This window comes from Candidatus Nitrosotalea bavarica (assembly GCF_900167955.1).
Taxonomy (GTDB): domain Archaea; phylum Thermoproteota; class Nitrososphaeria; order Nitrososphaerales; family Nitrosopumilaceae; genus Nitrosotalea; species Nitrosotalea bavarica.
Window position 1 is genome coordinate 1 of the sequence record NZ_FUYK01000004.1, and the last position, 57,671, is coordinate 57,671.

At 34.4% G+C, this 57,671-nt stretch carries 65 protein-coding genes and 2 tRNA genes (1 of these 67 running past the window's edge); 47 read left to right on the plus strand and 20 right to left on the minus strand.

Features of this window, described 5'->3' with window-relative positions; translation table 11 throughout:
* The coding region (locus C0Q33_RS02220; RefSeq protein WP_133120983.1) for a plastocyanin/azurin family copper-binding protein at positions 1 to 554 on the plus strand (554 nt) is incomplete at its 5' end.
* A gap of 30 nt (positions 555 to 584) precedes the next feature.
* On the opposite strand, the gene C0Q33_RS02225 is transcribed toward C0Q33_RS02220, so the two are convergent.
* On the minus strand, positions 585 to 1,703 hold the full coding sequence (locus C0Q33_RS02225; protein WP_101476984.1) for a SpaA isopeptide-forming pilin-related protein: 1,119 nt from the start codon (positions 1,701 to 1,703) through the stop codon (positions 585 to 587).
* Between the two features lie 91 nt (positions 1,704 to 1,794).
* On the opposite strand from C0Q33_RS02225, the gene C0Q33_RS02230 reads away from it, so the two are divergent.
* The 3 genes from C0Q33_RS02230 (at position 1,795) to C0Q33_RS02240 (ending at position 4,481) form a co-directional block, all read left to right on the plus strand.
* Positions 1,795 to 3,384 carry a hypothetical protein gene (locus tag C0Q33_RS02230; RefSeq protein WP_101476985.1) on the plus strand — a complete coding sequence of 530 codons (1,590 nt, stop codon included), beginning with the start codon at positions 1,795 to 1,797 and terminating at the stop codon, positions 3,382 to 3,384.
* A 76-nt stretch (positions 3,385 to 3,460) separates the two neighbouring features.
* Complete coding sequence (locus C0Q33_RS02235; protein ID WP_101476986.1) at positions 3,461 to 3,637, plus strand: tautomerase family protein; 177 nt, start codon at positions 3,461 to 3,463, stop codon at positions 3,635 to 3,637.
* 34 nt (positions 3,638 to 3,671) lie between these two features.
* A complete protein-coding gene (locus tag C0Q33_RS02240) occupies positions 3,672 to 4,481 on the plus strand; it encodes a carbon-nitrogen hydrolase family protein (protein ID WP_101476987.1) in 810 nt (269 codons plus the stop codon).
* Here C0Q33_RS02240 and C0Q33_RS02245 read toward each other — a convergent pair.
* Positions 4,471 to 4,929: a DNA topoisomerase gene (locus C0Q33_RS02245; protein WP_245867290.1), complete on the minus strand. Its 459-nt coding sequence runs from the start codon at positions 4,927 to 4,929 to the stop codon at positions 4,471 to 4,473. The two genes, C0Q33_RS02240 and C0Q33_RS02245, sit on opposite strands and share 11 nt — an antisense overlap.
* A 75-nt stretch (positions 4,930 to 5,004) precedes the next feature.
* Between C0Q33_RS02245 and C0Q33_RS02250 the strand changes: the two genes are divergently transcribed.
* The 7 genes from C0Q33_RS02250 (at position 5,005) to C0Q33_RS02275 (ending at position 14,217) form a co-directional block, all read left to right on the plus strand.
* Positions 5,005 to 6,159: a thiolase domain-containing protein gene (locus C0Q33_RS02250; protein WP_101476988.1), complete on the plus strand. Its 1,155-nt coding sequence runs from the start codon at positions 5,005 to 5,007 to the stop codon at positions 6,157 to 6,159.
* A gap of 1 nt (position 6,160) precedes the next feature.
* A complete protein-coding gene (locus C0Q33_RS02255) occupies positions 6,161 to 6,526 on the plus strand; it encodes a Zn-ribbon domain-containing OB-fold protein (protein ID WP_245867291.1) in 366 nt (121 codons plus the stop codon).
* Positions 6,527 to 6,598: 72 nt separating this feature from the next.
* On the plus strand, positions 6,599 to 6,760 hold the full coding sequence (locus tag C0Q33_RS09185; RefSeq protein ID WP_165776413.1) for a hypothetical protein: 162 nt from the start codon (positions 6,599 to 6,601) through the stop codon (positions 6,758 to 6,760).
* A gap of 68 nt (positions 6,761 to 6,828) precedes the next feature.
* A complete protein-coding gene (gene nrdD / locus C0Q33_RS02260) occupies positions 6,829 to 8,925 on the plus strand; it encodes an anaerobic ribonucleoside-triphosphate reductase (RefSeq protein WP_101476989.1) in 2,097 nt (698 codons plus the stop codon).
* A 289-nt stretch (positions 8,926 to 9,214) separates the two neighbouring features.
* Complete coding sequence (locus C0Q33_RS02265; RefSeq protein ID WP_101476990.1) at positions 9,215 to 11,872, plus strand: adenosylcobalamin-dependent ribonucleoside-diphosphate reductase; 2,658 nt, start codon at positions 9,215 to 9,217, stop codon at positions 11,870 to 11,872.
* Between the two features lie 54 nt (positions 11,873 to 11,926).
* Entirely contained in the window at positions 11,927 to 13,045 is a 1,119-nt protein-coding gene (locus C0Q33_RS02270) for a hypothetical protein (RefSeq protein WP_101476991.1), read from the plus strand.
* 26 nt (positions 13,046 to 13,071) lie between these two features.
* Positions 13,072 to 14,217 carry a hypothetical protein gene (locus C0Q33_RS02275; protein WP_133120984.1) on the plus strand — a complete coding sequence of 382 codons (1,146 nt, stop codon included), beginning with the start codon at positions 13,072 to 13,074 and terminating at the stop codon, positions 14,215 to 14,217.
* 13 nt (positions 14,218 to 14,230) lie between these two features.
* Here C0Q33_RS02275 and C0Q33_RS02280 read toward each other — a convergent pair.
* A tRNA-Gly gene (locus C0Q33_RS02280) sits at positions 14,231 to 14,304 on the minus strand.
* Between the two features lie 20 nt (positions 14,305 to 14,324).
* A complete protein-coding gene (locus tag C0Q33_RS02285; protein WP_101476993.1) occupies positions 14,325 to 14,993 on the minus strand; it encodes a ribosome biogenesis protein in 669 nt (222 codons plus the stop codon).
* A 34-nt stretch (positions 14,994 to 15,027) separates the two neighbouring features.
* On the opposite strand from C0Q33_RS02285, the gene C0Q33_RS02290 reads away from it, so the two are divergent.
* From C0Q33_RS02290 to C0Q33_RS02340, 11 genes are all read left to right on the plus strand, one after another.
* Entirely contained in the window at positions 15,028 to 15,348 is a 321-nt protein-coding gene (locus C0Q33_RS02290) for a ribonuclease P protein component 4 (RefSeq protein ID WP_101476994.1), read from the plus strand.
* 31 nt (positions 15,349 to 15,379) lie between these two features.
* On the plus strand, positions 15,380 to 15,832 hold the full coding sequence (locus tag C0Q33_RS02295; RefSeq protein WP_101476995.1) for a 30S ribosomal protein S19e: 453 nt from the start codon (positions 15,380 to 15,382) through the stop codon (positions 15,830 to 15,832).
* A gap of 7 nt (positions 15,833 to 15,839) precedes the next feature.
* Positions 15,840 to 16,118, plus strand: coding sequence for a DNA-binding protein (locus C0Q33_RS02300; RefSeq protein WP_101476996.1), 279 nt, complete (start codon positions 15,840 to 15,842; stop codon positions 16,116 to 16,118).
* Positions 16,119 to 16,161: 43 nt separating this feature from the next.
* Entirely contained in the window at positions 16,162 to 17,211 is a 1,050-nt protein-coding gene (locus tag C0Q33_RS02305; protein ID WP_101476997.1) for a zinc-binding dehydrogenase, read from the plus strand.
* A gap of 13 nt (positions 17,212 to 17,224) precedes the next feature.
* Positions 17,225 to 18,082: an HpcH/HpaI aldolase/citrate lyase family protein gene (locus C0Q33_RS02310; protein WP_101476998.1), complete on the plus strand. Its 858-nt coding sequence runs from the start codon at positions 17,225 to 17,227 to the stop codon at positions 18,080 to 18,082.
* A gap of 98 nt (positions 18,083 to 18,180) precedes the next feature.
* Positions 18,181 to 18,771, plus strand: coding sequence for a riboflavin synthase (locus C0Q33_RS02315; protein ID WP_101477072.1), 591 nt, complete (start codon positions 18,181 to 18,183; stop codon positions 18,769 to 18,771).
* Positions 18,772 to 18,843: 72 nt separating this feature from the next.
* Complete coding sequence (gene ribB / locus C0Q33_RS02320) at positions 18,844 to 19,524, plus strand: 3,4-dihydroxy-2-butanone-4-phosphate synthase (protein ID WP_101476999.1); 681 nt, start codon at positions 18,844 to 18,846, stop codon at positions 19,522 to 19,524.
* 2 nt (positions 19,525 to 19,526) lie between these two features.
* Positions 19,527 to 19,961 (plus strand): 6,7-dimethyl-8-ribityllumazine synthase, encoded by a 435-nt coding sequence (gene ribH / locus C0Q33_RS02325; RefSeq protein ID WP_101477000.1) that lies wholly within the window; start codon positions 19,527 to 19,529, stop codon positions 19,959 to 19,961.
* Positions 19,939 to 20,691 (plus strand): GTP cyclohydrolase IIa, encoded by a 753-nt coding sequence (locus C0Q33_RS02330; RefSeq protein ID WP_101477073.1) that lies wholly within the window; start codon positions 19,939 to 19,941, stop codon positions 20,689 to 20,691. Before ribH ends, C0Q33_RS02330 begins: the two co-directional genes overlap by 23 nt.
* The gene (locus tag C0Q33_RS02335) at positions 20,685 to 21,875 is read left to right on the plus strand and encodes an amidohydrolase family protein (RefSeq protein WP_101477001.1); all 1,191 of its coding nucleotides are present in this window, start codon (positions 20,685 to 20,687) and stop codon (positions 21,873 to 21,875) included. The genes C0Q33_RS02330 and C0Q33_RS02335 overlap by 7 nt, the downstream gene beginning before the upstream one ends.
* Entirely contained in the window at positions 21,862 to 22,506 is a 645-nt protein-coding gene (locus C0Q33_RS02340; RefSeq protein WP_101477002.1) for a 2,5-diamino-6-(ribosylamino)-4(3H)-pyrimidinone 5'-phosphate reductase, read from the plus strand. The genes C0Q33_RS02335 and C0Q33_RS02340 overlap by 14 nt, the downstream gene beginning before the upstream one ends.
* Here C0Q33_RS02340 and C0Q33_RS02345 read toward each other — a convergent pair.
* Positions 22,503 to 23,012, minus strand: coding sequence for a transcription factor (locus C0Q33_RS02345; RefSeq protein ID WP_101477003.1), 510 nt, complete (start codon positions 23,010 to 23,012; stop codon positions 22,503 to 22,505). The two genes, C0Q33_RS02340 and C0Q33_RS02345, sit on opposite strands and share 4 nt — an antisense overlap.
* A 127-nt stretch (positions 23,013 to 23,139) precedes the next feature.
* On the opposite strand from C0Q33_RS02345, the gene C0Q33_RS02350 reads away from it, so the two are divergent.
* Together C0Q33_RS02350 and C0Q33_RS02355 are read left to right on the plus strand one after the other, a co-directional pair.
* The gene (locus C0Q33_RS02350; RefSeq protein WP_133120985.1) at positions 23,140 to 24,012 is read left to right on the plus strand and encodes a PDC sensor domain-containing protein; all 873 of its coding nucleotides are present in this window, start codon (positions 23,140 to 23,142) and stop codon (positions 24,010 to 24,012) included.
* 57 nt (positions 24,013 to 24,069) lie between these two features.
* Positions 24,070 to 24,768: a sensor histidine kinase gene (locus tag C0Q33_RS02355; RefSeq protein ID WP_101477005.1), complete on the plus strand. Its 699-nt coding sequence runs from the start codon at positions 24,070 to 24,072 to the stop codon at positions 24,766 to 24,768.
* Between the two features lie 62 nt (positions 24,769 to 24,830).
* Here the strand turns inward: C0Q33_RS02355 and C0Q33_RS02360 are convergent, their stop codons facing one another.
* The 3 genes from C0Q33_RS02360 to C0Q33_RS02370 are packed head-to-tail and all read right to left on the minus strand — an operon-like array spanning position 24,831 to position 27,563.
* Positions 24,831 to 25,370, minus strand: coding sequence for a tRNA (cytidine(56)-2'-O)-methyltransferase (locus tag C0Q33_RS02360; protein ID WP_101477006.1), 540 nt, complete (start codon positions 25,368 to 25,370; stop codon positions 24,831 to 24,833).
* Positions 25,367 to 26,515, minus strand: coding sequence for a GTPase HflX (gene hflX / locus C0Q33_RS02365; RefSeq protein WP_245867292.1), 1,149 nt, complete (start codon positions 26,513 to 26,515; stop codon positions 25,367 to 25,369). The genes C0Q33_RS02360 and hflX overlap by 4 nt, the downstream gene beginning before the upstream one ends.
* Positions 26,516 to 26,519: 4 nt before the next feature.
* On the minus strand, positions 26,520 to 27,563 hold the full coding sequence (locus tag C0Q33_RS02370; RefSeq protein ID WP_101477007.1) for a phosphate uptake regulator PhoU: 1,044 nt from the start codon (positions 27,561 to 27,563) through the stop codon (positions 26,520 to 26,522).
* 101 nt (positions 27,564 to 27,664) lie between these two features.
* On the opposite strand from C0Q33_RS02370, the gene C0Q33_RS02375 reads away from it, so the two are divergent.
* The 6 genes from C0Q33_RS02375 to C0Q33_RS02400 all read left to right on the plus strand — a co-directional run bounded on the left by C0Q33_RS02375 (position 27,665) and on the right by C0Q33_RS02400 (position 31,574).
* Positions 27,665 to 28,132 (plus strand): PUA domain-containing protein, encoded by a 468-nt coding sequence (locus tag C0Q33_RS02375; RefSeq protein WP_101477008.1) that lies wholly within the window; start codon positions 27,665 to 27,667, stop codon positions 28,130 to 28,132.
* 7 nt (positions 28,133 to 28,139) lie between these two features.
* A complete protein-coding gene (locus C0Q33_RS02380; RefSeq protein WP_101477075.1) occupies positions 28,140 to 28,481 on the plus strand; it encodes a nascent polypeptide-associated complex protein in 342 nt (113 codons plus the stop codon).
* Positions 28,482 to 28,941: 460 nt separating this feature from the next.
* Complete coding sequence (locus C0Q33_RS09475) at positions 28,942 to 29,196, plus strand: hypothetical protein (RefSeq protein ID WP_245867293.1); 255 nt, start codon at positions 28,942 to 28,944, stop codon at positions 29,194 to 29,196.
* Between the two features lie 226 nt (positions 29,197 to 29,422).
* Complete coding sequence (locus tag C0Q33_RS02390) at positions 29,423 to 29,881, plus strand: hypothetical protein (protein WP_245867294.1); 459 nt, start codon at positions 29,423 to 29,425, stop codon at positions 29,879 to 29,881.
* A gap of 23 nt (positions 29,882 to 29,904) precedes the next feature.
* Positions 29,905 to 30,243 carry a hypothetical protein gene (locus tag C0Q33_RS02395; protein ID WP_133120986.1) on the plus strand — a complete coding sequence of 113 codons (339 nt, stop codon included), beginning with the start codon at positions 29,905 to 29,907 and terminating at the stop codon, positions 30,241 to 30,243.
* Entirely contained in the window at positions 30,240 to 31,574 is a 1,335-nt protein-coding gene (locus tag C0Q33_RS02400; protein ID WP_101477010.1) for a UbiD family decarboxylase, read from the plus strand. Before C0Q33_RS02395 ends, C0Q33_RS02400 begins: the two co-directional genes overlap by 4 nt.
* 15 nt (positions 31,575 to 31,589) lie before the next feature.
* Here the strand turns inward: C0Q33_RS02400 and C0Q33_RS02405 are convergent, their stop codons facing one another.
* From C0Q33_RS02405 to asd, 3 genes are all read right to left on the minus strand, one after another.
* Positions 31,590 to 32,495, minus strand: a complete 906-nt coding sequence (locus C0Q33_RS02405; protein WP_101477011.1) for a heme o synthase — start codon at positions 32,493 to 32,495, stop codon at positions 31,590 to 31,592.
* Positions 32,496 to 32,552: 57 nt separating this feature from the next.
* Positions 32,553 to 33,011 carry an Lrp/AsnC family transcriptional regulator gene (locus tag C0Q33_RS02410; protein ID WP_101477012.1) on the minus strand — a complete coding sequence of 153 codons (459 nt, stop codon included), beginning with the start codon at positions 33,009 to 33,011 and terminating at the stop codon, positions 32,553 to 32,555.
* 68 nt (positions 33,012 to 33,079) lie between these two features.
* Positions 33,080 to 34,156 carry an aspartate-semialdehyde dehydrogenase gene (gene asd, locus C0Q33_RS02415; RefSeq protein WP_101477013.1) on the minus strand — a complete coding sequence of 359 codons (1,077 nt, stop codon included), beginning with the start codon at positions 34,154 to 34,156 and terminating at the stop codon, positions 33,080 to 33,082.
* Positions 34,157 to 34,241: 85 nt separating this feature from the next.
* Here asd and C0Q33_RS02420 point away from each other — a divergent pair, with 85 nt between their 5' ends.
* Genes C0Q33_RS02420 through C0Q33_RS02440 form a run of 5 tightly spaced genes read left to right on the plus strand, consistent with a single transcriptional unit; the run spans position 34,242 to position 38,448 of the window.
* On the plus strand, positions 34,242 to 35,318 hold the full coding sequence (locus tag C0Q33_RS02420) for a pyridoxal phosphate-dependent aminotransferase (RefSeq protein WP_101477076.1): 1,077 nt from the start codon (positions 34,242 to 34,244) through the stop codon (positions 35,316 to 35,318).
* Entirely contained in the window at positions 35,315 to 36,160 is an 846-nt protein-coding gene (locus C0Q33_RS02425; protein WP_245867295.1) for a cobyric acid synthase, read from the plus strand. The genes C0Q33_RS02420 and C0Q33_RS02425 overlap by 4 nt, the downstream gene beginning before the upstream one ends.
* A gap of 2 nt (positions 36,161 to 36,162) precedes the next feature.
* Entirely contained in the window at positions 36,163 to 37,149 is a 987-nt protein-coding gene (locus C0Q33_RS02430; RefSeq protein WP_320416813.1) for a cobalamin biosynthesis protein, read from the plus strand.
* On the plus strand, positions 37,142 to 37,867 hold the full coding sequence (gene cobS / locus C0Q33_RS02435) for an adenosylcobinamide-GDP ribazoletransferase (RefSeq protein ID WP_101477078.1): 726 nt from the start codon (positions 37,142 to 37,144) through the stop codon (positions 37,865 to 37,867). Before C0Q33_RS02430 ends, cobS begins: the two co-directional genes overlap by 8 nt.
* Positions 37,864 to 38,448 (plus strand): NTP transferase domain-containing protein, encoded by a 585-nt coding sequence (locus C0Q33_RS02440; protein ID WP_101477015.1) that lies wholly within the window; start codon positions 37,864 to 37,866, stop codon positions 38,446 to 38,448. Before cobS ends, C0Q33_RS02440 begins: the two co-directional genes overlap by 4 nt.
* Here C0Q33_RS02440 and C0Q33_RS02445 read toward each other — a convergent pair.
* Together C0Q33_RS02445 and C0Q33_RS02450 are read right to left on the minus strand one after the other, a co-directional pair.
* A complete protein-coding gene (locus C0Q33_RS02445) occupies positions 38,431 to 38,628 on the minus strand; it encodes a 30S ribosomal protein S27e (RefSeq protein WP_101477016.1) in 198 nt (65 codons plus the stop codon). The two genes, C0Q33_RS02440 and C0Q33_RS02445, sit on opposite strands and share 18 nt — an antisense overlap.
* Entirely contained in the window at positions 38,628 to 38,906 is a 279-nt protein-coding gene (locus C0Q33_RS02450) for a 50S ribosomal protein L44e (protein ID WP_101477017.1), read from the minus strand. The genes C0Q33_RS02445 and C0Q33_RS02450 overlap by 1 nt, the downstream gene beginning before the upstream one ends.
* Before the next feature lie 118 nt (positions 38,907 to 39,024).
* Between C0Q33_RS02450 and C0Q33_RS02455 the strand changes: the two genes are divergently transcribed.
* The 4 genes from C0Q33_RS02455 to C0Q33_RS02470 all read left to right on the plus strand — a co-directional run bounded on the left by C0Q33_RS02455 (position 39,025) and on the right by C0Q33_RS02470 (position 44,976).
* Positions 39,025 to 40,752, plus strand: a complete 1,728-nt coding sequence (locus C0Q33_RS02455; protein WP_101477079.1) for an adenine deaminase — start codon at positions 39,025 to 39,027, stop codon at positions 40,750 to 40,752.
* A gap of 43 nt (positions 40,753 to 40,795) precedes the next feature.
* Positions 40,796 to 42,421, plus strand: a complete 1,626-nt coding sequence (thsB, locus tag C0Q33_RS02460) for a thermosome subunit beta (RefSeq protein WP_101477018.1) — start codon at positions 40,796 to 40,798, stop codon at positions 42,419 to 42,421.
* 8 nt (positions 42,422 to 42,429) lie between these two features.
* Positions 42,430 to 43,443: a carbohydrate kinase family protein gene (locus C0Q33_RS02465; protein ID WP_101477019.1), complete on the plus strand. Its 1,014-nt coding sequence runs from the start codon at positions 42,430 to 42,432 to the stop codon at positions 43,441 to 43,443.
* 132 nt (positions 43,444 to 43,575) lie between these two features.
* On the plus strand, positions 43,576 to 44,976 hold the full coding sequence (locus C0Q33_RS02470; protein ID WP_101477020.1) for a PKD domain-containing protein: 1,401 nt from the start codon (positions 43,576 to 43,578) through the stop codon (positions 44,974 to 44,976).
* Between the two features lie 51 nt (positions 44,977 to 45,027).
* On the opposite strand, the gene guaA is transcribed toward C0Q33_RS02470, so the two are convergent.
* Genes guaA through C0Q33_RS02485 form a run of 3 tightly spaced genes read right to left on the minus strand, consistent with a single transcriptional unit; the run spans position 45,028 to position 47,897 of the window.
* A complete protein-coding gene (gene guaA, locus C0Q33_RS02475) occupies positions 45,028 to 46,551 on the minus strand; it encodes a glutamine-hydrolyzing GMP synthase (protein WP_101477021.1) in 1,524 nt (507 codons plus the stop codon).
* Between the two features lie 4 nt (positions 46,552 to 46,555).
* Entirely contained in the window at positions 46,556 to 47,113 is a 558-nt protein-coding gene (locus tag C0Q33_RS02480; RefSeq protein WP_101477022.1) for a hypothetical protein, read from the minus strand.
* Between the two features lie 46 nt (positions 47,114 to 47,159).
* The gene (locus C0Q33_RS02485; protein WP_101477023.1) at positions 47,160 to 47,897 is read right to left on the minus strand and encodes a 6-hydroxymethylpterin diphosphokinase MptE-like protein; all 738 of its coding nucleotides are present in this window, start codon (positions 47,895 to 47,897) and stop codon (positions 47,160 to 47,162) included.
* 36 nt (positions 47,898 to 47,933) lie between these two features.
* Between C0Q33_RS02485 and folP the strand changes: the two genes are divergently transcribed.
* Genes folP through C0Q33_RS02500 form a run of 3 tightly spaced genes read left to right on the plus strand, consistent with a single transcriptional unit; the run spans position 47,934 to position 50,771 of the window.
* Positions 47,934 to 48,800, plus strand: coding sequence for a dihydropteroate synthase (gene folP / locus C0Q33_RS02490; protein ID WP_101477024.1), 867 nt, complete (start codon positions 47,934 to 47,936; stop codon positions 48,798 to 48,800).
* A 30-nt stretch (positions 48,801 to 48,830) separates the two neighbouring features.
* The gene (gene guaB / locus C0Q33_RS02495; protein WP_101477025.1) at positions 48,831 to 50,270 is read left to right on the plus strand and encodes an IMP dehydrogenase; all 1,440 of its coding nucleotides are present in this window, start codon (positions 48,831 to 48,833) and stop codon (positions 50,268 to 50,270) included.
* A 36-nt stretch (positions 50,271 to 50,306) separates the two neighbouring features.
* Positions 50,307 to 50,771 (plus strand): hypothetical protein, encoded by a 465-nt coding sequence (locus tag C0Q33_RS02500; RefSeq protein ID WP_101477026.1) that lies wholly within the window; start codon positions 50,307 to 50,309, stop codon positions 50,769 to 50,771.
* Here C0Q33_RS02500 and pheA read toward each other — a convergent pair.
* Genes pheA through dph2 form a run of 3 tightly spaced genes read right to left on the minus strand, consistent with a single transcriptional unit; the run spans position 50,768 to position 53,171 of the window.
* Entirely contained in the window at positions 50,768 to 51,583 is an 816-nt protein-coding gene (pheA, locus tag C0Q33_RS02505) for a prephenate dehydratase (RefSeq protein WP_101477027.1), read from the minus strand. The two genes, C0Q33_RS02500 and pheA, sit on opposite strands and share 4 nt — an antisense overlap.
* A gap of 4 nt (positions 51,584 to 51,587) precedes the next feature.
* A complete protein-coding gene (locus C0Q33_RS02510) occupies positions 51,588 to 52,142 on the minus strand; it encodes an exosome complex RNA-binding protein Csl4 (protein WP_101477028.1) in 555 nt (184 codons plus the stop codon).
* A gap of 33 nt (positions 52,143 to 52,175) precedes the next feature.
* A complete protein-coding gene (gene dph2 / locus C0Q33_RS02515; RefSeq protein WP_101477029.1) occupies positions 52,176 to 53,171 on the minus strand; it encodes a diphthamide biosynthesis enzyme Dph2 in 996 nt (331 codons plus the stop codon).
* Positions 53,172 to 53,254: 83 nt separating this feature from the next.
* On the opposite strand from dph2, the gene C0Q33_RS02520 reads away from it, so the two are divergent.
* The gene (locus tag C0Q33_RS02520; RefSeq protein WP_101477030.1) at positions 53,255 to 53,485 is read left to right on the plus strand and encodes an Lrp/AsnC ligand binding domain-containing protein; all 231 of its coding nucleotides are present in this window, start codon (positions 53,255 to 53,257) and stop codon (positions 53,483 to 53,485) included.
* Positions 53,482 to 54,807, plus strand: coding sequence for a tRNA(Ile)(2)-agmatinylcytidine synthase (locus tag C0Q33_RS02525; RefSeq protein WP_101477031.1), 1,326 nt, complete (start codon positions 53,482 to 53,484; stop codon positions 54,805 to 54,807). Before C0Q33_RS02520 ends, C0Q33_RS02525 begins: the two co-directional genes overlap by 4 nt.
* 13 nt (positions 54,808 to 54,820) lie before the next feature.
* Here the strand turns inward: C0Q33_RS02525 and C0Q33_RS09190 are convergent.
* Positions 54,821 to 54,926 (minus strand) — tRNA-Met (locus tag C0Q33_RS09190).
* A gap of 83 nt (positions 54,927 to 55,009) precedes the next feature.
* Here C0Q33_RS09190 and C0Q33_RS02530 point away from each other — a divergent pair.
* The 3 genes in view from C0Q33_RS02530 to hisG are tightly spaced (at most 40 nt apart) and all read left to right on the plus strand, a layout consistent with a single transcriptional unit that may run on beyond the window.
* The gene (locus C0Q33_RS02530; protein ID WP_101477032.1) at positions 55,010 to 56,104 is read left to right on the plus strand and encodes a PQQ-dependent sugar dehydrogenase; all 1,095 of its coding nucleotides are present in this window, start codon (positions 55,010 to 55,012) and stop codon (positions 56,102 to 56,104) included.
* 1 nt (position 56,105) lies between these two features.
* A complete protein-coding gene (locus tag C0Q33_RS02535; protein WP_101477033.1) occupies positions 56,106 to 57,359 on the plus strand; it encodes a hydroxymethylglutaryl-CoA reductase, degradative in 1,254 nt (417 codons plus the stop codon).
* A gap of 40 nt (positions 57,360 to 57,399) precedes the next feature.
* Positions 57,400 to 57,671 carry the start of an ATP phosphoribosyltransferase gene (hisG, locus tag C0Q33_RS02540; RefSeq protein WP_101477034.1) on the plus strand. The gene runs 706 nt beyond the window's last position, so only the first 272 of its 978 coding nucleotides appear in the window; the start codon lies at positions 57,400 to 57,402; its stop codon lies off the right edge, out of view.

Sequence of the window (57,671 nt, forward strand, 5' to 3'; positions counted from 1 at the left end):
GCGCACTATTTGGTCTATTGGCTCTAGTTGCTATCTTAGGTGTAGTACCAGCATTTGGTCAAGCAGCAAATGAAATTGATATGACGCCAGGAGCAGGCGCTGCCGCAACTGCGGCTTGTGTTGCAGCAAATAATTGCTTTGCTCCAAACCCAATGAATGTTGCACCAGGAACAACGGTAACTTGGAAAAATACTGATACTGTAAGTCACTATGTGACAAGCGGTAAACCATCCGACAATACAACCGGAACTGTGTTTGATAGCGGTAATTTAATCAAACCAGGCAGTACATACCAATTTACTTTTGCAAATGCAGGCACATTCAATTACTTTTGCACTGTCCATCCATGGATGACAGGTCAAGTAATAGTAGGTGGAGCAGCAGCTAGCGCAGCAGCCCCAGGAAATCAAACTGGAATACCACTAGGTCCTCCATATACAGCAGGTAATGCAACCGTACCAGAATTTGGTCCAGTAGCATCAATAATTCTTGCAATTGCTGTATTGAGCGTTGTAGTGTTTGCTGCAAAGACTAGAGTAATTCCTAGATTCTAAAATCAACTTCCTTTTTCTTATTTTATTTTTCTAAGAGCCTAGTTCAGGCTTTACTGTAGATAATGATATGGCATGATCATCTATCAAGACTCCTACTCCAACTGCGACATCCTTTACCTTGATTACAATTTTTGTCAAGTCATCATCAGAAAGAGTATATTGTCTTGCAAGAGCATTTTTTACTTTCTTTTCAGTATCTGATATTTGATTTAGTCCTGATGGCATGGATATGTCAAGAGTCTTATTTATCATGTTAGCCGGAATTTTTCCGCTCTGATCTTGTATTATGTAGAATGAAATTTTATCAACAATTACTTCATGAGGAAGCATATCCAAAGCATTTGCAGTGTAAAATGCTTGAACATCTAAAATATTGATATCATTTGAGGTAGAACTTGTTACCATTCCGCTGTTCAACATTGAATCTAATGGAACGTCAATGATGGTAAATCCCTCAATGAAGTTTTCGTTATAATCTCCAAGCGAATTTCTGATATCTTTGCAAGTTATGCTCTTTGCTGTTTCAGAATCCATTTTCATCAACAGGGCATTTGAACTTGAGCCATTGGTAGGTACAGAATTCCAGAGAACCTGAGTCTGGAATTTTTGCTTGTTAAACAAACTAATGTCTGTATCATAGTGACCAGGTCTAAGTGGTCCCTCTCCAGCGTATATGGAACCGCATTCAAACTTGGTTGTATATGTAACACTTCTTGAAGAACTTGTCTGCACAGCATTATTGATGGGTAAATCCGTAAATGTTACAACACCTGATGAATTGTTTACCTGCACCGTCTTTTGAATCTGGTCTACACTAAATCCTTGCATTGTACCCGTTTGAATTATGATGTAATTTCCATTTTTTATTCCTGATAAAGTGATTACGCCATCCTTGTCTTTTTCAGTATCATCTGGACCATTATCTACAATTGTATAATTTCCTGTACCTGTAAAGGGATTAGGTGATATTACGAATTGACTTGCTCCGATCAACTTGTTATCATTTGAAAGAGAGATTATTGTAAGAGATGAATTTTGTGCAAATACAGAATTCGTAGAGTGGTAAATTCCAGAGTTTGATACGAGATACAAAACCAATACAAAAGATGATATCGCAAAAATATATGTTATTTTCGAGAGCCTTTTCATTTCATAATTTTATTGTATCTTGTTAATAATTTTATGTTAGATACAGGTCTTACTCAAGAATTAAATAGGTTGTAGAGTACTTTTTCAATTAATGCAACTTTATGTCAAGACTGTATTACCGTTGATTTTTGGCTTGATAGTTTTTTCATCAGCAGTTCCATTTATTCCACAAAAAGCATATGGTGATGGTTTTACCCAGGAAAATGTACAGGCAAGCATTGGAAACAGAGTGATTACGACATTTATCAAACTCAGTCCTCCAATTATTACTTCGAATAGTCAAGTTGACAAGTCTATATTTTTTAGATTTTTTGATGCAAATACAAATACGACAATAAATAATGTATCATTTTACATCAACGCAACAAAGGGAAATCAAAATTTGATGTATGATCTTTTTTACACCCACACAGGATTTCTTACAATACATTTCTTACCCGGAGGTGAAGTGGGCAAATGGACAGTACAAGGCGATCAAGATCCGGTATTGGGCGGATGGACATCACAAAGTGATGACATAAACATTATAGCACCAATACTAACAGAGGGAGGCCTTTATCATCTTAATTTGTCTATTTTAGCTCTTGATTATGCTAATACTCTAGTTAATGGAACAAATCCACCAAAATTTGATTCGTATCTTAGTGTTGGTGATGTATCAAACCAGGATGTTACTTATCAAAATAATCCGTATAACACAACACTGATTTCTTACTATGACAAGACATCTGATTTTAATTTTGATGAATCCACAAAACAATTTTCTTGGAAGATGCCATTTGATTGGGATGTTAGTAGATTCCAAGATAGACCAATATTCATACATGAAGAATTAAGAGTTCCAAAGTCACTTTCTGCCTTCTCAGATACACCATCATATGCTGCAAGTGCAGAAGGGTTTGGTCTTTCTGGCAGAAGAGTCATAGTGGATCCGTATACAATTGGTGATTACATGATAGTTCATTTATTCTTAAACAAGCTTGATTTGATAAACATGTCAAAGACTATTCCGTCTGGAGATAATAGTATTGAATTCAAAGTGGCTCCAGAAAACCCCAATGTACAAACATCTGCTTCAATGTTGACAGACTTTGGAGGGTGGCACGTAAAGCTTGGATGGAATCCTACAGATCTGACTGCAAATTCACAAAATAACTTGAATATCAGTTTCTATGATTCATTTACAGAACAACAGGTTACAGGAGATGTGGACTATGATATTCAGGTACTTGACAAAGATCAAAGCGTACTATGGTCAAAGACTGATGCCATTGCTTCACAAGGTTCTGATACTCAAACTGTAAGCTTGCCTGGTAACGGAATCTATAGTATTACTATTAAAGTAAAATCAATTACAACCAATGGTTTTCCAGATAATTCCAGAATAGGTATGGCTAGAGGAAACATAGTGATACCTTCTACTGTATCAGAACAACAGGATACATTGACGCAATCTAGCCAATCAACTAATGTAACATTATCCAATAATACAACCGCATCAATGCAACAAATACCAAATATGACAACCACATCAACATCAGCTAATGCAACAACAAGTAATGTAACATCAAGCAATAATGCAACCGTACCAGAGTTTGGTCCAGTAGCATCAATAGTTCTTGCAATTGCTGTATTGAGCGTTGTAGTGTTTACTGTAAAGACTAGAATTCTAAGACACTAAACTTTTCTATTTGTTATTTATCTGATAATTCTGTATAGTATCAAAGAATAAATTCAATACTAATTCTTTGAAAAACATGCCTATCATAACAGTGTCAATGTATCCGGGCAGAACTGTTCAACAAAAAGAGGAATTTGCAAAAGCCATAACAAAATCAGCGGTGAAAATTCTAAAAACAAAAGAGAATCACGTTATTGTGGTTTTTGAAGATAATCCAAAAGAAAATTGGTATATGGCAGGAAATCCCCTCTAAACACATTTTTATTTTATATTAATCAAACAAGCTTATGGCAAAGATAGCTGTAGTTCAAATGCGAGCTGAAACAGACAAGAAAACTAATTTAAAAAAAATTCTAAGATACATTTCACAAGCTGCACGCAAAGGTGCAGTTCTATGCGCATTTCCTGAATTTATGATGTGTTATACTCCATCTTCTCAATCTCCCTTAGAACTTGCAAGTATTGCTGAAAAGATTGACGGTGAATTTGTCTTATCCATATCTAAAGTGGCAAAACAAAACTCAATTCAAGTTGTTGGTACTCTATATGAAAAAAGTCCAAAACCAAATAGAGTGTATGACACATCTTTTCTTGTAGATAAAAATGGCAAAGTGATTTCAACATATAGAAAAATTCACCTCTATGATGCACTTGGCTTTAAAGAATCCATAAAACTTTATCCTGGTTCCTCAATTACAAAACCAGTAAAAACTAGTGTAGGTAAAATGGGTATGATGATTTGCTATGATCTTAGATTTCCCGAAATGTCTAGAATCTTGGCCTCATCAGGTTCTGAAGTTCTAGTAGTACCTTCTGCATGGGTTAAAGGAAAAATGAAAGAAGAACATTGGTTGGCTATAAACAAGACAAGAGCAATTGAGAATGGTTGCTATGTAATTTCTCCAGATCAGGTGGGAAACATTTACTGTGGAAGAAGTATTGTAGTTGATCCTTACGGGAAGATACTACTTGATATGAAAAAAAGAGAAGGAATTGGAATTGTTGATATTTCATTAGATGAAGTCAAGCAAGTAAGACAAAGACTTCCACTATTACGAAATAGACGTACTGACATTTACAAAGATCTCAAGATTTAGAAATTCTACTTTCACATCGCATGTTAGAGCATTGTCTTGCCCATTTTTGTTTTCTAGAATATCTTAGTAAAATAATTGGCCAAAAACAAATTTTACAAGGCATCTTTGTTGCACAAATCATTCCCCTTTGTACTAGTGGAGCAGATGCTCTACAACCATTATAATAATTTGAACATCCAATGAATCGTTTCTTTGTCTTGCGAGATCTGATGATGAGAAGTTTTCCTATATGACAATCAGGACATTCCACAAGACCGTTAACAGGTGTATTTGTACCTAGAATGACATATTTTCTCTTCTTCTCTGACCATGAAAGATATCCATTCTTGTCATAGTATTGTCTTACCTCACTCTGGATCTTGCCTACCTTTTTCTTTGAAATTTTAACTAAATTTCTTGAATCTGATCGTTTTTTGACTACTGTCATCTGAGTAATTTGGTCCTTCAATGATGATATCATACTGTTTATCGAATTAAAGAAACTACTGAAGAATTTTTATATGGAATCTAGTCAGCGAGATTTGTGGAAAAAGTCTGTCTTATTGGTGCCGGCAGCACAAAATATGGTAAATTAGAAGACAGCATTATAGATATTGCACTTCAGGCATCAGTTGATGCCATAGAAAGTGCAGGGATAGAACCAAAGGAGATTCAAGCTGGATACATTTCTAATGTATTTGGTATTGCAGACAAGCAAGTTCACTTGGGTCCTGTTATAATGAGTAATCTTGGAATTCCAGAAGTTCCTTCACTTTCAATTGAATCTGCATGTGGAAGTGGTTCTGTTTCATTTAGAGAAGCATATGCAAATGTTGCTGCGGGATTTTATGATGCAGTATTAGCAACAGGTGTGGAAAAAGTAACTCATACTGGTACTGAATGGACTACAACTTACTTTTCATATTGCTCTGATTTCTTTTATGAGGGAGGAGCTGGTGCTTCATTTCCTGGATTATTTGCATCTATGGCAAGAGCATATCTTGCTGAATTCAAAGCTACAGAAGAAGATCTTGCAATGGTCGCAGTAAAAAATCATGATAATGGTTTACTTAATCCAAAAGCACATCTAAGAAAAAAAATTACAATAGATGATGTAATGAAATCAGCTGTAGTTGCAAGTCCGTTAAAGTTGTATGACTGTTGCCCATTTTCAGATGGTGCAAGTGCTGTTATCATATGTAGTGAAAAGTTTGCAAAGGCTCATACTAAAAATTATGTTGAAGTTATTGGATCAGGAAGGGGTGGATCACCTGCTGCACTCCAAGGAAGAGATCACATCACTACTATACCAAGCACCGTAATTGCAGCACAGGCTGCATACAAAATGGCTGGTATAACAGCAAAAGATATAGATTTTGCAGAAGTTCATGATTGTTTTACAATTGCTGAACTAGTTGACACTGAAGACTTGGGATTCTTTGAAAAAGGAAAAGCTGCACAAGCAGTTAGGGAAGGAAGAACCAAACTTAACGCCGATATTTCTATCAATCCATCTGGAGGTCTAAAATCAAAAGGTCATCCAATAGGTGCAACTGGAATAGGTCAAGTGGTAGAAGTTTTCGATCAATTAACAGGAAAAGCAGGAGAAAGAACAGTCAAAGACGCCAAAATCGGATTAACCCATAACTTTGGTGCTACAGGCGCCAGCTGTGCCGTACATATATTCAAAAGTGTATAAATTGCTCACAAAAGAAGAATTCGCCAACAATGCTAAACTGGGAAAAGTTCTCACTAGAAAATGTACTAAATGTGGTCATCTTCATCTAGTTACAACTTATTATTGTCAAAATTGTGGAAACAAAGGATTTGAGAATACCATAATTGATGGTAAAGGCTACATTGTTACCTATACAATAATCACTGTTCCGCCAGATGGATACGAAGAATATGTTCCATATGCATGGGTAGTTATGAAATTAGACGAGTCTGAATTGAGGATTTCAGGTTTTATGGCAGACATAAAGTCACCAGCAGAACTTCCTCTTGGAACAAGAACAAGAATAACCGGTTACGATCAACGTGGAATCATAATCGAGAAACAATAAACTAAATTTATTAAACTGATTAAAAAAATTCAAAAAATCTCTTTTATAATATTTGATCTGACATAACTTGAAATGTCAGTAGATGTTGTTTGTGGAAAATGTGGAGCTAAAATTGCAAACATGCGCATGCTAAAATCAATAAAAGATGTAATGAGACCGTATAACAGTAAATGTCCATCATGTGGACAGAGTTTATCTCCATCTGAATTTAGTGTGGATGTACAGAAAAACTGATCTAAAAAGCTTCCGTAGAGATCAAACCAGTCAAAAATCTTAATTACCGATGCCAATTAGGTAATTCCATGGAGCTAAGTGAAGACTTTGGAGATCCAAAACGTGGTGGAATATTACAATCAGCATCAAAGCGTGTAAGAATGATCTTCTCTGTTATGGCAAGTCCAAACAGAATTGATATTTTACGTATCTTAAACTCAAAAGGACCTCTTACTTATTCTGAACTAAAATCTCTAGCTGGCTTTAAATCAAAAAAGGAAAGTGGCAAGTTTGCATATCATTTAAGAAAATTACTAAGACAATCTCTTGTAGCTCTAAACAAGTCTGAAAGAAGATACACAATTACTAATTTAGGAAAACTAGTCCTAAGTCTTGCAAGACAGATCGAAGAGCGATCTATCATCGAGAGCGGTAAAATGTATGTACGAACTTCACATGAATCAATAGAAGAGTTCAACTCCCATAAGATTATCCAATCCCTCGTTCGCGAAGGCAGCCTTCCACTTGAGCTTGCCCAAAAGATAACTGAGGAAGTAGAAAATAGAATATACAAATTCCAGACATCTTACCTTACATCCTCACTCATACGTGAGATGGTCAACTCTGTACTCTTGGAACAAGGCCACGAAGATTATAGGCACAAACTTGCAAGATTTGGATTACCTGGCTATGATATTCATGAGTTGTTGACCAACGTAGATGGTATACATAATGGAGTAGAGGGTCTATTGTTTAAAACGGGACAAACAGTATTTGGCGAATATCTTGTATTAAACACATTACCAAAGGACGTTGCTGACTCTCATCTCTCAGGAGATCTTCATATCACAAATGCCGGATTATGGTCGCTTCTTCCAGATACCATATTTGTAAACATTAAGGAACTTATAGAAGATGGTGTTGATCTGAGAGGAAAATTCTTGGGTGTTACAAGAACATCACCACCAAATTCACTGGATGATCTTTTCACATCTATGTCTCTATTGACAAGTCTTCTCATAAAAGAAGCATCACAAGAAGTAGTAATGGATGGATTAGTTGCTGTATTACAAAAATATTCCAAGAATTTGTCTGAAATTGAAGAAAAACTTGCAAGCTGCTTTGCAAAAATATCTACAGGACCCAAATATGGAAAGAACGGAACACTCACTTCATTTAGAATTTCTATTGGAACAGAACCAAAATTAGTTAATACTATTCTTCAAGCCTACAAGAAATATGTAAAGTCAACACCAATTCCTTCAATAGGATTGATAGTTGATTATGAAAAAGCCAAGATAAGTGACTATTCAGAAATTCTGGCAGATATAATTGCATTAGGAGGACACATTATGTTTGCTAAAGGCTTGGTATCTAACAAAGGCTTGGCACGAATAGATGCAAAGAACGTCGGAACAACCTCTATCAATTTAGAATCTCTATCAATCAATATGCCAAGATTGGCCTTTGAATCTAACAAAGATGAAACCTATTTCAGAGCAAGACTTGCACTATTGATGAAACCCGCACTTGCAGCCATGTCTTTAAGAAAGAAGGAAATATCTGATCTAACAAGACGTGGTCTTAATCCAATTCTTGCAAACAATACTCAGTATATGCAAAAGGGATCAGTAACTCTAGTTGTTAATCTAATAGGACTCAAAGAGGCAGTTTATGGTATTTTAGGATTCGAAAACAACAAGGCTGGACAGGAAATCCTGGCTAAAGTGATAAACACTGCTATGGAAGTAGCCACAAAGAAAGGAAAGGAAATGGGAGATAATGTTATTGTAACTATGACTGAAAGTGATGCAGCAAGCCGTTTCTCATCTCTTGATGGTGAAAAATATGGTAAGACATCAATTAATCAACATGTAATGGGCGAGTCCTATTCAGAAGGAATTGTACTTGATGCCTCTGAGATAGCAGAGATGAACCCTAAGAATGAAAAGATTGTAGAATCAAACTATTTCTCAAAGATACTCAACGGTGGATTACTAGTTCAATTAAAGATCCCAGATACAATGGATTCTTCGGGAATTAAGAAGGCAATTGAAAAAGCAGGAGATCTGTTAGGATCTTTCAGACCAATAAGAAAAGTACCTATATGTAGTAACTGCGGTCTCAAAGAAGAAAAGATCGCAGAAAAATGTTCAGTATGCAAGTCACCTTACATACTTGCATAACTCTCACCTTAGGAAAGATTGATAATCCAATTAAAATTTTTTAATCAAACTAAACTTTTATTTGAATTTTTAATGCATAATTCTTTAAACTATTATTTATGATCCAAGGTCTAGACTAGAAATTTGATCTTAGGCATGGATTAAATTTTTATGTATAGTTCTTCAAATGATCTCATACTATGAAAATCGTAATGGTGTCAACAAAATTGATCCAAAGTTTAGCTTTAGAAAATTATTTTTTGCCGCAGTGTTTATTTAACTCCCATTTGATAGGGGTACGGGGAGTAAGTTGACAGATTTTTCACAAATAGAGAATACGATCCTTCAAGTAAAGAAGCGCGACGGTCGAGTATCAAATTTCCAAAGAGATAAAATTTCAGGCGCGATATACAAAGCACTCGTAGCTTGCGGAAGATCAGATCATGGATTGGCAGACAAGCTTGCAAATCATGTTCTCACAAAACTTGTCAATCGTGGATTTTCTGGTTCAGAAGCACCAAGCGTAGAAGATGTTCAGGATATGGTAGAGTCTACTCTAATTGAAGAAGGACTAGGAGAGATCGCAAAGGCGTACATCCTGTATAGACACGAACGAAGAAGAGTTAGAGAAGAAAAAATGAAGGTTCTAGAATCAAAGGCTCTTGATAATGTAGCAAAAAAATTCGATCTTAATTGCTTACGAGTTTTAGCATCGAGATATTTACTTAGAAATAACAAAGGTCAGATAACTGAAAGTCCAGGTGAAATGTTTGAAAGAGTTGCAATTCTTGTAGGTATTGCTGATATCATAAGAGATTCATCTGTATTTCAAATTGAAGGTGGTTATACTCATAGTGTAGAAGAGGCAGCAAAGTATCTAGAGAAACTTGATGACTTTGACTATAAATTCAAAGTAGGAAAATACTATCTAAACAAGTATCACTTTAGATCATTGATAAATCACTATATTGATTTAGAAAAACATGGCCAGATGAAAGTAAGCTTCCGTGAACTATTGACTATGTTGGCTGCAAATAAGTTTGAACAATATGCCGAAAGAATCCAGGAATATACTGATCTAATGATTGCTCAGGACTTTCTACCAAATTCACCAACTATGATGAATGCTGGTGCAAGATTGGGACAACTTTCTGCATGTTTTGTCCTAGCAATGGAAGATGACATGGAAAGGATAATGAAATCATCTTCTGATGCAGCATTGATTTTTAAGTCAGGTGGAGGAGTTGGTATCAATTATTCTGATTTAAGACAAGAAGGAGATATGGTGGCATCAACATCTGGAGTAGCCTCAGGTCCTGTCTCCTTTATGAGTATAATCAATACTGTTACTGAAGTAGTAAAACAAGGCGGAAAAAGAAGAGGTGCAAACATGGGAATCATTGAAGCATGGCACCCAGATGTTGAGAAATTCATCACCGCAAAAACAAAACCAGGAGTTTTAGAAAACTTTAATGTAAGTGTAGGAATTTGGGAAGACTTTTGGGAAGCACTAGTTAATTCAGAGGATGGAAAATTCGTTCTTCGAAGTCCAAAAGAAAGAACTCCTGTAAGAGAAATAAATGCACATAATCTAATTGACTTGATTGCACTTTCTGCATGGAAAAGTGGTGAACCGGGACTGATCTTCTTTGATATTATAAACAAATACAATGTATTTGCAAAAGCAAGAGGTGGACCAATCAGAGCTACAAACCCATGTGGAGAACAAAGTCTCTATCCGTATGAATCATGTAATCTTGGTTCAATCAATCTATCTAACTATGTCAAGAGAAAAGCAGACGGTCAATACGAATTTGATTGGCAAAGATATGAAGAAACAATAAGGAAAACAACAAGATTCCTTGATAATGTAATTGATGTTAACACATATCCAATTCCAGAAATTGATAAGGCATCTAAAGATTCACGAAGAATCGGACTCGGAGTAATGGGAGTTGCTGATCTCTTATTCAAATTAAGAATTCCATACAATTCTCAAGAAGGATATGAATTCCAGGAGAAACTTGCTGAAGCATTAACATATTATTCAATGGAAGAAAGTATCGCACTTGCAAAGACACGAGGACCATTCCCACTGTGTTCAAAAACAGAATATCCAGAAGCTAAGATTCCTATTGCCGGATATTATGAGAAACCAAAGAGTGCGCGTACTTACGATTGGGATGCTTTGATTGCCAAGATTCAGAAACATGGCATTAGAAATGTTCTAACAACTACAGTTGCTCCTACTGGTACGCTATCAATGATAGCTGATTGCTCAAATGGAATGGAACCAATGTTTGCCTTGGTCTTTGAAAAGAGAGTAACAGTAGGCAGATTCTTCTATACAAACAAAATATTTGAAGCAGTACTCAAAGAGCATGGACTATACAACGATCAGATTCTAGAGAAGATTGCAAATAACTACGGTTCTGTCAAAGGAATTGCTGAGATTCCAGAATGGATCCAGAAGATATTTGTCACAGCAATGGACATTCACTGGGCAGACCATCTAATGGCTCAGGGAGTGTGGCAAAAATGGATAGGTAATGCAATTGCAAAGACAATCAATATGCCAAGTGATGTCTCATCTGATGATGTAAAAGCTGCATATCTATTAGCACATGATCTTGGTTTGAAAGGAATTACTGTATTTAGAGATGGTTCAAGACATGAACAAGTGTTACACATGACTGGAAAGGATGTTCAAAAGAATTTCCAAGTGACTCCAAGTCCATTTGTTACAGATTATATCTCAAAGAATGTCACAAACGCATATCTAAAAGCTGAGATAGAAAGAGCACTTCAGATAAAAATTCCAGATAATGTAGTGTCTGCTCAAATACCAGCACTTACACCAGAACAAATGGAAGAGAGACTCTGTCCTACATGTAAAAACAACTTGGTATTTGCAGAAGGATGTAGTGTATGTATTGAATGTGGATACAGCGGTTGTACATCCGGCTAGATGTTCTTGTCTAAATCAAAACTCTTTTAGTATCTTTAATTGCTGAAAGTATTATTGAATAAGAAAATCATTGGTGTTGGTATTGGAGCTGCAATAGCTATTGCAGCAGTTTTTTTAATAATAATGCCACAATTGCAACCTCAAACTATACCTCAGACTCAAACTGCAAATATTCCTCATAACATAAAACTAGGCCTTGTTATCATACCTCCTACCCAAAAATCAACTCTTCAAGAAGTCAAGGATGCATATGCCCAAGCAGCATCAACAGGAATAGGGAGAAGCAATGTCTATCTTTCATGGCCTCTTATGGAGCCTTCACAAGGAACTTACAACTGGGGTTATTCAGATATCTTGATGGGGTTGAATCGTGAACAACACCTCAATGTTACACTTTACTTTTCAGTAATAAACAATCAAGACTTGGGACCATTTCCAGATTGGATGGGAAAACCACAACTTGATCAAAAACTTCAAGATCAAACAGTAACCACTCTTGATGCAATACTTTCAAGATATTACATAGTAGATTATGTGATATTTGGTGGAAATGTTGATAGTTACTTTAGAGATCATCCAAATGAGATTCCGCAATACGTAGATTTCTTCAATGGTGTATATGCTAAATTAAAAGTAAAACATCCCGACGTCAAATTTGGAAACTGGTTCTCATTAAACGATATAGTAAATCATTATCAACCAGATATTGTAGGGAAGCTAAACCAAGGTGATTTTGTAGCATATTCTTATGCTCCAGTTGATGCATTATATGATGAAAGTAACAGTACAGAAAAGGAAGGGGCTAATTTACAAAAGATGATTGATTACGCAAATGGAAAGAAAATAGCTTTAATGGAAGTTGGTTGGAGTACTGATAAATCAATTAATGGTACAAAAGAAGATCAACAAAACTTTGTAAAGACTGTATTTGATTTTTACAAGAAAAATCAATCTGATTTTGAGTTTCTAACTTGGTATCGACAGTATGATAGACCTGTTGATACCTGTTATAATTCACTAAACAAAGCTACTAATTCTATCTTTAACAATGATGAGGTCTTGAATAATACAGCTGCATATCTATGTGGTACTGGTTTGATTGATGTAGATAAAAATCCAAAACCTGCATGGGATGAATTTACCAAACAAATACAATCTATTCCTAACTCTTAATTACAGAATTAGCCAATTTTCATTAATTGAAGTATACAGGGCTTTTTAGTTTTTTACTATTAATTACAAGTATCACTCCTGTGTTTGCATTATACGAACCTCCAACTAGAGAGGAAAAGGACAATTTTGATCAGTTACTTGCCCAATTTGAGGCAATTAATGCAACAAAAAAAGATGTATCCGATGTAATTCAGACACTTCAAAAACCACTGATAAGTACTTTCTTGTGTAATTCACAGGATGTCAATAACCAAGTAATAACAACAATCAAAACAAAATTGGCAAAGTTTGATGAAAGTATAGTTCACCAAGACTTGGTTACAGGAGGATCCTACACATGGCATTGTTCAGAAAATATTCAAGGTGAAAAAATTGTACTAGACTGTAACAACGAATTGCGAATTAACCCACATGTTATTTCTAATGATACACAAATAGATCCCAAATTACATAGTGTTGAAAATCTAGTCATATTATATCATGAATTACTTCATGGGCAGCTTATGATTGATGCAATAAAGAGTTCACCTATATGGCAACAAGAGACTTGTAACATAAAGCCCGGAGAAAATATTGATTATTCATATGCTGATCCTGATCATAAAATAATAAACTATTTGCAAACACAATTTGCATCTGATTTAATTGATAAAGAGGGAGGAAAAATGATTACAAAAGAAATCAATCCAGATGCAACAAAAAATGGAACATTTACGATTAAGGTATTAAGCTTCCAAGACTATCCTTTGTTTGGAAATGGCACAAAAATTACCTTTAGGACAAGTAATATATTTGAAAATTCATTTTTTCAGGTAAAAGATGATGTCTTTCTTAGTGGACATTTAAAAGATGATACAAAATCTGGACTTGCATGGTTTTACCTTTTTAATAACGAAAAAACACAAAATATGACATATGAACCTGTTCCTGCTTGGACAAAACGAGTTGCAGGTTTGTGGTCAAGTGGAAATACTGATGACAAGGGTTTTTCTTCAATGATTGATTATCTAGTACAGAACAACATAGTTAGTTCCAATAATGGAAAAAACACTATATCTACAATACCTCACTGGCTTGAGAAGAATGCTTATCTGTGGTTTTCAGATAAAATTGATGACAATACATTTGTTCGTTCTATTCAATATCTCATTTCAACTGGAATAATCTCTTAATAAGAAAATTAGATGCGGTCGCCGGGATTTGAACCCGGGTAACGGGCTTGGAAGGCCAGTGTACTAACCAAACTATACTACGACCGCTCACTGTGCCAATCTTAGACCTACATAATAATTCTTTTTTCGTATTCATAGAGTATACGTGAAATTATGATATGAGCTTCAAGTGGATTTTTGTCTACTAATACTGTTTTGTTAAAATAATCTTTGTTTTTATCAAAAAATTGTCCTTTTGAAAATCCTCCAACAACAAGACAAGTATTATCGTTTATTTCCTCTGCTACTTTTTGGTAAGAGCTTTTGACTCCTTTACTTGAAAGTGCAATTGTTTGCTTTGGATTAATTTTTTTAATTAGATTTCCAAAATTCATTTCCTTTATCTCTAGCAATGTATTGTTATTTTCTTCAATTCTTCCAGTAGCGTATAATTTTTCAACAAGTCCTATGAATCTGTGATATGACTTTGGTAGTCTGACATTTTGACCGACAGAAATAACCTTATCATCAATTGTATGGACAAAAACATCTAGTTTGTTTTCGAAATAAAGAGGAATACTACAAGCTTCAAGCAAAGAAAAATGAACAAGATCCGGCCTTCCTCTTTTTATCTCGTTTTTGATTCCTTTCATCGCTGCAAAATGCCATGATATGTCAAGTAAAATTTCAGATGGTTTTTTGTTAAATCTTCTAGCCGATGCTATAACTGAATTATGCCTCTGTAGTTCTTTAGGTACTAATTCTAATGCAGATTCTGCTATTACCAGAGAGAGCAAGATTGTATTTTAAGGGTAGGAATTATTAAACAACATGAAACCTGCAATTAAAGACCTTTTAATAGAAAGGATGCAAATTCTGATTAAAAATGCCATATCTTATGCAAGGTCTAATCCAGAGTTAGCAGAAAGACAAGCAGCACTTGCCAAGAGACTTTGTACAAAATATCGTATTAGAATGCCCTATGAGTTGAGGATGCATTTTTGTAAAAAATGTAAGAAGTTTATTGTACCGGGATTTACAGCAAGGGTGAGAATAGGAAGGAGTAATCTCAAATCAATACGTATTACCTGTGGTTTTTGTAACCACACATACAGAAAGATAATTAAAAAACAAATTCCAATAGGTCAATGATTTATAAGACGAACTTTGAATTTTGGTTTTTATGGCAAAGGCATATGATGTACCAGCAGATATGTTGATTGGTAAATTATCTGATACTTTAAAGACTGAGGATATTGTACAACCAAGTTGGATCCCATTTGTTAAAACTGGTGCACATGCAGTAAAGCCTCCTCAACAAAGTGATTGGTATTACACAAGATGTGCATCTCTTCTAAGAAAAATTTACTTGCACGGTCCTATTGGAGTAAACGATCTAAGATCAATGTATGGAAGTGCAAAGCCTATTGGTTATGGAGGAGCACATCACAAAGATGCTGGTGGTTCAATAATTAGAACAGCCATACATAGTTTAGAAAAATTAGGTTATTTAGATAAAGTTGAAGGAAAAGGCAGAACAATATCTCACGCGGGTATGAAAAAACTTGATCGTCTATCAACTGAGATCTTGAATGAATTAATTGCAAAGAATCCAAATCTGAAGAAATATTCCTAGTTGTATTATGAGCTCTCATAACCCAAATGATGAACGAAATCCAAGCGATGCAGAAGTTTCTGTCTTGAAGGATAATGCACTAAAAACTCTCCTAACTGCTGAAGCAAGAATGAGACTAAATAACGTTAGAATGGTTAAACCGGACCTTGCAGCAATGGTTGAAAATTATCTCTTAGGACTCGCATCTCAGGGAAGGCTGAATTCACAAATCTCCGACGATCAGTTAAAGCAAATTTTACTGTCTATTCAACAACCCAAGCGAGATTTTAAGATTAATCGCAAGTAGTTCTAGGGAAAATATATTAGGGGTAAATAGAACGGTTACAAATATGAAAGCAGTTGTTTATGACAAGTATGCACCAAATGATGATTACAAATCAATTCTAAGTGTAAAAGAAGTACCTGATCCAAAACCAAAGTCAAACGAAGTTGTTTTCCGTGTAAAGGCAGCTGCCTTAAATTATAATGATATTTGGGGAATGCGTGGACAACCAGTTCCGGTTCCGTTACCACACATTTCTGGTTCTGATGCTTCAGGTGAAGTTACTGCAGTAGGAGAAGATGTTACAAACTTCAAAGTTGGTGACCGAGTTGTTTCACATTCAAACATGTCATGCAGAGTTTGTGAAGCATGTACTGATGGCAGAGAATATGATTGTCTAAAGAGAAGCATTTGGGGGTTCCAGACAGGGCCATTGTGGGGTGGATTCTCTGAATTTACTCACTTACCTGAAGTCAATGTTGCAAAAATTCCAGAAGGTGTAAGCTATGATGAAGCTGCCGCTGCATCAATGACATTACTTACTTCATGGCATATGTTAGTAGGAAGAGCAAAAATTCATCCTGGCCAAACAGTCCTTATCATGGGAGGAGGATCTGGTGTGGGAAGCTTTGGAATTCAGATTGCAAAACTGTATAATTGTAACGTTATCGCTACAGGAAGTCCAGATAAACTAGACAAACTAAAAGAACTTGGTGCAGATTTTGCTGTTGACCACAGAAAACCAGATTGGAGTAAAGAAGTAAGACAAATTGCAAAACCACTAGGTGGTATAGATATCTCATTTGATCATATAGGTCAAACTCACTGGAATGATCAGCTCACTTTACTAAAGTATGGTGGAACCTTGGTAACATGTGGCGCAACTACTGGATATGATGCAAAAACAGACTTGAGACATATATTCTTCAAAGGAACTAACATCTTAGGTTCTACACAGGGAACAAAAGCAGAATTAGAACAAGGATTGTACTGGATGGGTAAAAAGAAAATTAAAGCTGTAATAGATTCAGAATATAGCTTTGAAAATGCCGCAGAAGCACACACAAAAATGCTTACTGGAAAAGGATTAGTCGGCAAAATCCTACTCAAACCATAAATAAATTTTATTTATGGCAAGACTCCTTCGTAGTCTCTTATTTGTTCCAGGTAATAATAGCCGCTTTTTAGAAAAAGCAAAATCATTACGTGCTGACATTATTTGTTTTGATCTAGAAGATTCAGTACCTTTTGACGAAAAAAAATTGGCAAGAAATTTGATAAAAAACGCACTACAAAATAGATCAGAGTATAATTCCGAAATCTACGTAAGAACAAATTCTCCAATATCTGGACTGATACCTGATGACCTAAAAGAAATTATTCAAAAAGGTATTGATGGTATTGTGATTCCAAAAGTAGACACTGCAAGTGATATAAAAAAAATTGAAAAAACTATGATTGGATTAGAAAAGAAACGTAAACTAAAACCTATTGAGATCATTGCATCAATAGAATCTACTAAAGGTGTTGTAAACTCTTATGCTATAGCCTCATCCAGTAAAAGAGTCTCTGCATTGGTCTTTGGAGTGTTTGATTTGTTAAATGATCTGGGTGTTGAGTACACAACGAATCCAGAAGGAGCTGTATATTCAAGAACAAAAATTCCAGTAGATGCAAAGGCTGCGGGAAAATATGCAATTGATGCAATCTGGCAAGACATTGATGATGCTGTAGGATTGGAACATGATTCCATCGCTGCCAAAAACTTGGGATATGGGGGCAAAAGCATTATTCATCCAAATCAAATTGATATTGTTCATAAAGTATTCTATCCCACTTCCTCAGAAATAGAATGGGCAAAAAAAGTTATCAACGCATATGATTTAGCCAAAAAAAATAAAAAAGGGGCTACAACAGTTGACAGAAAAATGATTGATGAAGTACATTACAAGAGAGCAGCAACTCTACTAAATTCAATAAAAAAATAATCAATATGTCAAGAAAGTTGAATATATGACCTGGCTACAGATATATCTATTATTTGATAAACATAAATCATCTAGATGCAAATAAGAATTCATTAATCATGTTTACTGGAGTAATTGAAGGCTTGGGCAATATTGTACGATTTGATAAAAAAACAAGTAACCGTAGTGCTGCAAAAATGAAAATAAAACTAGGTAAAATTGCAAAAGGACTCAAAATCGGAGATAGTGTTGCAATAAATGGTGTATGTCTTACTGCAATAAATATTTCAAAAGATGTTGCAGAATTTGAAATGGTTGGTGAAACAATACAAAAAACTAATCTTGGAATCCTGCAAAGTGGTAATAAAGTCAATATTGAAAGAAGTCTTAAAGTTGGTGAGCGACTTGAGGGACACTTTGTATTGGGTCATGTTGATGGTGTGGGCATAATTTCTAAAATGGATAAACAACCAAATCAAATAAAAATATGGACAAAAGTTCCAAAAGAATTATCAAAATACATAATCAAAAAAGGTTCTGTTACAGTTGATGGTATTAGTCTAACAGTTGTTGATGTACTCAAAGATCAATTTTCAGTTTCAATAATACCACATACCCTGAAAATAACTAATCTAAGTTACAAAAAAGTTGGAGATAAAGTTAATATTGAAACTGATATACTTGGAAAATATATTTTATCTGCTGGCTAGTTACTTACCACTATTTTGGTAATTACCAATTTTCTAGTAAAGTTTATAACAATAATGAAAAGCTGATCATGTATGTCCTTAGAAGAATCTATTTCATCGCTTAGACGCGGTGATTTTATTTTACTACATGATGGGGGTAAACGTGAAAATGAAGTAGATATGGTAATTGCAGCAGAATTTGTAACTCCTGAACATATAGCACGTATGCGTAATGATGCGGGAGGACTAATTTGTATGTCCATAAATCATGAATTTGCAACTAGTTTAGGTCTTGATTATATGCATGAAATTTTATCTACTTCTCAAAAGTTTGATTCAGAATCAAAGAAGATGATTATTGGTACTGCTCCATATGGAGATAGACCGTCTTTCTCAATCTCGATTAATCATAAAAATACATTCACTGGAATAACTGACAAAGATAGAGCATTAACAATTTCTGAAATGGCAAAATTATGCAACAGTGAAAATGATAAGAAAAAAGAAATTTTCAATTCTACCTTTAAGACACCTGGTCATGTTCCAATGCTTATTGCTTCAGAAGGGTTATTATCAAATAGACTTGGACATACTGAGATGTCAATTTATTTAATGAAACTTGCAGGACTAACACCAGTTACAGTAATCTGTGAAATGTTGGATTCTCAAACATATACTGCGTTATCTACCGAAAAAGCTAAACAATATGCTATAGCTAACACCATGCCATATTTTGATGGAACTGAGCTTGTTAAATTTGCAAAGGAGCATTGATTTTGAATATTGCTATTGTTGTATCCGAGTTTAATAGTGAAGTAACTTCAAAAATGCTGGAATTGGCTACCGAAAAGGCAAAAATATTGAAGATGAACGTAAAATATACCTGTAAAGTACCTGGTGTATTTGATATGCCTCTTATAATTGACAAATTATTGCAAAAAAAAGATGTTGATGCTGTCATAACTCTAGGTGCAGTAATCAAAGGACAGACCAAACATGATGAACTAATTTCAAATGTTACTGCAAAAGCACTAGTAGAACTTTCAATAAAATATCAAAAACCTGTAACATTGGGAATAACAGGACCCGGAATGAGTGATAGACAGGCACATCAGAGAATACGACCCGTATCTGAGAGAGCTGTAGAGGCTGCAAAGAAATTATCTGAAGAACTTGAGAAAATTAAAAATGATTCAACTAACCATAATTAAGATCACTGGATACGGACCATGGACTCTAACCTTGGGCAGTGATAGAGAACATAGACTTCAGATGCTCCAAGCATCATTATACAAAGAAATACAAAATTTGTTTTCAGAAAGAAACTGTCTTGCATTTCCTAACCGATTTGATGAAATCTTTGTAATAACTAACAGTCTTTCAATTGATGATCATATAGAAATTCAAAAACAACTTGTAAAGTCGTTTGAGTTGGGGTTGTCAATGTCTATAGGACAAGGTAATACTCCATTTGAAGCAAGTTCTAATGCTGACCAGGCAAGACGTACTAATATAATGTTAAGTAAGGATCATAATATTTTTGGATTCCCACTAGGAAAAGACGAAAATTCAATCCGGATTATACACATGGATGTAGATGGTTCTACTTCAGTCTCTGCAAAAAAGTCACCCTATGAAGTATCATTACTTATTATCAAATTATATTCAGAAATGTCAGAATTTTTCCTACAAAGAAATTCTCTTACATTTTTCATGGGAGGAGATAATTTTATGATAATAAGTTCAAGTGTGAATAAAGATGAAATAATAAAGTTTCTTGAAATTGTGAAACAAAAATATGATATTTCATTTAACTGTGGAATTGGAACAGCAAAGACTGGAAGAGATGCAGCCAAATTAGCTACTCAATCATTAGATAAGATTCGTGAACTGAGAGATTCAGGAAAAAGAGAGACCCGAATTCTAGAGATAACATGCTGATAAAAAATGTCAGTCTTCTTTATGGTAGAGAACTAGAGTATATTCAAAATGCTCATGTAAGAATCACTGGAAAATACATTGGACCAATAGGGACAAAACTCTCACCTCATAAAGATGAGCAGGTACTTGACTGCGAAGGTCTACTAATGATGCCTGGGCTAATTAACTCGCATACTCATATTGGGGATTCTATAGCAAAAGACATAGGCATAGACTCTGACGTTGAGGAAAAGATACATCCAGTTAGTGGGTTCAAACAAAAAATTCTCAAGAATTCTAATAAATCACATCTGGCAAGTTTTATAAAAAATTCATGCATTTCAATGATTAGAAAAGGCATAACAACATTCATTGATTTTCGAGAAGGTGGTATTGAGGGAATTAATCTATTAAAAAATACCATATCAGATATTCCAATAAGGCCTATCATCTTGGGAAGAATTGAATATTATCAAGATTCAAAATCTATCAAGAATAATACATCTATACCAGAAGCAAGAAAACTAGATCTAAAAAATCTTCTAACTAACTGTGATGGACTTGGAATCAGTGGTCCAAATGAATTTAGTAATTCTGCATTAAGATATTTTGCAACAACAAGAAAGATTCGTGCTATACATTCAGCCGAGACTGAAGAAAGTAAAAAAATATCTCAAAAGATATGTGAAAAAACTGAGACTCAAAGAGCCCTCCTTTCAAAACCAAACTTTTTGGTTCATATGACTTATGCCTCAAAAAAAGATCTTGCAATTGTATCTAAAAACAAGATAAACATTGTCATATGTCCAAGAGCAAATGGTTCTCTTGCAGAAGGTATTCCTGATGTAAATCTAATGCTTGATACTGGTTGTAATGTAGCAATTGGAACTGATAATGTTATGATAAACTCACCTGATATGTTCAGAGAGATGGATTATCTCTGGAAAGTCTCAATGGGTATTAAGAAAAAACGACTAATGCCAAAAAATATACTTCAAATGGCCACGACAAACGCTTCAAATCTTTTAGGTAGTAAAATAGGAATTATTCAAAATAATAAAATAGCAGACTGTATATTTATTGAAAAACATTCAATTGATTTAGAACCAATGCATAATCCTCATGCCTCAATAGTTCAACGTGCTTCGGAAAATACAATAAAAGCAGTAATGTATGAAGGAAAATTAGTTCATGGTAAAATCTAGACCTTACGTAATAATTAGTGCTGCTATGAGTATAGATGGAAAATTAGCTACTCGTACGGGAAGATCTAATCTTTCATCCAAAAAAGATTTGATACGAGTTCATAAACTCAGAAAGACAGTTGATGCAATACTTGTGGGGAAAAATACGATAAGTATTGATGATCCTTTACTTACTGTCAGATATGTAAAAGGAAAAAACCCAATTCGTATAATTCTTGATTCAAAGGGAAGTTTATCTCCTAAATCTAGAGTGATAGAAACCGCAAAAAAAATTTCTACTATACTCGTGATATCGGAAAATGCTCCAAGAAAGGTTGAGAGATTCATTGCAAAAGGAGTTGAAATAATAAGATGTGGAAAAAATAAAATTGATTTAAAGAAATTATTAGAAATACTAGGAAAAAAAGGAATCAAAAGAATTCTTGTTGAAGGAGGAGGTACAACAAACTGGTATTTTTTCAAGGAAAAACTAGTGGATGAAATCATACTAACAGTTACACCATATGTTCTTGGAGGTAGTACGGCAATTTCTCTAGTTGAAGGTGACGGTTTTGGAGAAATACCTGATTCCTTTAAATTAAAAAAGATTGAGAAAATACAAAATGAAATAGTTTTACATTATACTTGTTAGTGCTTTAGATCATCACGTAGTTGGTCAATTTTGACTTGTAATGCTTTCTTGAGTTTTTCATTTCTTGAAAGATTGACTAATTTTCCACAAGTTGGGCATTTGAATGAGAGATCAAGAGCTTTTTCAAAGGTTAGTTTTTGACAGTCTTCATTTCCACAATGATAAAAGTCTGCAGAGTTTTCATAATCTACTCTATGTTGTAATCTTTCTACAATTTTTTTCTTTTGATTCTCAATGAAATTATCTACCTCATCTCTTCTTGCTCTCCATCTATAGACAAACCACCCTTTCTTTTCGTCCTTTACTCTTATTCCTGTTATCAAGGCTTTACCAAAAAGATCATACAAAACCTTCCTAACTATGTTGATTCTAAGTCCAGTTGAACTTGCAATTTCTTCATCAGTGGCATCCTCTGTGTTAAGCAAAGAACGTGCAACTTTGAGATACTCATCTCCACCAATTAATGCAGCAATTTTTACAAAAGGATCCTCATGTTCAACAGACATTGTACATTTCCTTCCTGATATCCATATTTAATCAATGGTTTTAAACCTGTTTTTTATTTAATATGTAGTTATCAAATTGATAATCAATCCGTGACACTTTTACTTGGAAGAATTTACTGTAAATGTGATGAAATCTAGAGTACTCATTCTATTTTCTATCTTAGGAGTTATTTTAATTACTTTTAGTTCTGTGATGTATCTTCAGGGAATTACTGAAAATAATATAAAATCAGAATTAATCAAGCAGGCAGAGATAGAAAAATTGAGTCAAATTAAAGATATATCTTCTCACGTATCATCTGACCTTGATAGTGTAATAGCACGACTCACTGGATTAGAAGATTCCAAGGAATTTCAAAGTGGAAAACTTGATAATATGACAGAAAAACTAGTTTCAGAAAAATATTTAGAGATTAATAATATCGTAGACCGGATTTTTGTAACGGATGCTAAAAACATTGTAAGGATTAACGCAGTACCTCCAGGAGAAAATAGATTTCTTGGTTATGATGTAACAAATAGAACTTATGTACAAAATGCTATCTCAAGTGACGATCTGTCTCTATCTGATTATTCTATAGGGTTAGATGGAAAAAGCAGACTATACATTAGTAATAAGATAACTACCCATGAATCTGGTAAATTTGAAGGAATTGTATGGGCTACAGTTCCAATTAATTCATTTTTCTCTAGGTATTACAATATTGATAATTCAAGTTTACCATTTATGATGGTGATGGATAAAAATGGAACATATATGATATCTCCATTTCCAAATCTTGTGGGAAAAAGTTTTTTCTCATCTGACGTACAAAGTTTTTTTCATAATAATTCTGAAGTAAACAGATACACTAGAGAATTACTTGCTGGTAAATCCGGAATTACATCATTTGATTTTGGGCTAGGACCTAGAACAGTAGTCTATGATCCTGTATTTGTTAATGGAATACCTCAATATTATTTGATTCTAGTAACACCTAATGAATCTGTATATTCATAAATTGATGATATTCTAAATCTTCAAAGAAATGAAATTGTATTTGGTTTTATTGTTAGTATGATATTTGTTTCAGTTCTAATTTATTTAATATTAAAAAGAGACGCAAAGTTATTTCAAAACGAACTAGTAATTCAAACACAACATGATGAACTTATAAAAAATGAAAGATTATCTACTATAGGAGAATTGGCTTCTAGGCTTGCACATGATATTAGAAATCCACTTTCTATCATTATGAACACATCTATGTTAATTAAACAAAAAAATCCTAATTTGGATGAGAAAACCCTTGGTTTCTTAGATAAACAGATTGATTCTGTAAAAAGAATTTCTAGTCAACTAGACGATGTGCTGGATTTTGTAAGAATTAGTCCTCTTGATCTAGAATATCATTCGATTCTTGGAATAATCCAATCGGCTATTAATAAAATAGAAGTACCAAAAACAATTGAAATTGTATTACCTACGAGTGATTTTAAAGTATATTGTGATGAAAATAAAATTGAAGTTGTACTTGTAAATTTGATAACTAATGCAATCCATGCAATAAAAGAAAATGGCAAAATAGTGATAAGAGTTATGGAAGAAGAGAATAGTCAAGTGATAGAAGTAGAAGATAATGGGGAAGGGATTCCACGAACAATTTTATCAAGAATATTTGATCCACTATTTACAACAAAGAGTTCTGGAACAGGGCTTGGTCTATCAAGTTGCAAAAATATTATTGAGAACCACAAGGGTACAATAACTGTATAATCATCTGAAGGTGTTAAAACTATATTTACAATTAGACTTCCTAAAAATTTAAAATAAAATATTTAATCAACTGAATTAGTAGTTTTAGTAATTACGTTTTTCCCTTTTTTTGTTGGTACTATTTCTCGTTCTCCGTCAGAATACTTTTTCTCAAGATACTGTCCTTGTAAAATTCTATCTAGCAAGATTGCAAGAGCTGAAATCTCTGAATGTGGTTGATTTCCAATTGCCACATTGTAATCAGACATATCATATGCCTCTCTTGGAACTTTTTCGGCTCCCACAATTATCAAAATTTTTTCTTCTTTTCGTATATCATCCTGTACAGCATTAATATTTTCACCATACATTGTCAAATGAACTATTTTAAATGATTCCTTCTTTTTTAATCTGACAACATCCTTCCAATTCTCAATGATCTCTACTTTGAAATCACTGCCCCACATTTTATTTACTTTGGATATAGTTTCTTTAATATCTGGATTTGCATCATACATGTATATTTTTGAAGCTCCAAATGCTCTTGATACTAGGGTAACATGTGTTGTTACTCTATCATCTCTGACAAGACGTGTTCCTATGCGTAAAACTTCGATCTTCATCTTTGGAATTTTCTTTGCTTCTGTGGTTTTGATATTTCAGTTTTTCTTCCTGTTATAGGTATTGCATCTATTGCCTCGAATACTAGCGTCTTTAATTGATTAATATTGTATCTAGTTGTGGAAGACACTGGTAACCATTTTTTATAATCATCCATACCTAATTCTTTAGCTCTCTCTGCAACTTCTTCTTTTGAAATCAAGTCTAACTTATTTAGGACAAAAATCATTTTATCTTTACTTACTCCAATTTCATCTAAAGTAGAAATACAGCTCTTGAATTTTTTTCTTAGTTCTAAAATGTCGTCACTAATATCAATTACAACTATTACAACATCTGTATACACAAGTTCTTCAAGAGTTGACTTGAATGCTGCTACCATGTATGATGGAAGCTTGCTTATGAAACCTACAGTATCCGAAATTAAAACTTCAGAGTTTTTGAGAGTGATCTTTCGTGTAGTTGTAGATAGAGTAGTGAAAAGTTTTGGACTTTCTTCTTTTTCTTCTCCTGTTAATATGTTGAAAAGTGTAGTTTTTCCTGCTGATGTATACCCTGCAAGTGAGATCGTTTTGAATCCAAATCTTTCTCTTGCTTGTCTATGAAGAGCACGTTGAGTTGATGCCTTTACTAATTTTGTTTTTACACCATTCATTCTATTTTTGATGTCATTAAAGTAGACATCAACTTCGAACTTTCCTATTCCCATGAATCCTGGCTGTTCTCCCATCTTTGCCAGTCTAACTTTTTCTCTAGCTCTTGACATCTCATATCTTAACTGCGCCATTTTTACTTGTAATGTTGATTCTGAACTCTTTGCTCTACGTTCAAAGATCTGAAGAATTAGAGCTTCCCTATCCAGAATGTTCATTTTGAGAGTAGAGGCTAAATTATAATTTTGACTTGGTTTGAGAATTTCATCAAAGATTATTACATCAGGTTTTACTGTACTCAACATTTCCTTGAGTTCCTCTACCTTTCCTTCTCCAAGACCATACTTTGACTTGTTTAGAAATCTATGTTGTATGACCTTGCGAACCTCATATCCTGCAGCATCACAAAGACCTAGTGCTTCTTTTAGTGCATCTTCTCTATCATATGTTATGAGAATAGCAGAATCTTTCAATGTTATATTGCCGTCTTTCACTATCTTATTGCTTTCGAAGTGTCTTTTCTATAGTTACATCAAGTACAATTTCTGCTATGTCACTTGCATACTCTGATATCCTTCGAATGTTTTCACTCATTCTTCTTACTCTGTAGATCTCTTCAGCATCTCTCAATGTTTTCATACTGTCTTGTACCTTTTTTTCATATTTTGAAATTTCAGCTGTTTTTTGTATTGTTCGTTCTGCATGATTAGATTCCTTTTTGAATAGTGATAAGCAAGCATCATCCAATACCGCTAAGGTAAAAGCATTCATTTCATGTATGGGTTCAAGTACAGATTTCTTGATTGGTTTTTTGTATTCAAGTAAATCTTTTGCTATTTCTGTTGCGTGATCTCCTACACGTTCTATGTTTTTTACTATTAGTCTATATCCCAAGCAATGATAGGGACTCTCTATTCCCATCTCATTTAACATATGTTCATTTTGTATGGCTATCTTGAGTTGTCTCATAATGTAAAAACTAAATCTATCTACTTCATCGTCGCTGTTTATGACCTCTTTTGCTAGCTCAAAATTTGCTTCTTCTTGTGCAAGAAGAGCATCATTTTGCATTGATTTTGCTATTATCAACATCCTTTTTAGGGCACCATCAACCGAAAGTTCGAATAAATTAATGAGTACTTGAATAGTAATACCCTCAATTGAATCCGCGGTAATCTCAGTTCCCATTAAAATGCCTTTTACTGCATCTTTGATGGAATTTCTCTGAGATGGCTTTAATCTTCCTAGTTTTGATTTTACATTTATGATAGTAAATCCAAGAAGATAAAGTGAAATTAATTTCCTAACTATTGTAGAATCTTCATCCTCAGGTTTGATCTCAATTGTTGCTTCTTCTGTACCTGCAGGTTTGTTATGATGTTTTAATGGTACAATTTGTAAATTGGAAACTCCTTGTCTAACTACAGCAACCTGGTCTCCTTGTTTAAGACCCATGTCCATTACCCATTGTTTTGGAAGTGAAACAATGTATGATGATTTACCTGTAAACTGTATTTTTCGCATCTCTTCATTTGATCCCATATTGTATACATGATAATTATTCTATATAGTTGTTAGGGATTACTATATAGGTCATTTTCATGTTGCGAAAATAATTAACACAGGTAAATGAAATGAATTGCATGGATTCAGTCCTTAAAATCAAGTATACGTTAGATGCACTTTTTGGCCAAGGAGTATCAAAATATCTTCCAAAGGATGCAATGATTACATATTCAAAGAATACAGGACGAATAAAACATGTACACCAAAATGATAACTTACTTTGTACGTTAAGAACAGATGGTGGTCTTGCTATTACACCATTTTTTGCTCAGATGCTCATAAAGAGTAAAAAGTTCAAGGAAAACTGTCTTGGAATTGATGATGACTCTAAAGCCTTTGTTCAAGAAGGTAGCTCTGTATTTTGTAAGCATGTAACATGGTGTGGAAAGAACGTAATGATAGGTGGAGATGTAGCAGTTCTTCACAATAATAAAGTAATAGCGGTAGGTAAAGCCGTACTATCTACAAGAATGATACTGTCATTTAAAAAAGGAGTCGCGGTAAAGATCAGAGATAGTTTAAAAAGTACAAACAGTGGAGTATGAATATACCATGATGCGTGGCGGAAACCGCGAGATGCGGAGAATGTTGGACAAAATGGGTCTTGAGATGAAAGACGTACAGAATGTACAAGAGGTCATAATTAAGACAGATACAAAAGAAATTATAATTACAAAGCCATCCGTTACCGAAATGAAGGCAAAAGATAATTCAATTTTCCAAATAATTGCCGAAAGCTATGAGGAAAGAGAACTTGAAGTACCTATCTTTAGTCAAGAAGATATACTGCTTGTAGCACAACAGGCTAATGTATCTCCAGAAGAGGCAACAAATGCCTTAACTGAAGCAAAAGGAGATCTTGCACGAGCAATACTTCTATTGACAACTAAATGAAATTCATTGATCAAAAACAACACACAAACAGTCCTTAAATTTTCTAGAATGTATTCTTAATCATACCATATCAACCACAAAATAATATAGCAGTGGCAACGGTATCAGGAAAATCATATTTTAAATTTGTAAATGTTTTAAGACATCTTAAACTAAATTATGATTAGGTATTACCTGAAGAAATAACTTGTTTAGACAGAAGACTAATTCTTACTACAATGTCTGAATCATTACAAATTCCAACCAATCTGGTTTTTTTAGATGATGAGTTCAATTATCATCCTACTATTGTAAAAGCAAAAATAGTAAAAAATTACAATCTGGACTTAACGAGAGTTCTCTAGTAATCGGAATTGATCCAGGTGGTAGAATAGGACTATCCGTTTTTTACTATGAAAAAGAAATTGAGAGTTCATTTTATACGTCTGTTGACGATCTGGTATCACACATTATCAAAATTTTGGTAGAAATTAACGCTCAAAGAAAAGTTGTCAAAGTAGGAAATGGTACCATGAGAATTGCTCGGCATATTGTAAATTCACTTAATCTTCAATTCTGTTCACACTTTGAACTAGAATTTGTGGATGAACGTAAAACATCATTGAAAATAAAAAATTTCAACAAGAGGGGAGAGCGTGACAAGATATCCGCCAAATGTATTACACAAAGAGAAGGTTACAGGTATCTTGTTCTTCCTCCTTCAAGAATGGGCTAAAAATAACGAAATTCGCAAAAAATTTACCGATGTTTCATTTAAGGATGATCTTTTGATCAAGATGTAAAAGAACGATAGATATTTATAGCGTTTTTCATTTTTTTCTTGAAAACTATATGGCTCCAAATAAGGCCCAAAATAATTATTTCATAAAAGATGTCTTAAAATTATAAAAATTATTGATCCATGCTTAAATATTTACTATTACTATAATATGTCGAAACATATGACATGCAAAGGAATATGCACAAGATACAAAGCACAGAAGCCGGTAGGAACTGGTCGTTACGCATCAGGACAGAAAAGATGCCAAATTTGTGAAATTTTCATAAAATGGGAGGGTCTTTGGTGTCCTTGCTGTGGATATAGACTGAGAACTAAACCACGAAATCTAAAATACAAAGCAAAATTACGAGCTAGAGTCGAGGCTGATCAACTAGAAGCTGTTGCTATAAAGGCTGCAGAAGTAGAGGAGATAGAGCTAGAGCCAATGGTAGTAAAGCCAGCAAAAAAGGCTAAGACTGCAAAGGCTAAGACTGCAAAGGCTAAGACTGCAAAGGCTAAGACTGCAAAAGCTGCAGAAGTAGAGAAAATAGAACTAGAGCCAATGGTAGTAAAGCCAGCAAAAAATGCTAAGACTGCAAAAGTTACAAAGAAAGTATCTTTAGCGCCGGTAGCAATATAGACGTAGTAAGCTGAAGTAAACTGTTGATCTCACAAGTCGGCTATACAAAAAAAACCGTCAAAGTGAATCATCGAAACTTTTTTGTACAGATTCTTCCATATGATAATGGAAATTTTATTTCTATTTCTGAAGGAAAGGAAAGGATAGGTACACTTGTTGTTTCTATTAGTTCAGGTGGAAGAATAAGTACAGCTGCTGTTATACCATCAAAATCTGAAACAATTTTTCTTAAGATGGTATCAGAGCGAGTAGCTTCGACAATAAACGGGATCTGTATTTTTTCATTAAATATTGAAAAAGATTTAGATCTTGATAGTATGAAAGTTCTAATGAATGAACTAATGGAGATTATAAAACAATGACCTCTGATATGCGAAGCTATCTGGATATCCTTTCTAAAAAGGGTGAATTGGTTGTAATAAAAAAGAAGGTTTCTACAAAATTTGAGATTGCAGCAGTAACTGCCAAGATGGATGGCTCAAAAGCACTATTGTTTGAAAATATCAGAGATAGTAAATTCCGTGTAGTTTCAAATTTAGTTGGCACACGAAAGAGATTTGCTTATGCAGTTGGCTCTACTGAAGACAAGATACACGAAAAAGTAATTTCTGCTATAAAGCATGCATCAAAACCAAAAATAAACAAAAAAGCCAAATTCCTGGAAAATCGGTCAAGGGATCTTTTTACCTTACCAATAGTGACTCATTTTGAAAAAGAACCTGGACCTTTCATTACTTCCTCAATAATTTATACTAAAAATCAAGAAATGGGTACGCAAAACTCGTCATTTAATAGATTATTGCGAATGGATAACAAACATTTCTCAATTAGAATGGTAGAAGGAAGACATCTTCATAGAACGTTTGTTTATGCAAAAGAACACGGAGAAGATCTTAAAGTTGCTATATCGATAGGTGTTCATCCAGCTATTTCTATTGCAGGGGCATATCAAGCTGACTGGGGAAAAGATGAGCTTAATATTGCAAATGAGTTATTGAACAAAAAACTTGCACTTTCCATATCTCCTTATTCTAGAATGTATGTACCATCAGAATCAGAAATAATAATCGAAGGAAGAATTCTCAAGGACAAGACACACAAAGAATGGATGGTTGAAATGCTTCGTACTTATGATTTCAAAAGAGCCCAACCAGTTTTTGAGCTTGATAGAATATACTATAGAAATAATCCAATCTACCACGATGTGTTAGCTGGTTTTGCCGAGCATCAATTACTAATGGGGATGCCTATTGAAGCTAAAATAAATAAGGAACTAAAGCAAGTCCTACCACAAACCAAGAATGTTGTACTAACAGAGGGCGGTTGTAAATGGTTACATGCCGTAGTTCAAATTTCAAAAAAACATGATTCAGATCCAAAGAAAGCTATTGCTGCTGCATTTTCTGCTCACAGATCCCTTAAGAATGTAGTAGTGGTAGACGATGACATTGAACCATCTGATCCAGTTGCTGTTGAATATGCAATGGCTACGAGATTTCAAGCAGATAAGGATCTAATAATAGTACCAAAAGTAAGAGGCTCTAGTCTAGACCCATCAAGTGATCAGAAAAATCTGCTTACTACTAAGATGGGGATTGATGCTACTAAATCTTTTTCAAAAAGGGCTGAGGGATTTGAAATTGCTAAAATTCCTGGCGCAGACAAAATATTATTAAAAAATTACTTGAAATAAAAATACGTCTTAAAACTAAAGTGCAGAATCAATCATCAATGCAATAAACAGTATTGCAAGATATGGACTTGAAAACTTGAACAATGTCCATGATGCTTTTTCAGAAGGTTTTACAAGTAACCATATACTTAGTGCAACCATTATTGCACCCGAAACAATTGCTGTGTAAAGATACACTTCATGAAATAGATGTTTTCCAGACGTACCTATCATGAAGAATGGAATAATGCTAAAAAGAACCATCATGAGAGTTGTTCCAGCAATTACTCGAACTGATGTCTTTTCAGATTCTACGGCAGTCAACATTGGAACATTGACTTTGTTGTAATCATCCTTGACATGAAGTGTGAGGCTCCATATGTGCATAGGAATCCAAACAAAAACTAATCCTGCCATTACTAATCCTAAATCCCATAGGCCTGTAGTTGTAACTGCTACGTATCCAATCATTGCAGGTGCTCCTCCTGAAAAACCTCCCAAAACAATGTTTGTTCTACTTCTCCTTTTGAGTAACTTGCTGTAAATCAGAATGTTATCTGCAAGTCCAAAGGCCATGAAAATACCTGCCCACATGTTTATGGCAAATGAACTAACTAATGATATTACTGTAAGAATTAATCCAAAATATAGTGCCTTTTCAGCAGGGAAAATTCTCCTACTTGGAATAGGTCTGTCCTTTGTACGTTCCATTATTGCATCGATGTCTCTGTCATTATAGTTCGTCAGTGTATTTGCAGCAGCAGAGCCAGCTATTACGCTACCTACGAGAAGACTCCAAGTTAATGCTGATATTGGAATATGATATAGATTGGATGCAGTAAAGGCTGCTCCTATCGCTGTGAAAACAAGGAGATACCATATCTTTGGCTTGGTAACTTCATAGTATACCTTAATTCTTGAACTTGCTTTTGTTGTTAGCACACTCTTACCCACATTTGGAACTTATTACTTATTTATAGGTTGAAAAGTACACTTTGACTATTTTGCTGGTTTGTAAGGCATTGGCTTTGTAGTCCTTTTCATTTCAATAAAACTCTCTGAACGCTGAACTCCCTGAATTCTTCCTAGTCTTTCAGATATTAATCGATGCATTTCATCGAGGTTTTTAGCATACATGGTTACAATGATGTCAAATCTTCCTGTTACCTCTGAAATTTCTCTTACTTCTGGGATCTTCATTAGTTCTTGAATTACATTGTCTCTCATCTTTGAATCCATGTTTATTCCAGTGAGTGCTTTTACGGTATATCCTAGTTCTCTATCGTTTACTACTATTGTAAAACGCTCAATGAGTTTTCTCTTAATTAATCTCTTAATTCTGCTATATACTACAGAAGAATTTACGTTAATCTTCTTTGAAATTCGTGGAACTGATATGTTTGCATCTTGTGATAATTCTGATAAGATTATCATGTCTAAATCATCAACTTTTGTCATTCAAAACACCATTTATTGTGAATAATTGGATCTTATTAAAGTTGTTAGTATAAAATTTCTATAATTTACTAGATGTAACCTTTTTTGTATAACATTTCTGCTAACAATACTGCACCCTTTGCAGAACCCATTTTTTCATTATGTGAGAACAGTACATACTTGATACCATTATCAAATACAGTGTCTTCTCTTAATCTTCCAACAACTGTAGTCATTCCTTGGTTTATTTCTCTATCTAGTCTTGGTTGTGGTCTTGTGGGATCTTCATTAACCATGAGATATTCTTTTGGAGCAGAGGGTAAACCTGTAACACTTACATTGTTTGAAAAGTCTTGCATTGCTTTTTTGACATTTTCTGGATCAACATGAGTAGCAGTCTCAACAAAAACAGTTTCAGTATGCCCATCTAATACTGGAACTCTGGTACATGTACAGCTGACTTTCATTTTTGCTGGATCGATCTTTCCATCTACTAACTTTCCAAGTATCTTTCCCGTTTCTAGTCTTACTTTGTCTTCTTCTTTTGGTATGTATGGAATTATGTTATCAGTAATATCTAGTGCAGAAACACCAGGCGATCTGCCAGCTCCTGACATTGCCTGCATTGAAGTCATGATTATTTTTTGAGCACCAAACTTGTCTAAAAGCGGTCTCATTGTAATTGCTAGTCCTGTTGTAGTACAATTTGGTAATGGTGCAACAAATCCTTTCCAACCCCGGTTCTTTCTTTGAACATCTAGTAATGCAATATGATCATCATTTATTCCGGGAATCAAAATAGGTACATCTGCTTCATATCTGTACGCTGCAGATGTACTGATCACTGGGGTAGTTTTTGCAAATTTTGTTTCTATGTCTTTTGCAGCTTCACTTTCTACTGAACTAAAAATTAAATCGAGATTATCTGGATTGATATCATCTACTGAATCTACTATCATATTTTTTACATATTCTGGAACGGGTTCTCTCAAGTGCCACTTCAAGATGCCACTATTTGGGTCTCTGATTGCATCTACAAACTTTTTCTTGGCAGATCGTTCTGATGCGGCTATCTGTTTTACCTCAAACCATGGATGCTTATCTAAAGCAAGAACGAATTCCTGTCCTACTGCGCCAGTAACTCCTATGATGGCTACGCGTTTCATAATGAAAATAGTCCTCATACAATTAATATTCTTTTAGAAGTACGAACAAAACACAACTAAATACCGTTATGGATATTTGGAAAATGTGCGGTTTAAAGTAGAAAAGGTCATAGCAAATCACAAAGTAGTTGCTCATGGAGGAATATTTTCAAGCGGTATTGGAAATGATTCAAATTTACTAGATTTTAGTTCAAATGTTAACCCTCTTGGATTTCCATCTAAAGTAAGAGATGCTTTCAAAAATCTTTCACAAATTTCTGTTTATCCCGATCCTAATTCAAATGAATTGAGAACTTATCTTCAAAAATATACTGCAATTCCAAAAAACCAAATTATAGTTGGAAATGGGGCGACAGAAATAATCTATAACTATTGTAATGCATTTTTAAGAAAACAAAAAGTACTAATCCCAATACCCACATTTGGTGAATATGAGTCTGCTGCAAAATTAAATGGTGCAATACTTTACTATTTTAAAACAATGAATTTGAATGAAAATTTATCCGAATTTCAAGACATGATTCCAAAGAAAAATTGTATATTCTTATGTAATCCAAATAATCCCACCGGAATTCTCATAAAAAGAAAAAATATGTTAAAGATCTTAGAATCTGCACATGATAAATCTACAATGATTTTTCTTGATGAATGTTTTATTGAGTTAGTTCCTGCTGGAAATGAGAGTGTCATTTCCTATTTGAAAGAATTTGATAATCTCTTTATTCTTAGATCTTTAACAAAGTCATTTGGATTAGCGGGATTAAGAATTGGATATGGACTTGGCAACAAAAAAATGATTGAAATCCTACAAAAAATTAAGATACCTTGGAACGTTAGTGGGATTGCACAAAAATCATCAATCAAAGCATTATCTGATAAATTACATTTACCAAAAACACTAAATCTTGTAAGAAATGAATCAAAATTTCTCATAAACTCTATATCAAAAATAAAGGGTTTTACTTGCTACAATTCAGATACAAACTTTATTCTAATAAAATCAAAGATAAAATCAAATCAAGTACAAGATAAATTACTGAAGAAAAATATTCTCATAAGAAATTGTAAGACATTTCGTGGACTAGATAACAACTTTATACGAATTGCAGTTCGAACCCATAAAGAAAATATCAAACTTCTTGAGGCATTAAGAGAATTATGACCGCAAAAACTTTGATGATACAAGGTACATCCTCTGGAGCAGGAAAAACAACTCTGGTAACAGCTCTTTGTAGAATTCTCTCTGATAAAGGATACAAGGTAGCTCCATTCAAGTCCCAAAATATGTCATCATATTCTTATGTCGAAAAAGAGTTTGAAATCTCAAGGGCACAAGCTATTCAAGCAATTGCAGCAAGAACCAAAATAATTCCTATAATGAATCCAATTTTGCTAAAACCCCTTGGAAATTACACAAGTCAAGTTTTTGTCAATGGTGTGTTCTATCGCAAAATGCATGCCAAAAATTATTACGAAAAATTTGCACTCTCAACAGGTCTTAAAGAATCAAAAAATGCACTGGATCAATTGTTAAAAACAAATGATATTGTAATACTAGAAGGAGCAGGATCTCCAGCTGAGATAAACTTGCAAAGATATGATATTGCTAACATGAGAATGGCAGAGTATTGTAAATCTCCGGTAATTCTGGTAACTGACATCGATAAGGGCGGAAGTTTTGCTAGTATAATTGGAACATTATCACTTCTTGATAAAAAGTACCAAAAATTCATCAAAGGATTTGTCATAAACAAATTCAGGGGAGATGTAACTATACTACGTCCAAGTTATTCTGTATTGCAAAAGAAAACTTTGAGACCAGTAATAGGCACAATTCCTTTAATAGAATTTGATATACCGGATGAGGATTCTCTACATGCAAAACCAAAACAAGTTTCATGGACAAAAAAATATCTCGTAACTTTAGATAAAGAAATAGATCATCTGGCTCATGTTGTGAAAAAAAATTTAGATATGAAAAAAATAGGAAATATGTTAAATTGATTTTGATACCTATCGTTGCAGTCATACTTGCTCTTGTTTTAGATTTTTCACTTGGTGATCCAAAAAATAGATATCATCCAACTGTTTGGATGGGAAAACTGATGGGAAAACTTGTACCATATACAAGATCTATCAACCCATTGATTGAAAAAATTAATGGAATGGCTCTTCTTATTTTAGTAATAACAATAGTTTCTATCTTGACACTCTCATTTTCTTCTACCTTGAAATATGTAGAAAATTTTGATTTAAATGGAATTTACAAAATTCTATTCCTAAGTTTAAGCATAATCTCAGTTGGAGTTCTTCTAAAGACTACTATTGCAATAAAGGGCATGGAAAATCATGCATCAAAAATTATGAATGCATTGTCAAAAAATGATCTAGATGATGCTAGGGCAAAACTTTCCATGATAGTAAAGCGAAATACAAAAAATTTAGATAAACAACATATTATTTCTGCAACTTTGGAAAGCATTAGCGAAAACATTGTTGACGGCATAACCGGTCCTCTTTTTTATTACTCAATTTTTGGCCTGGTAGGTGCATTTGTTTACAGGACTGTAAATACTGCCGACTCTATGATAGGATACAAGACAGAAATATTTAGAAATGTAGGTTGGTTTGCCGCCAACTGTGACAAAATACTTAACTTTCTTCCCTCTAGACTTACAAGTCTTGTAATGGTACTTTCTTGTGTTATGTTAAAAAAAGATTGGAAGCATTCAATTCATATCATGAAAAGAGATGGTCCAAAAACTGAAAGTCCAAATGCTGGTTATCCGATGGCAACTCTAGCTGGTGCACTTGGAATTAGATTTGAAAAAATTGAACATTATGTATTAGGAGATGGTAATTCAGAGATAAGTGAACAACATTTCAAATCTGCAATTTCTATCATGAAAATAACTACAATACTATTTGTTTTAATTTTTACAATCCCTGTAATTTTATTATTATCTTCTCTTGGATGGCGGTTTAATGTTTAAGGGCATATCATCAGTAGTCTCATTTCTAACCATTATTCCTTCTAAGAATAGTGAGCTAGAAACTGTTGCAAAAAATATGTATCTTTTTCCAATTGCAGGAGCTGTTATTGGACTGATAATCGGTGCAGCTGGTTATGGTCTTTCTTTATTTATTCAACCTCTGGTTACTGGTTTGATCTTGACAGGATCACTTGTCATCATTACAGGAATACATCACACTGATGCACTTTGTGATTTTGCAGATGGACTAATGGCAAAAGGAACTAAAGAAAAGAAACTCAAAGCAATGAGAGATCCAGCAGTTGGGTCTGCCGGAGTAATTACTGTAGTGTTGTATGCTGCAGGCATGATACTGGCTATTTCCATGATGAAGGGTTTTGTATTGTTTGAGGCAATCCTGTTAAGTGAACTAATGGCCAAACTCTCAATGATAATACAGGCTAACCGTGGTCTTTCAGCATGGCAAGGACTTAGTTCTCCTTTTACTCAATACATGAAAGACCCAAGAAAACTTGCTGTAGGTGTTGGACTGGCTATAATACCTACCGTGATTTTAGGGGGTATGACAGGAGTATTTGTAGTCATATCATGTGTAGGGCTTTCTTTCTTGTTACTTGCAGTTGCAAATAGAAGCTTTGGAGGAATATCAGGTGATGTATTTGGAGCAAGTAATGAGTTGGTTAGACTTGCATCACTATTGATTTTTGCATCAGCATGATAGGATTAGTTATGTGTGGAGGTAAAGGTACTAGGATGAAGTTATCTGAGGAAAAACTTCTTTTAAAATACAAAAAACCCATTATCGAACATGTTCTAAATGCTTTTGAAGACTCAAAAATTTTTTCAAAGATTGTATGTGTTACAAGTGATAATGCACCAAAGACACGTGAATTTGTTTCTAGGATGAGGATTGATATATTGGAAACAAAGGGGAATGGATATGTCAACGATCTAGGTGAGTCTATTCCTAAGTTTGACGAATTAATTTTTGTAGCCTCTGGTGACATGCCACTTTTAGATTCTAATATAATCCAAAAAATTACAAAATCAGTAAATAAAAAAAATGCATGGACAAGTATATTGGTTAGAAAAAATTTTCTTCAATCTCTTGGATTTGAAGCAGAATTTTTTGTTAATTATGATAACGAAGAATGTGCTTATACTGGAATATCCATTATTGATCCTAAACAGATTAAAAATATGCAGCATGTGACAGAATCATACGTAATTCTTGATGATAGAAGAATAGCTACTAACTTGAATACGAAAAAGGATTATGATCTAATCTGCGCTACCTAAAATTTTTCCATTTGTTTTTGCAATGGATCCAGTTGGTTCAGCTAAAGTATTCCCACATGCCTTGCATGTAACTATTGAAGAAACATGTGAGTAAACAACACTTTCTTCTCCGCATTCTTTACATTGTACTCTTTGGAATTTGCTACCTGGTTTTGGTATCCAAATATGGGCTCTTTTCATTATGCAACTAGCTCCAATTTTCTTAATCTTATTCCGGATACATTCCATTTCTTCTTACATTCTGGACATGTCATAATAGGAGTAATCTTCTTAGTAGTCTTTGCTGGTTTTGCTAACTTGGGAAATTTCTGACCACCATAACCTTTCTTATCTTCTGCGTGTCTTCTTTCACCTATGGCAGAACCTCTTCTTTTTCCTGCCTTGTATATGGAAACCTTCTGAACTGTGTGTTTGTTACATTTAGGACAAAACCTATTGATCTCCTTTGGCATATTCATAAAAAATGAGCTGCGTTGACCGTAATTTAAACATCGCTTTAATAGTCTCTTGAGTTGTATCTATTCTATGAAGGCCAGCTCACTTGCCTCCATGATTTTATCACTCAATGCAGTAGCAATGGGTGAAAACAAGGCAGATATTGTATTAAAAAATTGTAGACTAGTTAACGTCTATTCTAGAGAAATTATACCTCAAATTCATGTAGCAATAAAAAAAGATAGGATTGCATACGTAGGAACAGACGCATCTCATACTGTTGGAGAGAAAACCGGAGTCATTGATTTACAGGATAGATACATCACACCAGGATTTGTTGATCCTCATATCCACATAGATCAATATGTCCTTCCATCCGAACTTGCAAAAAAATCACTTTTGTCAGGTACTACGACTCTGTTTTCAGACCCAATTGATGTTGTAAGTGTTTGCGGTTACAAAGGGTTCAAGGAATTTGTTAAAATGACGCAGAGTCTACCAATCAGAGTTTATCATGTAATTCCGGGAGGATTGCCAGTTGATAGAAAATTTAGTCATGCAAGAACATTAACCAAGAAAGAAGAGCGAAAAGGACTAGACATAGAAAATGTAGTTGGCCTAGGCGAAGTATTCTCTTGGACCAAAGTTACAACAAGAGATCCTAAAACTATTGAAAGTATACACCATGTTTTAAAAAATAATGGCATCATAAATGGCCATACAGCTGGTGCAAGTGATAAAAAGCTAAATGCCTACATTGCCTCTGGAATTTTCTCATGTCATGAACCAATTGACTATGATCAAGTCCTGGAACGATTGAGACTTGGAATGTGGGTTATGATGAGAGAAGGTTCTATAAGACGAGATCTTGATAAAATCTTACCTAACATACTATCTCATAAAACCTATCTTGACAGGCTAATGTTCTGTACGGACGGAGTCACTCCAAAAGATCTTGTTGAATATGGTATGATTGATCATTGTATACGAAAAGCTATCTCTATTGGTATGGATCCAATAGATGCTATAACAATTGCATCAAAGAATTCTTTTGAATATTATGGTATGAGCAAAGACCGGGGTGCAATTGCCCCTGGTAAGCTAGCAGATATTCTTGTTTTTGATGATTTAGAAAAGATTAAGCCAAGCAAAGTCTTTGTAGGCGGAAAATTGATGGTGGCTCATAATAGTCTTGTAATAGACATACCCAAAACCCTAATTCCGGGTTGGATGCAAAAAACTGTAAAGACAGGAATAAAGTTTAGAGAAAAAGACTTTGTAATACAAAGTAAAGGAAACACTGTCAACGCATTGGTTATCAGACTTGACACCGAAATAATAACAAAAATGGATCAAGAGGAGCTTCAAGTAAGAGATGGTAATGTTATACCATCACATGATAAAGATGTGTGGAAGGTAGCTGCTATTGATAGGATATATGGCACTGGAAAAAAAACTGTAGCATTTTTAAGAAATTTTGGTGCTGACATAGGAGCATTTGGATGTACACAGAGTTTTCATGAAAATGATATGATAGTTATAGGTTCAAATGAAAAAGACATGGCCTTTGTTGCAAATAATCTGACCAAAATGCAAGGAGGAATGCTGGTAGCTAAAAACGGCAATATTCTAAGTAAATTTTCACTGCCACTTGCTGGTCTTATATCCACATTACCTTTTGAAAAAACATTAGATGAATATTCTAGTATAGATTCTAAACTCTTAGAAACTGGGTGTAAATTTAAAAATCCTCATCTCATACCTCTTTTCTTACCATTTCTTGCATTGCCTGAGATCAGAATCTTACACACTGGCGTTGTAGACGTAAAAAATAGAAGATATCTGAAGATCTTACACCTGAACCAATAAGGTATTAAAAGGGGCAACTAATTACATGAACTAAGGATTAATTTTGGCATCTATTCAACAAACACCACAAGGACCTGTTTTAGTACTAAAAGAAAGTGCATTACAACAAAAGGGTCGAGATGCGCAAAAGAATAACATTGCTGCGTCAAAGCTAGTTGCAGAGCTTGTAAGAACTAGTCTTGGCCCACGTGGAATGGATAAAATGCTTGTTGATTCTTTAGGTGACGTTACAATTACAAACGACGGTGCAACAATTCTCAAAGAAATTGATGTACAACATCCAGCTGCAAAAATGATGGTTGAAATTTCAAAAACTGTTGATAATGAAGTAGGCGATGGAACAACATCATCTGTAGTATTTGCTGGTGCTCTTTTAGCAAAGGCTGAAGAGCTTTTAGAAAAAGATGTTCATGCTACAGTAATTATTGAAGGCTATCAAGCAGCAGCAGAAAAAGCACTCCTACTTCTTACAGAAATGGCAAAGCAAGTAAGTCCAAATGAAAAAGAAGTTCTACTTAAAATTGCCAAAACCAGCATGCAGTCAAAGCTCATCTCAGAAGATAGTGATATGCTATCCAAACTCGTGGTAGATTCAATTCTACAGGTTGTAGAAAAAGAAGCAGATGGACATAGAGTAGATCTAGACAATATTAAAGTGGAAAAGAAAGCAGGTGGTTCTATTAGAAATACTCAGTTTATCAAAGGCATAGTACTTGACAAAGAAGTTGTTCATAGTGGTATGCCAACTAAAATAGAAAAAGCAAAAATTGCATTACTAAATTCAGCTCTAGAAATAGAAAAAACTGAGATGAGTGCAGAAATTAGAATTAGCGATCCTACTCAGATGCAAATGTTTCTTGAAGAGGAAAATAGAATGCTAAAATCCATGGTAGACAAGATTCACCAAATTGGTGCAAATGTTCTGATTTGTCAAAAGGGTATAGATGACATTGCACAACATTATCTAGCTAAACAAGGCATACTTTCAGTCAGAAGAGTAAAAGAAAGTGATATGACAAAGCTTGCCAAGGCAACTGGAGGTAGAATAAGTAGTAATATTGATGATATGACTACAAAGGACTTGGGTGCAGCAGAACTTGTTGAACAGAGAAAAGTTGAGACAGACAAATGGGTCTTCATTGAAGGTTGCAAGAATCCAAAAGCTATTACATTATTGCTTAGGGGAGGATCTCAAAGAGTAGTGGATGAGGTTGATAGATCAATGCATGATTCACTTATGGTTGTAAAAGATGTAATAGAAAAGCCAGCAGTTGTAGCTGGAGGTGGAGCCCCAGAAGAATACTTGGCTTCTCATCTAAAGGAATGGGCTGATAGATTCGAAGGAAGAGAACAACTTGCAATCAAAAAATATGCTGAAGCTCTTGAAATAATTCCACTTACAATTGCTGAAAATGCAGGAATGGATCCAATCAATACTATGGTTACCCTTCGTGCAAAACACAGCCAAGGAAAAAAATGGACTGGTATTGATGCAAGAAATACTCGAGTTGCAGATATGTTTACTATTGATATCATTGAGCCTGTTGCAGTAAAAGAGCAGATAATAAAATCTGCGACAGAAGCTGCATGTATGATACTTAGAATAGATGATGTTATTGCCTCATCCGGCGGCCGAGGTGGCGGCGGAAGAGGTCCTCCGATGGGCTAAGCCTTTTCATGTTAGAAAAGCTACAAAATCTAAAACTAACCAACTCAGTTGTTGTTCTAAATGATTTTTTTCTAGATCGTATCATCAGGATCCCAAACTTGAATGATCTTTACACTCAAATTTTAGAAAAAAGTAAATTGGGAGGAAGTATTCGTGGAATTTCACAAACAGATCTGAAGGGTGGAAACGCAACAAATGTTGCCTATGCACTTGCAAGGCTTGGCTGTCCAGTTTCATTAATTACAATCGCGGATAAAACTTGTTCCCATATGCTTAAAGAAACTTTTTCTGAATTTAGTAATGCCTCACTTTTTATAATTGATGGAAAACCTGGAAGAACAACATCTCTTGAATTTAACAATGCTGGAAACATTGTAAACATAATGATCTCTGATTTAGGTGATAATGAGAATTTTGGACCTGAAAAGCTTCGAATGGAAGAGAAAAATGCAATAAAAAATGCAGATGCTGTAATTGTAACAAACTGGGCAAGTAACATAAAGGGAACTGAACTTTCACAATTTGCCTTTTCACAATCTACATCCGCATTTCATTTCTTGGATCCTGCTGACATACAGACAAGACCCAAAGAATTCAAAGATGCATTAACAAAACTTGTAGATGATTTAGATTCTTTATGTATTAATGAAAATGAATGTAATGTTCTTCTCAAACAGGTGGGATTAGACGTGATTTCTGGAGAGAACGAAACCAGAAAACTGGTACTTGAATTATCTAAAAGATTTTCCATATCGATAGATCTTCATACTTCCACAGGATCCTATTGGTCAAACGGAAAAGAGGTTGAATTTGTCAAATCTTTCCAAGTACAGCCAAAGTTTGTAACTGGGGCTGGAGATGTCTGGGATGCTGCAAATCTCCTTGGCTATCTTGCTAACCTGAATCCTCTTGAAAGACTTGGACTTGCAAATGCTACTGCCTCATTATATGTCAGTAATTCTCTTGGAATTCCACCAACAATAGATGAAGTTTTATCATTTGTTGAGGATAATATCCAATGAGTCTTCAATTATTGTATAAAATCGATGAAATTGACATCTTCTAACAGTGTTTTTAGATCAAAAAATTGATCCACTTAATGTTCTAAATTGAGAGAAAGGTTTTTTAATAATCTAAAATTTAGATTCTTCAAGTTGAATTACAAATTTTTTGCACCAATTCTAGCTGTAATGATTTTCTCTTCTGTATTACCAATGTCTGTATATGCTCAAACTAGCACAGGAAACAGTGATGCTGCAGGACAAGCCCTTGAACAATGTATTCAACAATTCCAAGGTACTGGTAATATTTACTGTACTAATTTCTATACCGCAAATGTTGCTAAATCTGGTACTCTAAACCAGTATTTCTTACAAGGTGCATTGGCAAATAGCATTATAGTCAATGAAAATACTAAAGTAACACTTTCAGGTCTCAAATCAACAACTCCTGATGTGGGCAAGACATTGTCATATCAATGGGGACAAACTTCAGGTGATACAGTGACTTTTTCTCCAAGTTCTAATGTTCCAGTTATATCTTTCATAGCTCCTTCAGTACCTGCAAATCAAGTCAAGTCATTGACATTATCATTAACTGTAGATGATGGATATGGGTTAAAAGATACAACGACATTCAACATTATAGTTTTACATGTTAATCATCCTCCGGTAGTTAAAGTAAACCCTGATCAAGTTGTTGATGAAGGAACACAAGTCTCTCTCACAGGTACAGCAACAGATCAAGACAATGATCCGTTGACACTTTCATGGGGTCAATATTCTGGTTCAAGTGTACAATTATCTTCAATTGATACCACCAGTACATCATTTGTTGCACCCTCAGTATCACCTGGTCAAACTGCTATTTTGTTATTCGTATTTAGTGCAGATGATGGACACGGAGGAAAGGCATCTGCTATGAGCCAAGTTACAGTCAAAAGTATTCACCAAGATCCAACTGTCACATGTCAAGATGCTTCAGTTAATTCAAACTCTCTAGTTAGGCTACCATTATCAGTTGCAAATCCAAGTGGTGATACCATATCATATTACTGGAGACAGGTTTCTGGACAACCGGTACAATTGTCATCTAATACTGACATGACTCCATCATTTGTAGCTCCAACACCAAATGGTCCAAGTGGTAAACTTCAATTTACACTAGATGTTACCGATAACCTTGTTGATATTCCATCATGTTCTGTCACTGTAAATATTAACAATATGCCAACACCAGGACAGCCACCAGTAGCTAATGCAGGTACAGATCAAACTGTTGATCCAAATAGCAGAGTCGTATTGGATGGAACTGCTAGCACAGGTGTTAATCTAAAATACCAGTGGGAGCAAATTAGCGGTGCACCAGTCACTTTGATATTAAGTGGTACTGCTCAACCAGCATTCTACTCACCAATTGTTGACTATAACCAACAAAAAGTAGTAGAGTTCAAACTCACAGTAACCAACGAATATGGTTCAGATAGTAGCACAGTAAAGGTTACAGTAGTTCGAGAGGGTAATCCACCCAGTGCTGCGATAAACGTAGTGCCTTAGTTCTCTTATTTTAAAATTTTCTTATAAATTTTGATGAATAGATCTCTATTTTTATTGAGGTTCTATAGTAGCAGGTGGTTTACTTGAAATTACATAGCTTACCCAAGCCACATCTTCAACCTCGTTTGTAATTCTATTACTAATTCTTTCAAGTATATCTGAAGGTAATCTTGTCCAATCTGCAGTCATTGCATCAATAGAATCTACTACTCTGACAAGAACGACATGACCGTATTTTCTTTCATCTCCAACTACTCCTACTGCTCTATCATCCCCTACTGCTGCATAAGCTTGCCAAACTTTATCATACCATGCCGAAGACGCAAGTTCGTCTTCGACAATTTTACTTGCATGTTTGCAGATCTGTAATTTTTCTGGAGTCAATTCACCCATTACTCTTACAGCAAGGCCAGGTCCTGGAAATGGATGACGATTAAGAAGTTTATCTGATACTCCTAAAATTTTGCCAACTTTTCTTACCTCATCCTTGTAAAGGAATCTCAGAGGCTCCAAGACTTGTAAGTTTAACCATGGTGGTAATCCTCCTACATTGTGGTGAGTCTTAATTACTGCTGCTGGGCCCTTGGAAATTCCACTTTCAATGACATCTGGATATAGTGTACCTTGTGCTAACCATTTGAAAGGACCGTTCTTTTCGGCAAACTCTGTAAATACCTTGACAAATTCTTCTCCTACAATCATTCGTTTCTGTTCAGGATCAGTTACTCCTTTGAATCTAGAAAGAAATCGCTGTTTTGCGTTTATTACTGTAAAATTCATACCAAAATTATTTTCAAACATGTTTTCTACTTCTACTTCTTCATCTAGTCGCAAAAGACCATTATCTACAAAAACACACTTGAGTCTATTTCCTATAGCTTTTTGAATTAATAATGCTGCTACTGTAGAATCAATACCTCCACTTATCCCACATAATACATTACCATCAATTTTTGAAATTTCTGCAACTGTTGTTTCTATGAAATTCTCCAAAGTCCAATCTTGTTTTGCTTTGCATATGTTTACAACAAAATTCTTCAGCACTTGAACTCCTTTTTCAGTATGTACTACTTCTGGATGAAATTGAATACCGTATACCATCTTTTGTTTATTCGCAATTGCTGCTGCAAAAGAATTTTCTGTATGTCCTATTACCTCAAATCCTTCTGGAAGACTTTCAGCAGCATCGCCATGGCTCATCCAAGCTCTTGTTGATTGACCAATTCCCGAAAGTAGATCTGAATCATTATCTATGCTAAGTAATGATGAACCATACTCCTTGTGAGAACGCTTAACCTTGCCACCAAATTTGTTAACAATTAATTGATGACCATAACATATTCCAAGTACTGGAAGTCCTATCTCAAATATTCCATTTGATGGTTGTGGCGAATCCTTGTTGTATACACTTGCGGGTCCTCCACTGAATACAATCCCTTTTGGATTCATCTTTCTTAGTTCTTCAGGTGATATGTTGTATGGAACAAGTTCAGAATATACTGAAAATTCTCTAATTCTTCTACAAATAAGATGACTATACTGCGAACCAAAATCTAATACTATTATTTTATCCATGATATCACTTTTGAGAATTTTCTATCATTCTGGAAAATGACCATGTTACCGTATTTATTATCTCGGTTACTCTTTCCTTTTGACGATAATTCTTGATGAGAATTTCTTTAATTCTATTTCCATCTTTATTTACTAAACATGATATTGCAGCATTTTGGGGAATCTTGCCATTTTGGACATCTAATCTATCTTGACTTTCCATTCCTCCTACTATTCTTCCAAGAAAAAATGACTTGAACGGATGTGTTTCTACATCTAACATGATATTTTCTAATGGAATGATTACTAGTTCATCGGGAGTTACATGCGCATTCGCCAAAATCTTACTGTCTGGTGTTTTGATCGGTATTACAGAAGATGTTTGTTGATTTGATTGAATATTCTGTTTATTAGATGATGCAAGAGAAGATGCTTTGCTAAAACTTGATTGCTTTACAAGGGAATCGAGAATACGAAGATTCTGTTGAAATCTGTCTATCTCTCTTTCTCTTTTTTCAATTTCTTCAGAGATCCATTCTCTTAATTCTAAAATATCACGTATATTTTCCTCTGAATAATCCATGTTTTTTCTATTGTTGAATGGATAATAAATATTAAAACAAGCTATGTTATCTGACCAACCTTTGAAGGTCTTCTAATTTTATATTTTTGAATCCTATTATTGATTGGGATGTAGTATAAAGATCCGAATTACTTTTTTGGGCTAACCACTCTAAGAGTGATTTTCCTTTCTTTAACTTTTTTAGTTTTAAAGATTTGTTATATGTTTCTACCTTAGAATATTTTCCTATGTGGATTCCAAAATCCATTCCAATTAGAATGATTTTCGATGCTCCAAAGTGATTGGCAAGAAATACACATCTATCACCATCTGTGAATCCACCAAAGTTCCTAATTTTTCCAAATGGTTTGTCCTCTGTCGTTCCTATACAATATCTGAATGAAATTGCATGTGGAAGTTTGTTAATGTTGTCTCCATGTGCATGTACAATCATTACTGATTTGAGATCTGACGCTTTTTTGAGATATTCCATATTTCCATCAAGATCAGTTACTACAATATCTGGTCTTATTTTGTTTTCAATCAAAGCCTGTGTAACACCATCAGCTACAATCTTTGTAAAATTTTTAAATTTTTTTATGTAAGGTAAAGAAATACCGAGAGATGGTCCTGCTCCGATAATAAAAACAGTTTTGTTTTTAATTTTTTTTTCTAGTCTGCTTAACCCAAGTCTTGTCTTTAGAAGTGAATTGAGGATATTGGCTGATCTTATCTCTTTTGATCTATCATAATCAAATTCGTTTAAAATTTTTTGATATTTTTTCTCCCAACCATTCAAAGTCATGTAAGTCTAAATGTATCCAGGTTAATCATAAACTATATGCATGAACTCGCAGGAGTAAAAATAGGTGGTTCTAATCCATTACGGATAATGGGAATTATAAATACAAGTCCAGAATCATTTTACAAAAAATCAGTATTTACTGACAAGCCAACTATAAGCAAGGTTTCAAAATTAATGGAAGAAGATGGCGCTGATTTTATTGATGTTGGAGGAATGTCTACTGCGCCATATGTGAAAACTCTGGTGTCGGAGGAACAAGAAATCAAAAGAATTACCAGTGCCATAGGCTCTATCCAAAAAGTCTCAAAGTTACCTATCTCTATAGACACATGTAGAGCAAAGGTAGCAAAGGCTGCACTTCAATTAGGAGCAGAAATAATCAATGATGTTTCAGGCCTAAAATATGATAAAAATATGGTTGATGTACTTGAGGAATATCGCCCATCTGTAATTGTTTGTGCATTTAGCAATGATCTCATAAAAGGAAATCTAGTCACACAAACAAGAAAATTGATTAATCAAAGTGTTACAATGGCATTAAAATCAGGAGTTCCAAAGAACAAGATCATAGTAGATCCTGCAATTGGTTTCTTTAGACAAAAGGCACAAGGCATATTGTTTACAAAAATAAATTCTGATTGGCTACAAAGAGACATCTCGGTACTGAAAAACTTGAATAAAATAAAAGATCGATACCCCATTCTCATTTCAATTTCACGAAAGTCATTCATAGGAAAAATATTGGATGAACCAGATCCTACAGATCGAATCTATGGCTCTCTTGCAGCAGAAACTTTTGCTGCTCTAAACGGTGCTGATATACTACGAACACATAATGTAAAAGCTACAAGCGATGTAATCAAGATCGTAAATAGTTTAAAAAATCTCAAGAAAGGCTTATAACAGATTTTCATTCTAACCAAGAAGGTTTCATTGGAAATAAGGGAAGGACTAACATTTGATGATGTACTCCTTGTTCCTAAACGATCAGATATAGTTACTAGGTCTCAAACAAATCTGCAAACAAAACTTTCAAAAAATATTTCGCTTAACATACCTGTAATCAGTGCAAACATGGATACTGTAACTGAATCTGCCATGGCAGTGGCAATAGCGAGGGAGGGTGGAATTGGAATTATACATCGATTTCTTACTATTTCAGAACAGGTAAACGAGGTACTCAAAACAAAACGTTCAGGCAGCATAATAATAGAAAATCCATATACTATAGATCCAAAACAAACAGTACACGAAGCTATAGAATCTATGCGTGAAAAAGGAGCTTCAGGATTGCTTGTGACAGATAATCAAGGTCAACTTGTTGGAATATTGACAAGAAGAGATATTGTTATGCTCGAGACAAAAGATGAAAATAAAAAAGTCGACGAGGTTATGACAAGCGATGTTATTACAGCAAAATCTGGAATATCTATAGTTGAAGCAAAAGAAATACTTCGAAAAAACTGCATTGAAAAATTACCGCTTTTAGATGAACGTGGGCATGTCAAAGGATTGATCACTAGTAAAGATATCATTAATGCTGGTAATTACCCACATGCATCAAAAGACAGGAAAGGAAGACCATTGGTAGGAGCTGCAGTCGGTGTAAAGGGAGATTTTATGGAAAGAACAGAAGCATTGCTAGATGCAGGTGCTGATGTCATAGTGGTGGATATTGCACATGGACATAGTGAGAACGCAATTAACACAGTTCGATTGATAAAGAAGGCTTTTCCAAATTGTGAATTAATTGCAGGAAATGTAGCTACCGCTCAAGGTACAGAGGATCTCATCAAAGCCGGTGTAGATGCAGTAAAGGTAGGAGTGGGCTCTGGTTCCATCTGTATCACTAGAGTAATCACTGGATCTGGGGTACCTCAGCTTACCGCTGTACTGGACTGTGCACAAGTTGGCAAAAAATATGATATTCCAATAATATCTGATGGTGGTGTAAGGACATCTGGTGATGCTACAAAAGCACTTGCTGCCGGAGCATCTACTGTAATGGTTGGAAGCTTATTAGGGGGAACAGATGAAAGTCCTGGTTCATTTATGACGAAAAATGGTAAACGATACAAGATTTACCGAGGTATGGCATCATTTTATGCAGCTCTTGGAAGAAAGAGCAAGGAAACCAGTAATGCTTCTATGGTAGAAGATCTTAATGATTATGTTGCAGAAGGTGTTGAGGCAATGGTTCCATACAAGGGAAGTGTAACTGATATCATAAAACAACTAACGGGAGGAATCCGTTCTGGTTTAAGTTATTGTGGCGCAAATACTATTCCTCAAATGCAACAAAATGCTGAATTTATAAAAATGTCAACAGCTGGATATGCAGAAAGTCAACCACATGATGTAGAGTTAATGTAATTTACTTTAAATATAATTACAAACTAGTTTTTCTCAATGCTCTCAAAAAAAAGTGTACTTGGAATTGCAATAGGTTTAGTAGGTGTTATTCTTGGAACCTTTTTTCTAATTCAAGACCTAATGAGTAATGTACATGAAGTAAATGACGTTGTAGATATGGGAAAAAGTGATATTTTTTCATTTGATGCAGAACAACATTATCATGAATTTCTTAATGTTACAGGAAACTCATTTCATGTTACACTGAAAACCCCAAAAGATGGTTTACAAGTTGATCGTGATTTTACAAAGAACGTTTCCTTTGATTGGTATAGTCTTTTCAATGGAAAACATTTCATAAATATAACAAATACTGGAGGCTCTATACTCTATGTAACTGGAAAATTACAAGCCGTGACAAATCCATTGATATTCACATCTCATCTTATTGTTATATCTTCAGGAGTTCTAATAATTGGAATTAGTGCAGCGTTTTCAATTAGAAGACCCAAGGGATTCTAGATTAACTCTGCTCTTGGATATGAACCAAGTATCTTGAGAAATATTGTATTTGGTCGTATTTTTTCTATAGTGTCTAAAATACTGCTATCATCTTGATGACCTTCAAAATCTACGTAAAAATTGTATTCCCAAGGAGTATTCTTTGTAGGACGTGATTCGATTTTTGTTAGATTGATTTTATTTGTATTAAATTTTTCAAGAATATTATATAGTGCACCAGGAATGTGTTTTATTGCAAAAATTATGGATGTCTTGTCTTTAGATGTTTTTTCTTTTTTATTATTTGCCAAGACAAGAAATCGCGTATAATTATTTGGGTTATCCTCTATCCCTTCTTTTATTATTGGAACATTATAGATCTCCGCAGCTTTTCTACTAGCAATGCATGCAATGTTATCCTTGTTAAGTTCTAAGAGAATTTTTACGCTACCTGCAGTATCATAAGTTGGTATAGGCTTCAAATGATTACTTTGAATAAATTTTCTACACTGACCAAGTGCCTGTGGATGAGAATATACCGTATCAATTTTTTCCAGATTTTGTAAACCTATTAAACAATGTGATATCCTGTGATATATTTCACCTACCGCTCTGAGTTTGGTAGTAAGTAGTAAGTCATAACTTTCACCCACGCTTCCCTCAAGTGAATTTTCTACAGGAAGTATAGTGTAATCTGATCTTCCATTTTCTGTAGAATCTAGTGCTTCATAAAATGTAGGATGAGGTATTGTCTGAATTAACTCTTTGAAAAAACTTACTGCGGCTGCTTGACTATAAGCTCCAGGTTCACCTTGGAATGCCACTTTTAACATATTCTTAGTTAGAGTTGAATTTTATAAAATCGCTGTTTCCAAACATATTTGATAATTTTCTTTCTTCAATGTAGCCACAATCTACACATTTTATACTGCTACCCATTGATACCACTTTTGCCCCACACTTGTTACATTGTGTAAATAAAACCCCTAATTCAGGTTCACTAATTATTGCATGTACAACTCCATTTAGATGACTAATTATTTTTGCAGCTACGATATCTCCTACTCTTACAAGGATCCTTTTCTTTGCTCCTCTTGCCTGGCAAATACATTCTAGACCTGAATGTGTAGGCTTTCCATTTATGTATAATATATTTATCGCAAACATATTATTCATTAGTGCTGATATATTGCCTGTAATCATATCATCCACTTGTGCAACTGCAGGCTTTCTCATTTCATTGATTTTAGCTATGCGATTAGTTTTATCAAATTCAGAAGTACCTATCACCAGTGATCTTATAGATTGGCCATCATCAAAGGTATTCTCACCAGTTTCAAACTCTTCAATTATTGCAATTTTATCTCCTGGAAGGGTTGGTTTCTGGGACAATGCCTTAATTTGAAATTTGATGATTATAATTGTTTATAGCCAGTGAGGAATTTGTAGAAAACCCTCTATGCCTTCTTTTTTTAATATTTTCAGTAATGCATTTGCCTGAGGGGTAGACAAAACTGGCTTGTGAAAATGATTATCTGTTGATATTCTTGGGCATGCAACCTGAATAAAGGCATCAATACCTTTGAGATTACGCAATTTCTCATCAGAAATTTCTGTTATGGCAAATAGTTGAACTTTCTTTCCTATACTTTCCAACTCCTTTTTGAATTTAAGAGCGGTTATTTTTGAAAACTGACCTTCTTTTAGTCCCACAATTATTCCAAATGTTTCTGCTTCGGCAGCCTTGTAGATGGTAAGTATTGCTTTTTTCTGTAGTGTTTTTGCAAATTCTGTAATTTCTCTAATCTCATTAAAGTATGGATCAAGTATGTACGTTGGTAGATTAGTAGATAGTGCAATTCCAGCAGCATGAAAATTGCTTTGCCCCAAGAATACATTTGCCTCTACAATATTCTTAGTTTCTGTAACAGGATAAAATTCACAACCAAATACCTGACCATCATTTAACTGACCTTTACCTTTTCCAATTTTTACTGTAATACCTCCTTCTTCAAGTATTTTCTTTACCTTGTTAATTTCGTGCAAATGTTGACTATCTGTAACAAGTGAAACTGTTTTCTCTTTGATTTCATTCACACATTTTTTTGCGACATTTTCAAATGATATGTCATCAAAAGCATCTATGAGAACTATGCTATCGCCAAAACTCATTGAATTGATAGTATGTCCTATATGAAATAGAATTTCTGCCCCTAGTACTTTTGCACCATTTGAATTAAGATCACATGTACCAAAACAGCTATCTGCCATAACATACGCTGGAATTCCAAATCTCTCCATTATTCTTGAGGCTGTTTCCTGAATCTTTGGTATTATTCCATCTGGTCCATTTAAGGCAACTGAGACTGGTTTTCTTTTTTCTATCTCTTCAAAAATCTTTTTCTCATCTATTACTATCAATCATTGTAGGAAATTGTTTTTTTAATTTAAATCAAACGAAACTGCCACAATATTTAATATCGTACATTTTGAAGACCAACTGAATGCCAATTGCTTTTGTACTGATAAATGCCGAATTGGGGGCAGAAACTGATCTTTTGAACCAGCTAAAAAACATGGAGAGTGTAAAATATGTCTATGTTCTGTATGGTGCCTATGACTTGGTGGTAAAAGTGGAAGCACCAGATAATGAGATGCTAAAAAGAACCATCTCAAATAACATAAGGCAACTAAAAAATGTGCGTTCTACTCTTACTATGACTGTAATCGAATGAAAGAGACCTCTATTCTTCATATTGGCTTTGATGATACGGACTCAAGAAAAGGGATGTGTACTACTTTTCTTGCCTATAAAATAGTGGAATATCTAAAAAAAGAGAAAGTAAAGTTTCTTGATTATCCATACTTGATCCGATTTAATCCCAATGTGCCATGGAAAACTAGGGGAAATGGTGCCGTTGCATTAAAGATTGAGACCAGAAAGCCTCAATTGATAAAAAAGAACATTGTAAAATATATCAAAAAATATTCTGCTGTAAAAGATGGTGCAAATCCAGGGCTAGTTTTTTATGAACACAAAGTTCTTCCAGAAAGTTTCGCTAAATTTGGAAAAATGGCACTAGATCATCTAGTGAGTAGAAATGAAGCAAAGAAGTTCGTGCAAGATAACAAACTTGAAACTTATCATCTTGGTAATGGTCAAGGGCTTATAGGTGCAATAGGTGCAATGGGGTATGATTTTCGAGATCATACTTTTGAATTAATCTCGTATAGAGACAAAGTAAATTTTAGAAAAAAAAGAGAAATTTTTAAAGATAGCGTAGAAAAAATGCAACAACTAACATTTCCTAGAACGTTTAACAGCTTTGATGAGACAAAGAATAGAATCTTAATTGCACCACATGGCCCTGATCCTGTATTCTTTGGTGTGCGTGGAGAAGATCCTGATGCTGTAATCAAAGGAGCATCCCTTGTAAAATCTAAGGAAAAATTCTGTGGCTATATGGTATTTCGCTCAAATCAAGGTACAGGTGATCACTTGCAAAATGAGATTGATATTCAAAATCTAAAACCATTTTCTTCAGGTTATCTAGTTGGAAAAATATCAGAAAAACCACATACAATTTTGGGCGGACATGTATTCTTTTCCGTATATAAAAATGGAGTTACAGTGAAATGTGCTGTGTACAAACCAACTAAACTTACTACTATTGCAGAGAAACTAATGAAAGGAGATTTGGTAAAGATTGGGGGAGGAATAAGAAAATCTTCAAAAAATCATACACAAGTTCTAAATGTAGAATTTTTCGAAATACTTGATCTCAAAAAATATGTTGTTTTAGTAAATCCTCTTTGTATGAAATGTAAAAAACGTATGAAATCAAAGGGCAAAAATCAGGGTTATCAATGCTCTAAGTGTGGAAATACTAGCTTGACCAAAGTTGAGCAAGAGATTCCACGACAAATTAAGAAGCAATTTTACTTGCCAGTTTCTTCTGCACATAGACATTTGACACGTCCATTACAAAGGATTGGTAAATTTAACAGTAAAATTGAATTTAATAATTCAAAAAAATGGTTTTCTAAAACAACTTAAACTATTTTGAGGATAGCGGGGAGTAGATTTGAACTACTGGACTGCGGGTATCTCATCAGTGTTGATTATGAGCCCGCCGGGATGACTTAGCCCCTTTAGTCTGACTTCCCCACCCCGCTAAGTGAAGAAATGCTCCAAGGGTGATATATACTCTTTAAAAGAATTTAGAAATAATTAATAGGATTTCTAAAGTCTCAGTTCTATGGATAAAAAAACTAGAATATTGGCAATAATTGCTGCAATTGCAGCTTCAATTTTGATTATCACATCACCGTCAGGTTCTATTGTAATTCCAAAACCAAATTCCAGCTCTACTGGAACTGATGCAGTACAAGTCATTGCAACTAATTTACAAAAACCTTGGGCATTAACATTTGGTGATGGGAAAATCTTCTTTACTGAGAAAGTTGGAAAATTAAGAGTTATTGATAATGGTATACTTGTAAATGATTCTGTAGCAGATTTTCATGTAGCTGATATAGCCGATGCAGGTCTTCTTGGAATAACAACACATCCTGATTTTGTAAAAAATCATCTGATGTATATTTATTATACCTACAAAGAGGGCGATAAATTATGGAATAAAGTATTGGAAATTACAGAATCTAATGATAAGATTGTAGATGCAAAAGTGATACTGGATAAAATTCCAGGTGCTGAATTTGATGATGGCGGTGTGATAAAATTTGGTCCTGATAAAAAACTCTACATAGGAACAGGTGATGCAACAGATGAAAACTCTGCTCAAGATTTAACCTCACTAGCTGGAAAAATATTACGATTAAATGATGACGGCTCCATTCCTAATGATAATCCTTATCTAAACTCACCAGTGTACTCTTTAGGTCACAGAAATCCACAAGGCTTGGCATGGGATGTTCAAGGAAATCTTTACGAGACTGAGGAGGGACCGACAAAAAATGATGAAATAAACCTTATTGAGAAAGGTAAGAACTATGGTTGGCCAAGTCAAGAGTGTTCGGGTTCGAAGGAATATCAAGATGCCCTTATTTGTTATAATATTAGTGTAGAACCAGCAGGAATAACTTATTATGGTCAAGGAAAACTTGATCTCAAAAATAGTCTTATACTTACTACACTCCGTGGTAACATACTATACCAACTACCTCTTCAAAATGGTAACATAACATCGCATAAAATCATCTTGGATGGATTGGGAAGAATTAGAGAGATTGGAGTAGGACCTGATGACTATCTGTATATTCTTACAGGAAACACAGATGGAGACGGATTTCCGGACAAAAATGATGATAAACTCTTGAGGGTTGTAAAATAAATTGGCAGATTCATCTATTCCAAAATTCCATGAAAAGACAAGGGAAGAAAGACTACATGTATTGAAATTATTCTCAAATCTTTCAAGAGAAGATATCAGTATTCTACAGAATGAAGGAGGTATTAATTTTGAACAAGCCAACAACATGGTTGAAAATGTCATTGGAACTGTATCATATCCTCTTGGCATAGCTACCAATTTCAAAATAAACGGAAATGATTATCTCATTCCAATGGTGATAGAAGAACCATCTGTTATTGCTGCTGCATCAAAAGCAGCCAAGATTGCAAGAAAACATGGAGGCTTTGTAATGGAAGCTGATGAATCATACAGCATAGGACAAATTCAAGTTGTTGATGCTGATGTAAAACTAGCCATTTCAAAAGTAATTGATGCATCAGATGAAATTCTTTCTCTTGCAAATTCCAAAAGTAAAACTCTCTCAAAAATGGGTAAAGGTGCAAAAGAAATTTCATGTAAACAAGTTACAACAGAATCAGGTCTGATGCTTGTTGTAGAGATTTTAATAGATGTAGGTGATGCTATGGGTGCTAATGTAACAAATACCATGTGTGAGGCAATTGCACCACTGATTGAGAAAATAACTGGTGGAAGAGTGATTCTGAAAATATTGTCTAACTATTCTACAAAAAGATTGGTTAGAGGGAAAGCTATTTTTGATAAAGAAGAATTGGGCGGTGAAAAAATAGTTGATAATATCATTTGGGCTTATGAATTTGCTGCAAATGATCCTTATCGAGCTGTGACTCATAATAAAGGAATAATGAATGGAATTATAGCAGTTGCAAATTCTACTGGACAAGATACAAGAGCAATAGAAGCAGCAGCACATGCATATGCATCAAGATCTGGACAATATACTTCACTTACAAAATGGAAAAAAGATGAAAAAGGAAATCTACTTGGAGAAATTGAAATGCCAATGTCGGTAGGAACTGTTGGTGGAATAATCAACATTCATCCTATGATAAAAATATGTATGAAAATTTTAGGTGTAAAATCAGCCAAAGAATTAGCATGTATAATCGGTGCAGCTGGACTTGCACAGAATTTTAGTGCAATAAGGGCATTGGCTTCTGAAGGAATACAAAAAGGACACATGAAACTTCACGCACGAAATATCGCCACAAGCGCAGGGGTTCCACAAGAAAAGATGACTAATGTAATCTCACAAATGACTAGAGAAGGAAACGTCTCAGTAAATAGGGCAAAGGAAATCTTGGGTAATCTCTAGGCGACTAAATATATATCCAAAGAAGTTTGGTAGGACTACATTGACTCTGGTAAAATTTGCAGTTCCCAAAGGAAGTATAGAAGAAGCCACCTTTAAGATACTTGAAAGATCATGGACACGAGTAGTTAGACGGGAAAGAACTTATCGTGTAATATTGGACGACCCACAAATTTCAGTCAAGATGTTGCGTCCTCAGGAAATACCAAATTTGGTATTTGCTGGTTTGTATGATGTTGGTATCACAGGAAGAGATTGGGTTAAAGAAACAAATTCAGATGTTGAAATACTTTTAGATCTAGAATATGGTAAAAT

Coding starts and splice junctions, on each gene's coding strand:
- C0Q33_RS02225 (WP_101476984.1), bottom strand. CDS start 1,703: ATGAAAAGGCTCTCGAAAATAACATATATTTTTGCGATATCATCTTTT.
- C0Q33_RS02230 (WP_101476985.1), top strand. CDS start 1,795: ATGCAACTTTATGTCAAGACTGTATTACCGTTGATTTTTGGCTTGATA.
- C0Q33_RS02235 (WP_101476986.1), top strand. CDS start 3,461: ATGCCTATCATAACAGTGTCAATGTATCCGGGCAGAACTGTTCAACAA.
- C0Q33_RS02240 (WP_101476987.1), top strand. CDS start 3,672: ATGGCAAAGATAGCTGTAGTTCAAATGCGAGCTGAAACAGACAAGAAA.
- C0Q33_RS09185 (WP_165776413.1), top strand. CDS start 6,599: ATGTCAGTAGATGTTGTTTGTGGAAAATGTGGAGCTAAAATTGCAAAC.
- nrdD (WP_101476989.1), top strand. CDS start 6,829: ATGGAGCTAAGTGAAGACTTTGGAGATCCAAAACGTGGTGGAATATTA.
- C0Q33_RS02290 (WP_101476994.1), top strand. CDS start 15,028: ATGAAACCTGCAATTAAAGACCTTTTAATAGAAAGGATGCAAATTCTG.
- C0Q33_RS02295 (WP_101476995.1), top strand. CDS start 15,380: ATGGCAAAGGCATATGATGTACCAGCAGATATGTTGATTGGTAAATTA.
- C0Q33_RS02300 (WP_101476996.1), top strand. CDS start 15,840: ATGAGCTCTCATAACCCAAATGATGAACGAAATCCAAGCGATGCAGAA.
- C0Q33_RS02305 (WP_101476997.1), top strand. CDS start 16,162: ATGAAAGCAGTTGTTTATGACAAGTATGCACCAAATGATGATTACAAA.
- C0Q33_RS02310 (WP_101476998.1), top strand. CDS start 17,225: ATGGCAAGACTCCTTCGTAGTCTCTTATTTGTTCCAGGTAATAATAGC.
- C0Q33_RS02315 (WP_101477072.1), top strand. CDS start 18,181: ATGTTTACTGGAGTAATTGAAGGCTTGGGCAATATTGTACGATTTGAT.
- ribB (WP_101476999.1), top strand. CDS start 18,844: ATGTCCTTAGAAGAATCTATTTCATCGCTTAGACGCGGTGATTTTATT.
- C0Q33_RS02330 (WP_101477073.1), top strand. CDS start 19,939: ATGATTCAACTAACCATAATTAAGATCACTGGATACGGACCATGGACT.
- C0Q33_RS02335 (WP_101477001.1), top strand. CDS start 20,685: ATGCTGATAAAAAATGTCAGTCTTCTTTATGGTAGAGAACTAGAGTAT.
- C0Q33_RS02340 (WP_101477002.1), top strand. CDS start 21,862: ATGGTAAAATCTAGACCTTACGTAATAATTAGTGCTGCTATGAGTATA.
- C0Q33_RS02345 (WP_101477003.1), bottom strand. CDS start 23,012: ATGTCTGTTGAACATGAGGATCCTTTTGTAAAAATTGCTGCATTAATT.
- C0Q33_RS02350 (WP_133120985.1), top strand. CDS start 23,140: ATGAAATCTAGAGTACTCATTCTATTTTCTATCTTAGGAGTTATTTTA.
- C0Q33_RS02355 (WP_101477005.1), top strand. CDS start 24,070: ATGATATTTGTTTCAGTTCTAATTTATTTAATATTAAAAAGAGACGCA.
- C0Q33_RS02360 (WP_101477006.1), bottom strand. CDS start 25,370: ATGAAGATCGAAGTTTTACGCATAGGAACACGTCTTGTCAGAGATGAT.
- C0Q33_RS02370 (WP_101477007.1), bottom strand. CDS start 27,563: ATGGGATCAAATGAAGAGATGCGAAAAATACAGTTTACAGGTAAATCA.
- C0Q33_RS02375 (WP_101477008.1), top strand. CDS start 27,665: ATGGATTCAGTCCTTAAAATCAAGTATACGTTAGATGCACTTTTTGGC.
- C0Q33_RS02380 (WP_101477075.1), top strand. CDS start 28,140: ATGATGCGTGGCGGAAACCGCGAGATGCGGAGAATGTTGGACAAAATG.
- C0Q33_RS02390 (WP_245867294.1), top strand. CDS start 29,423: ATGACATGCAAAGGAATATGCACAAGATACAAAGCACAGAAGCCGGTA.
- C0Q33_RS02400 (WP_101477010.1), top strand. CDS start 30,240: ATGACCTCTGATATGCGAAGCTATCTGGATATCCTTTCTAAAAAGGGT.
- C0Q33_RS02410 (WP_101477012.1), bottom strand. CDS start 33,011: ATGACAAAAGTTGATGATTTAGACATGATAATCTTATCAGAATTATCA.
- asd (WP_101477013.1), bottom strand. CDS start 34,156: ATGAAACGCGTAGCCATCATAGGAGTTACTGGCGCAGTAGGACAGGAA.
- C0Q33_RS02425 (WP_245867295.1), top strand. CDS start 35,315: ATGACCGCAAAAACTTTGATGATACAAGGTACATCCTCTGGAGCAGGA.
- cobS (WP_101477078.1), top strand. CDS start 37,142: ATGTTTAAGGGCATATCATCAGTAGTCTCATTTCTAACCATTATTCCT.
- C0Q33_RS02440 (WP_101477015.1), top strand. CDS start 37,864: ATGATAGGATTAGTTATGTGTGGAGGTAAAGGTACTAGGATGAAGTTA.
- C0Q33_RS02445 (WP_101477016.1), bottom strand. CDS start 38,628: ATGAAAAGAGCCCATATTTGGATACCAAAACCAGGTAGCAAATTCCAA.
- C0Q33_RS02450 (WP_101477017.1), bottom strand. CDS start 38,906: ATGAATATGCCAAAGGAGATCAATAGGTTTTGTCCTAAATGTAACAAA.
- C0Q33_RS02455 (WP_101477079.1), top strand. CDS start 39,025: ATGGGTGAAAACAAGGCAGATATTGTATTAAAAAATTGTAGACTAGTT.
- C0Q33_RS02465 (WP_101477019.1), top strand. CDS start 42,430: ATGTTAGAAAAGCTACAAAATCTAAAACTAACCAACTCAGTTGTTGTT.
- guaA (WP_101477021.1), bottom strand. CDS start 46,551: ATGGATAAAATAATAGTATTAGATTTTGGTTCGCAGTATAGTCATCTT.
- C0Q33_RS02480 (WP_101477022.1), bottom strand. CDS start 47,113: ATGGATTATTCAGAGGAAAATATACGTGATATTTTAGAATTAAGAGAA.
- C0Q33_RS02485 (WP_101477023.1), bottom strand. CDS start 47,897: ATGACTTTGAATGGTTGGGAGAAAAAATATCAAAAAATTTTAAACGAA.
- folP (WP_101477024.1), top strand. CDS start 47,934: ATGCATGAACTCGCAGGAGTAAAAATAGGTGGTTCTAATCCATTACGG.
- C0Q33_RS02500 (WP_101477026.1), top strand. CDS start 50,307: ATGCTCTCAAAAAAAAGTGTACTTGGAATTGCAATAGGTTTAGTAGGT.
- pheA (WP_101477027.1), bottom strand. CDS start 51,583: ATGTTAAAAGTGGCATTCCAAGGTGAACCTGGAGCTTATAGTCAAGCA.
- C0Q33_RS02520 (WP_101477030.1), top strand. CDS start 53,255: ATGCCAATTGCTTTTGTACTGATAAATGCCGAATTGGGGGCAGAAACT.
- C0Q33_RS02525 (WP_101477031.1), top strand. CDS start 53,482: ATGAAAGAGACCTCTATTCTTCATATTGGCTTTGATGATACGGACTCA.
- C0Q33_RS02530 (WP_101477032.1), top strand. CDS start 55,010: ATGGATAAAAAAACTAGAATATTGGCAATAATTGCTGCAATTGCAGCT.